The following is a 57,358-nucleotide window of genomic DNA, read 5'->3' as shown; positions in this document are numbered from 1 at the left end:
ACGAAGATCGGCTCGGGCATGCTGTCGAGGCTGTCCCACACGAAGCGCTTCATGTCCTGCACGCGCTGCGCAGCCTGCGCCATCAGCGCCATCTGCCGCTCCAGCACGTCGCCGCCGACGTTGCGCGTGCGCGGCGCCTCGGGCAGCAGGTGCGGCTCGTCCGCGAGCTTCTGCAGCTCGCGGCGCAGGTACGACATCGTCATTTCCAGCCGCCGCCAGTTCCAGATTGGGTAGACGGCGATCAGCCCGAAGATCGCGGGCGCCGGCGTCAGCCAGATGCGCGCCTCGAACAGCAGCGCCAGACTCGCGACGACGGCGAGCGCGGCAAGGCTCAACGTCAGCAGCAACGCGCGCCACGGCGACAGCATCAGGAAGCCGCCCAGCAACACGGCGAGCGGCAGCAGCGACGCGACGAACAGCCCCGCGCGCGACGCGGGCGAGATCGCACTGCCGGTCGCCAGCATGTCGAGCACGTTCGCATGGATGTATACGCCGGCGAGCGGGCCGAACTCGCCGGACACCGGCGTCGCGAAGCGATCGTACAGCCCGGACGCCGTCACGCCGACGACGACGACCTTGCCGCGCAGTGCGTCGGGCTTCACGCGCCCTTCGAGCACGTCGTCGAACGACAGCGTCGGATACGCGGGCGTGTTGCGGCTGAACGGAATCAGGTAGCGGCCCTCGCCCGCCGCATCGCGCGACAGGTCGTGCGCGTTCGCGCCGGGCACGCCGCCGACCGGGTGCAGCCGGCCGGCCTGGATCGCACGATAGACGGGCACCATCAATTGCGGCCAGCGCACGCGGCCGTCGCTTTCGAACAGCGCGACGCTGCGCACGATGCCGTCGCGATCGACTTCGAGATTGATATGGCCGAGCCCCGTCGCACGCGCCGCGAGCGCGGCGACCGGCGGATCGACGGAGCGCGTGCCGTCCGCCTGCTCGGGGCTCAGCAGCACCGGCAAGAAGGTCGGCACGCGGCTCATCGCGTCCGCGAACGCGCGATCCTCTGGCGACGGCTCGGTAAACAGCACGTCGTAGACGACGGCGGCCGGCTGCGCGCGCGCGAGCGTGTCGAGCAGCCGCGCGTGCACGTCGCGCGGCCACGGCCAGCGGCCGAGCGCGGACACGCTCTGGTTGTCGATGTCGACGACCACCACGTCGGGTGACAGCGGCAGGCTGCGCAGCATCAGCAGCCGGTCGTAGATCAACCCGTCGACGCTCGACGACAGACGGCCGAGCGCGCACGCGAGGATCACCGCGACGCCGAGGCAGCCGATCGCGATCCATTCGATCAGGAAACGGCGGCCGAGGCGCCGCCGCGGAGAAACGGAGTCCGGTTTCATGCGCCGCGGGTCAGCGCGACAACGTGAACGCGCCGACCGGACTGGTCTTCTCGTAGAACTTGCCGCCTTCGAATTCCTCGACGATCACGGCCCAGAAATAGTCGCCCGGCGGCAGGTGCGCGACGGTGATCTGGCGCGCGTGCAGGCCGACCTGGTCGACGACCGGCGCGCTCAGGTCCTTCGAGCGCGACAGCACGAACCGGTAACGCGCGTTCTTGCCCGCCCCGTTCGGCGACCAGCGGAACTCGTAACCGCCGGCGCCCTGCGACGCGCTCGCGTCGAGCCCCATTGCCCGGCGTTCGAACGTATAGGTGCGCGGCAGCCCCTCGAGGCCGTTCGTATCGATCGCGGCGATCCGCACGAAGTAGTTGCCGTTCGGCACGTCGCGGAACACCGCGCGCGGCGAATCGGTGCGCGTTTCGCGGAACAGGTCGAGCAGCCCCGCGTCGTGCGCGAGCTGCACGCGATACGCTTGCGCGTGCGCGAGCGGCACGACGTCGAACGCGACCTCGGGCTCGTCCTGCACCTTGTCCGGATGCTCGAGCGTGGGCGCGCCGAGCAACTCGACCGGCGCCCCGACCGCGCCCGACGACGTCGCGACGCTGCCGAAGTTCGCATGCACGAGCGTTGCGCCGGCCGGCTTGCGGCCGCCCGCGACGCCGACCGTGCCGTCGAGCACTTCGACGCGCGTCGCCGCCGTGCCGGCCGCGTCGTAGTTCACGCGAAAGCGCGTGCCGCGCACGCCGGCGACGACCGACGGCGAGCGGATCTGGAAGCGGTCGTCGCGTTTCTTCAGGTGGGTGACTTCGCTGTCGACCGAGCCGCGCGTCAGTTCGAACTCGCGATCGAGCGTGCCGGTCAGCACGGTGCGGCGCAGCGACTTCAGGTCGAGCTGACTGTCGGGCGGCAGGCTCATGTGCGTGCCGTCGGTCAGCTCGATCGTCACGAAGCCGTTCGGGCCGGTGCGCACGCGGTCGCCTTCGGCGAGCGTCGCATCGTTCGCGAGCGGCGCGAAAGCATCGCCGGACGCGCGCTCGGCCGTGCCCTGCACCGCGATCACGCGCGCGGTGAGCTTTTCCTTGCGCAGGCGCGCGACCGGCAGCTTCAGCGCGATGCCGGGCTGCAGGCGCTTCGGCGCCGGCACGCCGTTGATCTGCTGGAGCAGTTGCCAGTCGTCCGCGCCCTGCAGGTAGCGCGCGGCGACGTCGTACAGCGTGTCGCCCGCCTGCGTGCGATAGACGACCGTCTTGCCCGCGGCGGCGGGCGGCTGCGCCGCGGCCTGCTGCGCGGCGAACGCGAATGCGACCGCGCAGGCCGCGCGCAGCGCCGCCGTGCACAGGCGCGCCGTGCGCTGCGTGATGCGCGCGGTCACTCCGGTTCCCCCTGGCCGACCCGTTCGAGTCGGTAGCCGTACCCGTAGATCGGCGCGAGACGGTAGCCGTTTTCGGGCCGCAGGCCGAGCTTGGTGCGCAGCATCGAAATGTGCGTATCCATCGTGCGCGACGGAATGTCGGTCGCCTGCTTCCATACGAGGTCGAGAATGTGCGCGCGCGACAGCGGCCGGTCGAGATGCTGGAACAGCAGCAGCGCGAGCTCGAATTCCTTTTGCGTGAGGCTCACGGCCTTGTCGCCGACGTACGCCTGCTTCAGGTTCACGTCGAAACGGAACTGGTCGAACTCGCGGACGGTCGCCTCGGCATTGACCGGATACGCGCGGCGCAGCAGCGAACCGATACGTGCGCGCAGGATCGGACCCGACACGGGCTTGACCACGTAATCGTCGGCGCCGGCGTTGAGGATCTGCGTGATCCCGGCCTCGTCGTCGCGGCTCGTCATGAAGATGATCGGCAGGCTGTGCTCGGTCTGGTTCGCCCGCACCCACTTGAGCACTTCCTCGCCGGACATGTCGGGCACGTTCCAGTCGAGCACCAGCAGGTCGAACGTCTCGCGCTGCAGGCGCTTCTTCAGGGCCTTGCCTTCCTTGAACGCATAACACGTATGGCCGACGGCCGTCAGCGTTTGACTGACGAAATCCGTCTGGGCCGGATCGTCATCCAGTACAGCAATTCTCATAGCACCCCGCAAATCGAAGTCGATTCGTCCATTCGGCTCCCGCGCCTGCCCGGTCGCGCAGCGTGCGTGCGGCGTCCGGATACCGGCCTGCGAGCCCTCGTTCGCCGCTCGCGCCACCTGCGCAAGCCGGCGACCCCGGCTAAATATCTCAAAAACGGGGCACGGACGAACCGGCGATTTCATCATAGTAGTATGAAATTCGCCAAGAAATTGCGCGGACTATCGCCCTTTCTTCGAATAATCCTTTCTCTTGCGCAACCGGACGCCTATTCGGCGCCCGCGATGCCGGCCACCGGCTCGGCGAAATCATCCGTCGGCATGCGTGGCGACGGCCGCCGCGGCACCGGCGGTTGCGCCAGCATCCGCTGCAGCTGGTCGCGCACGCGCTCCCACGCGCCGGCCGCGTAGTCGGGCTGGCCCGCCGCCCATGCCTGCGCCAAATCGAACACGCGTTCGATCGTCGCCCCGCAGTAGGTCGGGCCCGAGCCGTCGTCCCGCGCGGCGTCGCGCAGCCGTTCGTCCAGCCACTCGGACAGCCACGGCATCTCGGCCGCGGCCGAATCCGCATAGGCCTCCAGCGCGGCACGCGCGTGGCGGTCCTGTTGCGGATCGAGCTCGATCCGGCTCAATTCCGAGGTGCGCACGGGCGCAATGCTTTCCGCTCCGGACGGACTTCGAAGGGTCCCTGGTCTGAAGGACATGTCCTCTCCCCGTTGTACGACGGTAGCGTCAGGCATGGCCCCCGAGCCCGCCGTGCGACGTACCGTGGCCGGCGCCTCCGCTGGGAGCGGACGACCGGCCGGGTCAGTATACGCAGCCGGTCACGCAACGAGGTTTAAGAATTGTCAGAGAAGCGCGGCTAGCGCTTTCCAGTGGAACAGGAGCCTGGGCGAGGCGCCTGGCGCCGCGGGACACGTGATGCGCGCCTTCAGCGGCGGCGCATCAGGAACACGAAGGTCTTGTCCTGGGTCGTCGATTCGACGATCTCGTTGCCCGTCTGCTTCGCGAACGCGGCGAAATCGCGCTGCGAGCCCGGATCGGTCGCGAGCACCTTGAGGATCTGCCCGCTTTCCATATCGGCAAGCGCTTTCTTGGCACGCAGGATCGGCAACGGGCAATTGAGCCCGCGCGCATCCACTTCCTTGTGAATCTGCATCGGCTGTCGACCTTCGAATGACGCGCCACACATGGCGCGGGAGGAAGCCGCGATTTTACCGCAGCGCCGCCGCGTGCGCCCGGGCCGCCCACGGCCAGACGCCCGCCGGCACCCGGCTCACGCGCCGGAGAAGCCGCCCGCGAGCCGTTCGCGCAGGTGCCGCACGAGCGCGCGCACCGCACTCGGCACGACCGGGCTGTACGGACGGATCGCAAAAATGTGATCGCCGAACGCGCCCGACGGCCGCCAGCCGTCGAGCAGCGCGACGAGCCGGCCGGCGTCGAGATCGCGCCGCGCGCTGAAATCGGGCAGCAGCGCGATGCCGAGCCCGCCGAGCGCGGCCTCGCGCATCGCCTCGCTGTTGTTCGCCGCGAAACTGCCGCGCACCGGCACGCTCACGCGCTCGCGCCGTCGGCCGTCCGGCTCGAAGCTCCACGCGGCCGGCTCGTGCTCGCGCAGGTAGCACAGGCAGCTGTGATCGACGAGCTCGCTCGGGTGGCGCGGCGCGCCGCGCGTGTCGAGATAGTCGCGGCTCGCGACCAGCAGCGAACGCGTGTCGCACAGTTTCCACGCGACGTGGGTCTGCGGCGCGGTGGTCGTATGGCGGATCGCGAGATCGAAGCCCTCCTGCGTCAGCGAATGCAGGCGGTCCGACAGATCGAGCTCGATTTGTACGCCCGGATGCTGGCGCAGGAAATCCGGCAAGTGCGGCACGACCTGCTGGCGCCCGAGCGCGACCGGCGCCGTGACGCGCAGCAGCCCGCGCGGCTCGCCGGCGAGATCCTTCACGCGCGCGAAGTGCTGGCCGATCGACTCGAACGCGTCGCGCGTGCTGTCGACGAGCGTCTGGCCCGCATCGGTGAGCCGCACGCTGCGCGTGGTGCGGCGCACGAGCGGCACGCCGGCCGCCTTTTCGAGATCGGCGATGCGCTGGCTCATCGCGGCCTTGCTGATGCCGAGCCGCTGCGCGGCAGCCGTGAAGCTGCCGGCCGCGGCCAGCACCGTCAGCGAATGGATATGCGGCCAGAGCGCCTGGACATTTTGCTGATTCATCCAGTGATTATTCAGAATTCTGAACAGTGAATCAAGCTGCGCGGCCTTCTCGCGCCTGGCCGCTTTGCCTAGACTAGGTGCGGTCCATCCCCCCATTCCAGGAGACGCGCATGACCACGGTTCCCGCATATACGTCCGACGCCGACGTCGGCCACTACATCGACGGCGCGCCCGTCGCCGGCCGCAGCGGCCGCTTCCAGGACGTCCTCAACCCGTCGTTCGGCCGCGCGGTGCGCCGCGTCGCACTCGCCGGCAACGACGAAGTCGACCGGGCGGTCGCGTCCGCCCACGCCGCGTTCCCGGCCTGGGCCGATACGCCGCCGATCCGCCGCGCTCGCGTCCTGCACCGCTTCCTGCAACTGATGAACGAGCACCGCGACACGCTGGCTGCGATCATCACGGCCGAACACGGCAAGGTGTTCTCCGACGCACAGGGCGAAGTCGCGCGCGGCATCGACATCGTCGAATTCGCGTGCGGCGTGCCGCAACTGCTGAAGGGTGACTTCACCGACCAGGTCAGCACCGGCATCGACAACTGGACGATGCGCCAGCCGCTCGGCGTCGTCGCGGGCATCACGCCGTTCAACTTCCCGTGCATGGTGCCGTGCTGGATGTTTCCGGTCGCGCTCGCGACGGGCAACACGTTCGTGCTGAAGCCGAGCGAGCGCGACCCGTCGGCCGCGCTGTTCATCGCCGACCTGCTCACGCAGGCCGGCCTCCCGGCCGGCGTGTTCAACGTCGTGCAGGGCGACAAGGGCGCGGTCGACGCCCTCCTCGACCACCCGGACGTGCAGGCCGTCAGCTTCGTCGGCTCGACGCCGATCGCGGCCTACGTGCAGCAGCGCGCGGTGCAGTCGGGCAAGCGCGTGCAGGCGCTCGGCGGCGCGAAGAACCACCTCGTCGTGATGCCCGATGCGAACATCGAGCAGGCGGTCGATGCGCTGATCGGCGCCGCGTACGGCTCGGCCGGCGAGCGCTGCATGGCGATCAGCATCGCGGTGCTGGTCGGCGACGTGGCCGACAAGATCGTGCCGGCCGTGGCCGAGCGCGCGCGCAAGCTGGTGATCGGCGACGGGATGTCGCCGGAAGTCGAGATGGGCCCGATCGTCACCGGCGAAGCGCTCAAGCGCATCGAAGGCTATATCGAGCAAGGCGTGAACGAAGGCGCGCAACTGGTGGTCGACGGCCGCGGGCTGCGCGTGCCGGGCCGCGAGGCCGGCTTCTTCACCGGCGGCACGCTGTTCGATCACGTGCGGCCCGACATGCGGATCTACAAGGAAGAAATCTTCGGGCCGGTGCTCGGCTGCGTGCGTGTGAAGGATTTCGGCGAAGCGGTCGACCTGATCAACGCGCACGAGTTCGGCAACGGCGTGTCGTGCTTCACGAGCGACGGCGGCATCGCCCGCGAATTCGCGCGGCGCATCCAGGTCGGGATGGTCGGCATCAACGTGCCGATCCCGGTGCCGATGGCGTGGCACGGCTTCGGCGGCTGGAAGAAGAGCCTGTTCGGCGACATGCACGCGTACGGCGAGGAAGGCGTGCGATTCTACACGCGCCAGAAGTCGGTGATGCAGCGCTGGTCGTCGAGCATCGGCAAGGGCGCCGAATTCGCGATGCCGACCGCGAAGTAAGCCGACCGGTGCGCCGTCCGCCGATCCGTTCGGCGGGCGACGCACCGGTCGTCGAGGTCAACCGGCCTTCGTGCCGTGCGCGCCGTCGGCGGTCGGCAGGTACGACAGCTCGAGCCGGTACGCAAGCGCGACGAACAGGCTCTGCGCGAGGCCCATCGTGGCCGTCAGCGCGCGGAAGCCGAACGTCGCGCTGTCCTGCACCATCAGCGTCACTTCCGCCTCCCGCGCGAGCGGGCTCATCCGGCTGTCGGTGATCGCGATCAGCCGCGCGCCGCGCTGCGCGGCCTGCTGCGCGACCTGCACGGTCTCGTCGGCGTACGGCATGAACGAGATCACGATCATCACGTCGCCTTCACGCACCGAGCGAATCTGGCCGAGATGCATGCTGCCGAGCGCGCTGAACAGCCCGATGCGCTTGTCGGTATGCTGCAGCGCATAGTCGAGATACACGGCGATCGGAAACGCGCGCCGCGACCCGGCGATCCAGATCGCCTGCGTATCGGCCAGCAGGTCGACAGCCTGCGCGAGCGCGTGCGAATCGAGCGTCTGCCGCAACTGCTGCATACCGGCAATGCTGCCCTTGATGAATTCGTCGGCGATCTGTTCGGGCTGCAGGCTCGACGAACCCGATTCGATCACGTCGCGCACACGCAGGTTGTATGCGCGCCCCGGCGCGATCTGCTGCGCGAGCCCCTCGCGGAACAGCCGCTGCATCTCGGAGAACCCGGAGAAGCCGAAGTGCTTCGCGAAGCGCACGACCGCCGACGGCTGGACGCCGCAGGCCTCCGCGAGCGACTGGATGCCCTCCAGCCCAAGCTGGTCCCGATGTGTTTCCACGTGGCGCGCAATCACCTTCAGGCGATTGCTGAGGCCGTCGTACTCCTGCGTCAGGTGCTGCAGGAACGCCTCGACGGTGGCGGGCGGTTTCTCGGATGAGCTCATCGGATAGCGCGAAGTTGACGGCCCCGATGCGCGCGTGGCTGGCCGGCGCGGCCCGGGGCTCGACTGGATACATGCATGAAGGGCGAATTTAATCACGTTTGCGGCACGGCCCGCGCCGCCCGCTCGCTCCCACGCGCTCGATCATCACCTGCTACGCTCCACGGCAAGACTGGAAGCGATTGTCCAACGCGCTCGCGGCGGCGTAAAGATCGGGGTGTGTACCGACGAGGCCGGCCGTCGCGACGAAGCGCGACGCAGCCGGCCCGCCTCCGTTCAGCGATAGTCGACCCACACGCTGCCCGCGTCGGCCGACCGCACGCAATTCTCGACCCAGCGCACGCCCTCGACGCCCGCATGCACGTCCGGAATGCGGATCGCCTTCGCCGCCGCGGCATCGCCGCGATCGGCCGCGTCCATCGCGAGCGCGAAGCGCGCGTAGAGGTTCGACCATGCTTCGAACAGTCCTTCCGGATGGCCGGCGCCGATGCGGTCTTCACGCAATGCGTGCGGATGCAGGTACGGCATCCCGCGATCGAGCACCTGCGCGGGCTGCCCCTGGATTTCGTAGCGCAACTGGTTCGGGTGTTCATCCCACCATTCGATACTCGCCTTCGAACCGATCACGCGCACCTTCTGCCCGTGCATCGAGCCGGCGTTCACCGCGCTCGACCACACGTAGCCGATCGCGCCGGTGTCGTATTCCATGATCGTGAACGCGTTGTCCTCGAGCGGCGCGCGGCTCTTCACGAAGCTTTGACGCGAACACATCAGCCGCTTGATCTTCAGTTCCGGCGCCATCACTTCCGAGATGTACAGCGGATGCGTGCCGATGTCGCCGAGCACGTAGCTCGGGCCCGCGAACTTCGGATCGACGCGCCAGCGCGCGGCCGCGCTGGCAGCCTCGACGCCTTCGCTGTGGAAGCCGTGCGCGAACTGCATCTGCACGATGCGGATCTCGCCGAGATCGCCGCGCGCGATCATCTCGCGCGCTTGCTCGATCATCTGGTGCCCCGAGTAGCCGTACGCGACGCCGACGATCCGGTTCTTCTCGACCGACAGGCGCTGCAGCGCCTCGGCCTCCTCGGTCGTGAAACACAGCGGCTTCTCGCAGACCACGTGCAGCCCCGCGTTCAGCGCGGCGCGACAGATCTCGAAGTGCGTGTTGTTCGGCGTCGCGATCGACACCGCGCGGATGCCGTCCGGGCGCCGCGCCTCGGCGTCGAACATCGTCGCGTAGTCGGGATAGCAGCGCTCGGCCGCGACGCCGAGCTTCACGCCGAACTGGCGGCCGCGTTCGGGATCGATGTCGAATGCGCCCGCGACCAGCTGGAAGCTGCCGTCGCGCAGCGCGGCCGACCGGTGGCTGTAGCCGATCTGGCTGCCGAGCCCGCCGCCGACCATGCCCCAGCGAATCGAATGTCCAAGCAGAATCTGTCCGTCAATCATGATGGTGTGTTCCTGGTGCGTGTTCAGGGGGTCATGCAAAACCGGCCGACGCGAGAAACGCGCGGCTCGCGGCGACGTCGCGCAAGCTCGTGCCGGCGTTGCGCGGGTCGCGTTCCTGTTCGATCGTGATGTAGCCGGCATAGCCGATGTCGACGAGCGCGCGGCGGATCGCCGGGTAGTCGAGCACGCCGGTGCCGATCGGACACATCACGCCGCGTGCGCAGGCCGCGAAAAACGCAATGTGCTCGCCCATCACCGCGTCGTATACGGCCGCGTCGATATCCTTGAAATGCACGTAGTCGAGCCGTGCCGCATGGCGGCGCAGCCACGTTTCCGGGTCCATGCCCGAGTAATGCAGATGGCCCGTGTCGAGACACAGGCCCGCCGTCTCGGCCGGCATATCGGCAACGATCCGGTCGATCTCGTCCGCGAACTCGATATAACCGCCCGCATGCGGATGGATCACCGCGCGCACGCCGAATTCGTCGCGCGCGATCGCCGCGATCTGCCGGATATGGTCGACCATCCGCGCCCAGCGCGCGTCGGACAGCCGCGGCGCGCGATCGCCGTGGCCGGCCGCGTAGTCGCGCTCCTCGTGGCCCCAGTCCATCACGACCAGGTACGGCGCCGCATGGCGCTGGCCGTCCTGAGTCGGCAGCTTCGGCAACTGCGTGATCAGCGCGCAGATGTCGCGCGTCTGGCGCAGCAGGTTCGGCAGGTTCTCCGGCGACACGAGATCGTCGAAGATCGTGCCGGCCGTGATGCTCAGGCGTTGGCGTTCGAGCTCGGCGCTCACCACGCCGAGGTCCAGCGGGATGTAGCCGTACGGCCCGAGCTCGATGCCCGAGTAGCCGGCCTGCGCGGCCTCGGCGAGCACCTGCCGCCACGGCGGCAGGTGCGGGTTCTTCACGTCGTCGACGCCCCAGCAGCACGGCGCGCAGCCAATCTTCATCGTCATGTCGGTCGGTCCAGGTAAATGGCAAGCGGTCACGGTCAGCCGCGATAGAACGCGGGACGGTCGGCCATCGCGATTGGCTCGACCGCGCCGCTCTGCTGTGCGCGCACGCACGCGTCGGCCGCGACCGCCGCCGCGTAGCCGTCCCACGCGGACGGCCCGGTCAGCGCGCCGTGACGCACGCCGTCGATGAACGCCTGCAGCTCGACGTCGTACGACGCGATGAAGCGCTCCTTCCAGTCGGTCATGATCTCGACCGACTGCCGCGCCGCATGCTTGAGCCCGACGGCCGGCGGATCGGGCAGCTTCGCGATGCCCTGCTCGCCGACCACCTCGCACTGGATGTCGTAGCCGTACTGGCAGTTCACGAAGATCTCGACGTCGATGCGCACGCCGCTCGCGGTTTCGAGCAGCACGATCTGCGGATCGGCGAGATGCGCGCTCGCATGGCGCGTCTTCTTCGGATAGACGACCTGCGCGCGCGTGTAATCCTCGCCGAGCAGCCAGCGCAGCACGTCGAGTTCGTGGATCAGCGTGTCGGTGATCGCCATGTCGGTCGTGTAGCGCTCGCCGACCGACTGGTTGCGGTGCGCGCAATGCAGCATCAGCGGCGCGCCGATCTGGCCGCTGTCGATCACGCGCTTGAGCGCGCGATAGCCTTCGTCGTACGGCCGCATGAAGCCGACCTGCACGAGCCGCTTGCCGTGCGCGACCTCGGCTTCGACGATCCGCATGCAGCCGTCGGCCGTGACGGCCAGCGGCTTCTCGCAGAACACCGGCTTGCCGTGCGCGATCGCGTCGAGCACGAACGCCTCGTGCGTCGGCCCCCACGACGTGACGAGCACGGCCTGCACGTCGGCGGCCGCGACCACTTCGTGGCCGTCGCCGTAGATCTCGGCGTCGAGCCCGTACTTCGTCACCGCGTCGCGCGCCTGCTGCGGATCGATGTCGTTGACGGCCACGACGCGCGCGCCGGACAGCGTGCGGGTCAGTCTGCGGATGTGGTCCTGGCCGATCGCGCCGCAGCCGATCACGCCGATTTGCAAGGTCATGCAGTTGTCTCCAGTCGTTCGTTCATCAGCGGCGCGGCCCGTGCCGCGCCGGTGGGCAATCGGTCATCAGTCAGCGCGCGGTGCGATCGAAATGGCGATCGACGTAGCGCTGCATCGTGTCGCGCATGTAGCGCGACGACGCTTCCGCGCGGTCCTCCCACGCGAACACGCACGACGACATCACGCCGTCGAAGCCGGCGGCGCCGAGCGCGCGGAAAAACACGTCCCAGTCGATCTCGCCCTGCCCGATGTCGAGATGCTGGTGCACGCGGATCTGGTTCGAGCCGGGCGGGTTCACGATGTAGCGCAGCTGGCTGCTCTTGCGGTGGTCGAACGTATCGGCCACGCGCACGTGCGCGAGGATCGGCGCGGCCTGCGCGATCATCGCGGCCATGTCGTCGCCGTAGTAGAACGTGTGCGGCGCGATATACGACAGCTTCAGCGACGGCGAATCGATATTGGTCACGATGTCGATCGCCGGCTGAAGCTGCTCGATCCAGTCCTCCGGATGCGGCTCGACCGACAGCACGATGCGTTCGCGCTCGAGGATCGGCAGCAGCTCGTCCATCGAGCGGAACCACGCGGCCTCGCACAGCTCCTTCGGGTTCGCGCCCGGCCGCTCGCCGACCGAGCGCTCGGGCGACGCGCCACGACCGAACTCGGACACCATCAGCGGGCATTCCATCTCCACTGCCACCTCGATCGCCTTCTTCCAGCACCGCACGGCCCATTGCCGCTCGTCGTCGAACGGGCTCGCCCAGCGGTACATCGGTTGCAGCGACGCGAGGCCGACGCCGCTCGTGCGCATCGCCTGGCGGAACGCGGCCATGCGCTCACGCGTCGCGCGCGGCATCACCCACCAGTCGAGAAAGTCGCTGCGCGGCGACAGCTCGATCTGGTCGTAGCCGAGCTCGGCCACCGCATGCGGCAGCCGGTCGAGCGGCAGGTGGCGAATCATGTAGGGGTCCAACGCGATCTTCATCGGGCTTCCTTGGCGAATACGGATTCGGGGCTCGCGCGTGCGTTCAGCGGCGCGACTTCTTGTTGCGGTACTGGTCGGCGATCACGGCCGCGACGATGATCGCGCCCTTCACCATCTCCTGGTAATACGCGTCGATGCGGATGAACGTGAAGCCCGACGTCATCACGCCGAGGATCAGCACGCCGATCACGGTGCCCGTCACGCGGCCGAGGCCGCCCGACAGCGACGTGCCGCCGATGACGACGGCCGCGATCGCATCGAGCTCGTACATCACGCCCATGCCGGACTGGCCGGAGATCGCGCGTGCGGCCGTCACGGTGCCGGCGATCCCGCTCAGGAGGCCCGCGATCGCATAGACGAAGATCAGGTGTCGTGTGACGTTGATGCCCGACACGACGGCCGCATGGCGGTTCGCGCCGATCGCATAGGTGTACTTGCCGAAGCGCGTATAGCGCAGCACGACGTGGAAGATCGCGGCGATCACGACGAAGATGATCACCGGATTGGCGCCCGCGCCGATCGCCGCGAACGGATCGGTCAGCATCGACACCGGCATCCCGTTGGTGAACCACTTCGCGAAGCCGCGCGCGGCGACCATCGTGCCGAGCGTCGCGATGAACGGCGGGATGCCCGTCATCGCGATCAGCGTGCCGTTCAGGAGACCGACCAGCAGCCCGACACACACGCCGGCCAGCACCGGCCAGATGACCGGCAGGTCGGTGAGGTGCGGAAACACCGCGCGCGGAAAGTCGGACACCTGCGCGAGGCTCGCCGACACGACGGCGGCCGCCGCGACGACCGACCCGGACGACAGGTCGATCCCGCTGGTGATGATCACGAGGTTCACGCCGACGGCGATGATGCCGATCACGGCCATCTGCAGCACGATGATCTCGAGCCGCTCGGCATTGAACAGGAAGCTCTGGCCGACGACGATCCAGCCGACGACCTCGAAGAACAGGCTGATGCCGACCAGCACGAGGAAGATGCTCAGTTCGGGCGGCCACTTCGCATGCCGCGACTTGAGTGTCATGGTCTGCGCATCCGCGACCGGGTTCAGGTTGCCCATTTCAGTTGTCTCCAATCTTGTTTCGGCTCAGCGCGACGCGAGATCCATGATGCGGACCTGGTCGGCGTCCTTGCGATCGACGATGCCGGTCATGCGTCCTTCGTGCATCACCATCACGCGATCGCTCATCCCCAGCACTTCCGGCATTTCCGACGAGATCATCAGCACCGCGACGCCCTTGCCGGCGAGCGCGCTGACGAGCCGGTGGATCTCGGCCTTCGCGCCGACGTCGATGCCGCGGGTCGGTTCGTCGAGGATCAGGATGCGCGGCTGCGTGAGCAGCCACCGGCCGATCAGCACCTTCTGCTGGTTGCCGCCCGACAGGTTCTGGATTTCCTCGTGCAGCCCGGGCGACTTCACGCGCAGCATCCGGCTCATTTCCTCGCAGTCGCGCTTCAACTGCGCCTGCTGCACGAAATTGAACTTCACGTAGCGACGGCTGAGCACCGCCGCCTCCATGTTCGCGAGCAGGTCGAGATTCAGGAAGCAGCCGGAATCCTTGCGGTCCTCGGTGAGGAACGCCATCCCGTGCTTCATCGCCTGCGCGGGCGTCGCGATCCGCACCGGCTTGCCGTCGATGCGGATCTCGCCCGACGTGGCCGGCACGACGCCGAACAGCGCCTCCGCGACGTTCGAGCGCCCCGAGCCGACGAGGCCCGCCACGCCGAGGATCTCGCCCGCGCGCAGCTCGAAGCTCACGTCGCGGAACACGCCGTCGACGCACAGATCCTTCACCGACAGCACGACGTCGCCGATCGGCACCGCCTCCTTGGGGAACATCTGCGTGATCTCGCGCCCGACCATCATGCGGATGATGTCGTCGCGCGTGACGTCGCTCGACGCATGCGTGCCGATGTACTTGCCGTCGCGGAACACCGAGAACTCGTCGGCGATCTCGAACAGCTCGTTCATCTTGTGCGTGATGTAGACGATGCCCTTGCCCTGCTCGCGCAGCTGGCGAATGATCCGGAACAGGTGCGTGACTTCCTTGTCGGTCAGCGCGGAGGTCGGCTCGTCCATGATCAGCACGTCCGAGTCGAACGACACGGCCTTCGCGATCTCGACCATCTGCCGGCTCGCGACCGTCAGCGTGCGCACGTCGGTTTCCGGATCGATGTCGATCGACAACCGCTCGAACAGCGCGGCCGTGCGGCGGCGCAGCTCGGCGTGATCGATCAGGCCGAAGCGGTTCTTCGGTTCGCGGCGGATCCAGATGTTCTCCGCGACCGTCATGTACGGCATCAGGTTGAGTTCCTGATGGATCATCGCGATGCCGCGGTCGAGCGCGTCGAGCGGGCCGTTCAGCACGACCGGTTCGCCGTTGATCAGGATTTCGCCTTGGTCGGGCGTGTAGACGCCCGCGATGATCTTCATCAGCGTGGACTTGCCGGCGCCGTTCTCGCCCATCAGCGCATGCACGGTGCCGCGGCGCACGCGGAATTGCACGCCGTCGAGCGCGACGACGCCGGGAAAGGACTTGCCGACGCCGCGCACCTCGAGCACGCAGTCGGCCATGGGCGCACCGGACGAACCCGGCGCGGCGGACGACGCGGCCGGCGCGCTTTCGCTGGCCATCGAGCGCGCGATCCTGGCTGTAAACATGGACGTACCTCGAAAATCGCGCGCGAACCCGGCCGCGCCGGGCCCGCGCAGTTCAGCGGAAAAACCGGTCAGTGCTTCGCGTACTGGTTCATGTTCTCCGGCGTCACGAGTTCGAACGGCACGTTCACGTAGCGATCGACCGGCTGCTTCTTCGCGAGCTTGAGCGCCGCGGCCACCGCCTGCGCGCCCTGCCCGGTCGCGTTCTGGTAGACCGACACCTTTAGCTCGCCGGCCTTCATCGCCGCAAGACCGTCCGGCGTCGCGTCGATGCCCGCGACGACCGTCTTCGGCGTCAGCTTGCGCGCGGCCTTCAGCGCGTTGATCGCGCCGATCGCCATTTCGTCGTTGTTCGACACGATCGCGTCGAACTTCGTCCCGGAGCTCAGCCAGTTCATCGTGATGTCCTGCCCCTGCGTGCGGCTCCACTTGCCTTCGCGCTTGTCGACGATCTTCATGCCCGAGCAATCCTTCGTCGCGATCACGTCCTCGATGTCCTTCGTGCGGGCGCGCGCCGATTCGTTGGACAGTTCGCCCATCAGCACGAGGATGTCGCCCTTGCCGCCGAGCAGCTTGCACACCTGGCGCGCCTGCAGCGTGCCCGACTGCTTTTCGTCGGAGGCGACGACCGCGACGCCGGCCGGCAGCTTGTCGAAATCGACCGGCTTGCGGTTCACGTACACGAGCGGGATCTTCGCGGCGGTCACCATCTTCGTGATCTTCGGCGTCGCGTCGGTATCGACCGCGTTCACGATGATCGCGTCGACCTTCTGCGCGATCATGTTCTGGACCTGGCTCAACTGCTTGCCGACGTCGTTGCCGCCGTCCTCGATCTGCGCCGTCGCGCCGTCCTTCTTCGCCGAATCGGCGATGCTGTTGCGCAGGATGGTCAGGAATGTGTCGTCGAACGATGCCATCGTCACGCCGATCTTCTCGGCATGCGCGAGCGGCGCAGCCAGGATCGCGGCGGCCGCGACGGCCATCAGCTTGGTCTTCATGATCAATCTGTCTCCTCATCTCCGGGGGCGGAAGACGGCGCGTTGCGCGCCGCCGGGCCGAGTCCGATCTGGTCCGATCGGGACTGAAGCATCCGGATGAAACTGTAGATCACTTCCTCGAAAATTTGGAAATTTATTTCTACGTGATTTCACCTAGGGAACTGGATTTCCAAAAAGTCTAGACTCCGTTCCGTAGCCCGAATCCCGGCGACAGGCAGCCCCGTGTCGTGCAGCTCATGCTGCGGACAGCCGCCCCCGGATCGGTCCCCTAATCTGCCGGCAGCGCCGAACGCCGGCCGCGAGCGTGACACGTGATATGAGCCTGCTGAACTTTCCGAGTGACCGCCCCATCGATCTCGCCTGCCTCGGCCGCGTGGCCGTGGATCTCTATGCGCAGCAGTACGGCAGCCGCCTCGAGGACGCGCGCAGCTTCCAGATGTATCTCGGCGGCTCGTCGGGCAACGTCGCGTTCGGCGTCGCGCGGCTCGGGCTGAAGACCGCGATGATTTCGCGCGTCGGCGACGAGCAGATGGGCCGCTTCCTGCGCGAGACGCTCGAGCGCGAAGGCTGCGACACGAGCCAGCTGCAGACCGACCGCGAGCGCCTGACCGCGCTGGTGCTGCTCGGGCTGAAGGATCGCGATACGTTCCCGCTGCTGTTCGTGCGCGAGAACTGCGCGGACATGGCCGTGCGCGCCGACGAGATCAGCGAGGACTTCATCGCCGGTTGCCGCGCGCTGGCGATCACCGGCACGCATCTGTCGACGCCGGGCACGCGCGAGGCGTCGCTGACCGCGTTGACGTATGCGCGCCGCCACGGCGCCGTGCGGATCCTCGACATCGACTACCGGCCGGTGCTGTGGGGCTTGACCGCGCGAGGCGCCGGCGAAAACCGCTACGTGCCCGACGCGCAGGTGACGCGGCAGTTGCAGCAGGTGCTCGGCGAATTCGACCTGCTGGTCGGCACCGAGGAGGAATTCCTGATCGCGGGCGGCGTGCCAAATGATCTGATCGCGTCGTTGCACGCGGTGCGCGCGATCACGAACGCGACGCTGGTCGTCAAGCGCGGTGCGCTCGGCTGCTGCGTGATCGAAGGCGACGTTCCCGCGCGCATCGACGATGCGCCGACCTTTCTCGGCGAGCGCGTCGAAGTGCTCAACGTGCTCGGCGCGGGTGACGCGTTCCTGTCGGGGCTGCTGTCCGGGCTGCTGCGCGGGCGCGACTGGGCCGAATCGACGCGTATCGCGAACGCATGCGGCGCGATCGTCGTGTCGCGCCACGCATGCTCGGCCGCGATGCCGACGCCGGCCGAACTCGCGCACTGGTTCGACGGCAGTCGCAACCCGGTGGTCGATGCAGACCGCACGCTCGCGCACCTGCATCGCGTGACGGTGCCGCGCCGCGAATGGGACGATCTCTGCGTGATGGCGTTCGACCATCGGAGCCAGTTCTACGAGCTCGCGGTGCAGGCCGGCGCGGACGAAGCGCGGATCAAGACGCTGAAGCGCCTGCTCGTGCGCGCGGTCGAACAGGTCGAGCGCGATCGCGGCATCGCGGGCCACGTCGGTGTGCTGATCGACGGCGGTGCGTACGGCAGCGACGCGCTCGCGTCGGCCACCGGGCGCGGCTGGTGGGTCGGCCGCCCGGTCGAGTTGCCCGGCTCGCGGCCGCTGCGCTTCGACGACACGCGCTCGGTCGGCTCGTCGCTCACGCACTGGCCGACCGAACAGGTCGTGAAGTGCCTTGTCCACTATCACCCCGACGACCACGTCGACCTGCGCGTCGAGCAGGAGCAGCGCGTGCTGGAACTGTGGGAAGCCACGCGCGCGAGCGGCAACGAACTGCTGCTGGAAATGATTCCGCCGCGCGCGGTCACGCCGGCCGGCACCGAGGACGACGCGGTGCTGCGCACGGTCGCGCGCTTCTACAACCTCGGCGTGAAACCCGAATGGTGGAAGCTCACGCCGCTCACCGCCGACGGGTGGGCGCGGCTCGCCGCGCTGATCGCCGAGCGCGACCCGTACTGCCGCGGCGCGGTGATCCTCGGGTTGAACCAGCCGTTGCAATACCTCGTCGACAGCTTCCGCTCGGCGACCAACCCGATCGTCAAGGGCTTCATGGTCGGGCGCACGCTGTGGGCCGATGCGTCGCTGAACTGGTTCGCGGGCCGGATCGACGACCAGGCGCTGATCGACGAAGTGGCCGGCAACTTCGCCCGACTGGTCGACGCGTGGCTGGGCCGCCGGGCCGCCGCGCGCGCCGCGGCGGCCTGATGCCCGTGTTCGTGACGACCACCCGACTTCTCTCTATCGACCGACGATGACCACCACCGTAAGACTGACCGTCAGCCAGGCGCTCGTGCGCTACCTGGCCGCCCTGCGCGCCGAAGTCGTCCAGCCCGACGGCCGCACCGAGATCCTGCCGTACTGCGGCGGCGTGTTCGCGATCTTCGGCCACGGCAACGTGGCCGGGCTCGGCGAGGCGCTGCACGCGGAGAAGGACCGGCTGCCGACGTTTCGCGCGCACAACGAGCAAGGCATGGCCAACGCGGCCGTCGCGTTCGCGAAAGCCAATTTCCGCCAGCGGATGATGGCCGCGACGTCGAGCATCGGCCCCGGCGCGACCAACATGCTCACTTCCGCCGCGCTCGCGCACGTCGGCCGCCTGCCGCTGCTGCTGCTGCCCGGCGACGTGTTCGTGTCGCGGCTGCCCGACCCGGTGCTGCAGCAGGTCGAGGATTTCGAACAGGGCGACGTCAGCGCGAACGACTGCTTCCGGCCCGTGACGCGCTACTTCGACCGCATCACATCGCCGGAGCAATTGCTCGTCGCGCTGCCGCGCGCGATCCAGGTGATGACCGATCCCGCGCAGTGCGGGCCCGTGTGCCTCGCGCTGCCGCAGGACGTGCAAACCTTCGCGTACGACTGGCCCGAGGATTTCTTCGCGCCGCCGGTGATCCGGATGCGCCGCTCTCCGGCGGATGCGCTCGAACTCGCCGATGCGCTCGACGTGCTGAAGGCCGCGAAAAAGCCGCTGATCGTCGCGGGCGGCGGCGTACTGTACAGCCAGGCGTGGGACGCGCTGCGCACGTTCGCCGACACGCACGGCGTGCCGGTCGCCGAATCGCAGGCCGGCAAGGGCAGCCTCGCGTGGGACCACCCGCTGAACCTCGGCTCGATCGGCGTGACGGGCTCGCCCGCCGCGAACCGCGCGGCCGCGCAGGCCGACGTCGTGTTCGCGGTCGGCACGCGGCTGCAGGATTTCACGACCGGTTCGCACGCGCTCTACGGCGACGCGACGCTGCTGAGCCTGAACGTGCAGCCGTTCGACGCCGGCAAGAAACGCAGCCGACAACTGGTGGCCGATGCGCGCACGGGCCTCGGCCAGCTGTCGGCCGCGCTGGCCGGCTGGCGCGCCGACCCGGCGTGGACCGCCGCGAACCGCGACCAGGCCGCCGCATGGAACGCGCGCGTGACGGACCTGACCACGCGGATTCCGAAGGACACGCTGCCGTACGACGCGGAAGTGATCGGCGCGGTGCGCGACTCCGCGGCCGACGCGGGGCGCGACAGCGCGCGCGACGATCTCGTCGTCTGCGCGGCCGGCACGCTGCCGGCCGAGTTGCACAAGCTGTGGCGCAGCGGCGTGCCGGGCAACTACCACATGGACTATGCGTATTCGTGCATGGGCTACGAGGTCGCCGGCGGCCTCGGCGCGAAGCTCGCGCGGCCGGAGCGCGAAGTGATCGTGATCGTCGGCGACGGCTCGTACATGATGCTCAACGCCGAGCTCGCGACCTCCGTGATGCTCGGCCGCAAGCTCATCGTCGTGATCCTCGACAACCGCGGCTACGGCTGCATCGAGCGGCTGCAACTCAATTGCGGCGGCGCGAGCTTCAACAACATGCTCGACGACTGCGTGCCCGAAGGCGGCGAACGCTCGACGATCGACTTCGCGATGCATGCGCGCGCGATGGGCGCCGAAGCCGTGCACGTGCGCGACATCGGTGAATTGCGCGACGAAATGAAGCGCGCGCGGGCGGCGACGAAAAGCCAGGTGCTCGTGATCGACACCACGCACCGCCGCACGACCGACGACGGCGGCGCGTGGTGGGAAGTCGCGGTGCCGCAGGTGTCCGAACGCGCCGGCGTCGAAGCGGCGCACCGCGCGTATCTCGACGCGAAGACCCGCCAGCGGCGCTGATCCACGCCCCTTTCCATCGGCCGCGCCGAGACAACAACATTCGAACCCAGGAAACACGTCATGAGCTGGAACGTCCGCATCGGTATCAATCCCCTGTCGTGGATGAACGACGACCTGCCGTCGCTCGGCGGCGAGACGCCGCTCGAAACGGCGCTGAAGGAAGGCGCCGAAATCGGCTATGCGGGCTTCGAGCTCGGCAACAAGTTTCCGAAGACGGGCCCCGAACTGAAGGCGAAGCTCGCCGAATTCGGGCTCGTGTGCGTGTCGGGCTGGTATTCGGGCTTCCTCGCGGAAGTCGCGCCGGGCATGACCGATGCCGATGCCGTCGCGGCGGAAATCGAGCGCTGCCGCGCGCACATGACGAAGCTGCAGTACAACGACGTGAAGGTCGTCGTGTACGGCGAATGCGCGGGCACGATCCAGGGCAACATCGACACGCCGGTCGCGAAGCGGCCGCGTTTCGTCGGCGACGCAGCGTGGCGACGCTATGCGTCGCGCCTCGACGCGTTCGGCGCGCACTTGCTCGACACGTACGGCATCAAGCTTGCCTACCATCACCACATGGGCGCGTACGTCGAGTCGCCGGACGACGTCGACCGGCTGATGACGCTGACCGATCCCGCGAAGGTGTTCCTGCTGTTCGACACCGGCCACGCGTATTTCGGCGGCGCGGCCGACCCGGTGGCGCTGCTGAAGAAGCACGTGTCGCGCGTCGCGCACGTACATTGCAAGGACGTGCGGCCGCAGGTCGTGAACAAGGCGCGCAACGACGGCTGGAGCTTCCTGAACGGCGTGATCAACGGCACTTTCACGGTGCCGGGCGACGGCGCGCTCGACTACGACGCGACGCTGCGCACGCTGAAGGACGCCGGCTACGAAGGCTGGCTCGTCGTCGAGGCCGAACAGGACCCGGCCGTCGCGCCGAGCTATGCGTATGCGAAGAAGGGCTACGAGTCGCTGCGCGCGATCGTCGATCGATTGAGCGCGTGAGTTCGCGCGCCAGCACCCGAGCGTCCGAGCCCTACCCTATTGCGGAGACCCACTTCATGACGATTTCTCCCCTGCTGGTCAAGGCATCCGCCGACCGCGAAATCTGCAACGTCACACCCGAATCGGCCGGCTGGAAACATGTCGGCTTTCGCGCGCTGCGCCTGAAGGCCGGCGACACCGAAACGCTCGACACCGGCACGCGCGAATTGTGCGTGGTCGTGCTGACGGGCACGGTACGCGCGGACGTCGACGGCGAAGCCTACGACGCACTCGGCAAGCGCGACAGCGTATTCGAGGACGTGTCGCCGGACGCGCTGTACGTGCCGGGCGGCAAGACCGTCACGCTGGTCGCGACGCGCGATGCGGAAGTCGCGCTGTGCACCGCGCCGTACGCGAGCGGCGACAAGCGCGTGCAGCGCCTCGACGGCGAGCGGATGCGCCGCTCGGTGCGCGGGCAAGGCACCAACACGCGCTACGTGTGCGACATCCTGATGGGCGACAACGCGGCCGCCGACCGGCTGCTCGTCGTCGAAGTCGTCACGCCGGCCAGCCATTCGAGCAGCTATCCGCCGCACAAGCACGACCGCGACGCGGCGCCCGACGAGACGTCGCTCGAGGAAACCTACTACCACCGGATCGATCCGCCGCAGGGCTTCGCGTTTCAGCGCGTGTACACCGACGACCGCAGCCTCGACGAGGCGTGCGCGGTCGAGAACCACGACGTCGTGATGGTGCCGCGCGGCTATCACCCGGTGGTCGCGCCTCACGGCTACAACCTGTACTACCTGAACGTGATGGCGGGCCCAAGCCGCGCGTGGGCATTCAAGAACGATCCCGCGCACGAGTGGATGCTCGACGCGGCGCCGAAACGCTGAAGCGTTGACGTGCTGAAACGCCGAAGCACTGAACGGAAGACGGGCCCGCGCGCGGCCCGTGACGATGCGACGCCCGGCACGCGCGTACCGCGCCGGCAACGCCACGGAGCCGCCATGGTGACGCCCCCCTTTCGCCTCGAACCCCACGCCTTCGACGATGCGTCGAACCCGGCGCTACCGCACTTCAATGCGGCCATCGCACGCCGCATCGGAGAAATCGCGGTCAACCTCGCGTCGCGCCGCGGGCTGCCGATCGCGGTCGCCGTCGTCGGCGGGCAGGCGCCGCTGTTCTACTGCGCGCTTGACGGCAGCGACGCGCACGACAGCGATACGATTCGCCGCCGGCAGAACACGGTGCTGCGTTTCGGCCAGAGTTCGCTCGCGGTCGGCGCGTGCTTTCGACGCGCCGGCTGGTCGCTGCGCTCGCACGGCCTGTCGGACGACGACTACGCGCTCGACGGCGGCGGCGTGCCGTTGCGGCTCGACGGCGCCGGCATCGTCGGCGCGATGACGATCGCGGGGCTCGGCTCGGAAGACAATCACGCACTCGTCGTCGAATGCCTGCGGTGGCACGTCGGCGCGAATGCGCTGGCGATGAGCGCGTAGCGGCGCGAACGGCACACACGCACCGTTCGCGCGTACTGCACGGATGCTCAGCGCAGCCCGCCGCTCGCGACGAGGCGCTCGCCGGTCAGCCAGCGTGCATCGTCCGATGCGAGGAACACGGCGACCGACGCGATGTCGTTCGGCTCGCCGAGCCGCCCGAGCGGCGTCTGGCCGAGCACTTGCGCTTCGAGATCGGAACCGATGATGCCCGCGCTGTGCGTGCCTTCGGTCACGACCATCCCCGGGTTGATCGCGTTCACGCGGATCTTGCGCGGGGCGAGCTCGAGCGCGAGCACGCCGGTGATCGCGTCGACCGCGCCCTTCGTGCCGCTGTACACGGCGCTGGCCGGCGGCGTGATGCTGGTCACGACCGAGCTGATGTTGATGATGCTCGCGCCTTCGCCGAGATGCTTGGCCGCCGCCTGCGTGGTCAGCAGCACGCCGAACACGTTCGTGTCGAACTGCCGACGGTAGTGTTCCTCGGTGATCGCTTCGATCGGCGCGAATTCGTACACGCCGGAGTTGTTGACAAGCACGTCGAGACGGCCGTACGTGTCGATCGCGGTATCGATGATGCGCTGCGCATCGGCGGCCTTCGACACGTCGCCGCCGACCGCGACCGCGCGGCCGCCCGCCTCGGTGATCGCGCTCACGACCGCATCCGCGCCCGCCTTGCTGCTCGCGTAGTTGACGACGACCGCCGCACCTTCGTCGGCCAGTGCCTTCGCGATGCCCGCGCCGATGCCCTTCGACGCGCCCGTGACGACCGCTACCTTGCCTGCCAGCTTGCTCATGATTTCATTCCTCAGTCAGAAGACCTTCGATGGATGGCGCCGATTGCCGCGACGAGGTTGCCGCGGCAATCGGCCTGACTGGAAATTTACGTTGCGGCGCCGCAGCGATAAAGCGGCTCGACGCGAATTGACTGGCGGAGTTTGCCGAACAATCGACCGGGCGCGGTCAGCCGGCGCTCAGCCACGCGTCGGCAACCGCGCCGTGCAGCCCGTCGAGCCCGCCGTCGTAGACGATCCGTCCGCGCCCCATCACCGCGACCCGTCGCGCGAGCCGCGGCGCGAGCTGCAGCCGCTGCTCGATCAGCACGATCGCGACGCCGTCGGCCTGCAGCGCGGCGAGACACACGCCGACCTCGTCGACCGCGAGCGGCGCGAGCCCCTCGGCCGGTTCGTCGACGATCAGCACGCGCGGGCGGCCGGCGAGCGCGCGCACCAGCGCGAGCACCTGCTGCTCGCCGCCCGACAGTCGCCCGGCTTTCACGTCCGCGCGTGCGGCCAGCAGCGGAAAACGGTCGAACAGGCGGTCGAGCGCCGCACGTTCGGCCGCGCCGCTCGCGCCGCGCAAACCGAGCCGCAGGTTGTCGCGCACGGTCAGCAACGGAAACACGTCGCGGCTTTCAGCGACGTAAGCAATACCGCGCCGCGCGATCTCGAACGTGCGCGCCCCCGCGCACTCGGCGCCGGCGATGCGCACCGAGCCGGCCGTGCGCACGAGCCCCATCACGGCCTTCGCGAGCGTCGAGCGCCCGGAGCCGTTGCGGCCGAGCAGCGCGAGCGTCTCGCCCGGCGCGAGCGCGAGATCGACGCCGTCGAGCACGGGCTGCATCCCGTACCACGCGCGCAGCCCGCGAATGTCGAGCACCGCGCTCATGCGGCGCCCTCGCCCAGGTACGCGGCACGCACGCGCGGATCGGCGCGGATCGCGTCGGGCGCGCCGGTCGCGACCACCGTCCCGCGCACGAGCACCGTGATGCGTTCGGCGAAACCGAACACCGCGTCCATGTCGTGCTCGATCATCAGCACCGTTCGGCCCTGCGTCGTCGCGCGGATCAGCGCGATCATCCGCGCGGCCTGCGCGCGGCTCATGCCGGCCGTCGGCTCGTCGAGCAGCAGCGTACGCGCGCCGCTCGCGAGCGCGATTCCCAGATCGAGCGCGCGCTGCTCCGCATAGCTCAATTCGCCGGCCGGCGTGTCGCGCCGCGCGTCGAGGCCGATGTCGTGCAGCACGCGCGCGGCCGCGAGATCGACCGACGAGGATTCGCGCAGCCGGTTCCACCAGCGCCGCCGTTCGGCCGGCGCATGCAGCGCCGCGCAGCGCAGGTTGTCGAATACGCTCAGGCGCGCGAACGCGCTCGTCTGCTGGAAACTGCGGCCGATGCCGAGGCGGCTCGCGACGACCGGCCCGCGCCCGCGCAGCTCGACGCCGTGCAGCATGACGCGCCCGCGCGTCGGCCGCGTCGCGCCGGCAATCACGCCGAACAGCGTCGACTTGCCCGCGCCGTTCGGCCCGATCAGCGCATGGCGCTCGCCGGCCGCGACACTCAGATCGACACCGTCGAGCACGGTCTGCGCGCCGAAGCGCTGCACGATGCCGTGAAGCGCGATCGCGTTGCCGTTCATCGCGCGTCCTCCCGCGTGCCGGCCGCCGCGCCGTGCCCGAGCCGCGCGCGCCAGCCCCACAGCAGCATGCCGATGCCGGCCGCCGAACAGGCGACGGCCCAGCCGGCCGGCGTATCGGCGTCGATGCCCCATGCGCCGAACGCGACGCCCGTGCCGTCGTCCTGCGCGAAGCGCCACGCATAGCCGAGCTCGGCCGCGCAGACGATCGCGACGCCCCAGAACGCGCACGCGCCGACGCCGCATACCATGCGCCATCGCTCGACCGCCGGTGCGCCGCGCCGCAGCACCTGCGCGAGCGCCTGCGCCATGCCCGCAATCCCGCCCGGCGCGGCGACGACGATCGCGACGAACAGCACGCCGAGATACAGCGCCCATGCGCGCGACACGCCCGCGACGACGATGCTCAGCGCGGTCAGCACGGCCGCGCCGGCCGCCGGCCCGAAGAATGCGCCGGTGCCGCCGATCACCGCGGCGATCAGCACGGTCGCCGAGCGCGCCATCGATACGCTGTCGGGCGTCGCGATTTCGACGTCGATCAGCGTCAGCGTGCCGGCGACGCCGGCGAAGAACGATGCGCAGGTGACCATCGCGAGCCGCACGCGGCGCGGATCGGTACCGAGCGCCGCGACGCGCGCCGGGTTGTCGCGCACCGCGTTCGCGAGCCGCGCGAGCGGCGTGCGGGTCAGCGCATGCATCGCCCATGCCGACGCGACGCACCACGTGGCGATCAGCGCATACGCGTGCGCCGGCGCGCCGAAATGTGCGTTGCCCCACGGCGCGCCGCTCGCGCGATCGATCGGCACGCCGCCGATCCCGCCGAACCACCCGGGCACGCTCCACGCGGCCGCCGCGACGCATTCGCCGAGCCCGAGCGTGATCATCGCGAACGCGGTGCCGGAACGGCGCGTCGCGAGCAGCCCGGCGACGCACCCGAAGCCCGCGCCGGCCATGCCGCCCACGAGCGGCAACAGCGGCAGCGGGCCGCCGATGTGATTGAACCAGTGCGCGGCCGCGAACGCGCCGACGCCCGCGAACGCCGCATGCCCGAACGACAGCAGCCCGGTTGTGCCGAGTTGAAGGTTGTACGACAGCGCGAGCACGACGAGCGCGGCCGTCTGTGCGAGATAGCCGAGCACCGCGCCGTGCGGCCACAGCCACGCGGGCGACGCGAAGCATGCGGCGAACAGCGCCCAGCGCACGCATCCGGCCAGTGCGCGGCTATGCATCGACACGCTCGCCGAACAATCCGCGCGGCCGCGCGACCAGCACCGCGACGAGCAGCAGGTACGGCACCAGCGGCGCCAGTTGCGCGATCGACACCGCGGCCACGCTGTCGGGCAGCGCGATGCCCGTCCATTGCGCGAGGTCGCGCAGCGACGTGTCGCTCGCGGCCGCGAAGGTCTGCGCGAAGCCGACCGCGAGCGACGCGACGAACGCGCCGCCGAGCGAGCCGAGCCCGCCGATCACGACGACCGCGAACACGATCGACCCGACGGTTTCGGCCAGCGCCGGTTCGATCACCGCGAGCGGCGCACCGATCACGCCGGCCAGCGCCGCGAGCGCGGTGCCCGCGCCGAACAGCGCCGTCATCATGCGCGGCACGTCGTAGCCGAGCGCCTCGACCGCCGCGCGATGCGTGAGCGCCGCGCGCACGACGAGCCCGATGCGCGATGCACGCAGCAGCACGCCGAGCGCGACCAGCATCGTTGCGGACATCGCCATCATGAACAGCCGGTAACGCGGCAACGCGAGACCGAACACGGTCGCGGGCGCGCCGTCGAACAGCGGCGGCACGGGCGCCGGCAGCGGCGCGAGACCCCACACGAGTTTCGCGCCCTCGCCGATCAGATACGCGAGCCCGAAGGTCAGCAGCAGTTCGCTCGTATGGCCGCGCGCCTGCACGCGGCGCAGCAGCGCGCGTTCGCAGCCGGCGCCGAGCAGCCCGACCGCGAGCGGCGCGAGCACGAGCGCGAGGCCGAAGCCCGCATGAGCCGCGATGCTGTAGCCGACGTACGCACCGAGCATGTAGAAACTCGCATGCGCGAAGTTGAGCACGCCCTGCACGCTGAAGATCAACGTGAGGCCGGCCGACAACATGAACAGCAACAAGCCGTAGCTGAGGCCGTTGAAGGCCTGGAGCGCGAACGCGTGCACCGCGTCGCGTCAGGCGGCGAGCGGTTCGAGCGCGGCGCGCAGCGCGTCGGGCAGCGGCACCGGGCGGCGCGTGCCGCGATCGACGTACACGTGCACGAAATGCCCCTGCGCGGCGGGCGACGCATCGCCTTGCGCGAACAGCCCGACCTCATAGCGCACGCTCGACGTGCCGAGCTTCACGACGCGCAGCCCCGCGTCGACCGATTGCGGAAACACGAGCGGCGCGAAGTAGTTGCACTGCGTCTCGACGACCAGCCCGATCGTCTGCCCGTGCTCGACGTCGAGCACGCCCGCGCGGATCAGGTACGCGTTCACGACGGTGTCGAAGTAGCTGTAGTAGACGACGTTGTTCACGTGCCCGTAGACGTCGTTGTCCATCCAGCGGGTCGTGATCGGGAGGAAGTGGCGATAGGCGTCGCGCGGACGCGGCTGCGGCTTGTCGGACATGGCGATGGCGCTCACTCAGGACGATGGAGGCGAAGGGTACGAAGGAGACGATCGGAACGACGCGCGGCGGCCGCATGACGCGATGCGCGGCCGGCAACGCAGCCCCGCGCCGCGATCATGCGCGGCACGGCGGACGATACCCCACGGGCAGACCGGCCCGTCACTGGCCCGGCCGGTCGACGAATTCGAAATCGAGGCCGCGCGCGCGCATCCAGTCGGCGAGCGCGACGCCCGTGCCGGCGCGCCACGGGCGCAGCAGCGGCGGATCGACGAGCTTGTATTCGAGCAGTTCCGGCGATAACGACACCGTCCCCGACGCCCGCACGTGGTACGCGATGATCAGTTCGTTCTTGCGGATGAATTCATACACGCCGACGAGCGACACCTGCTCGGCCTTCAGCGCGGTTTCCTCGAACACCTCGCGCGCGATGCCGTCCTCGGGCGTTTCGCCGTTTTCGAGGAAGCCGGTGATCAGCGCGAACATCCCTTCGGGCCACGCGGCGTTGCGCGCGAGCAGGATCTTGCCGTCGAGTTCGACGATCGCGGCGACGACGGGCAGCGGGTTGTTCCAGTGCACGTAGCCGCAGGTGTCGTCGGGGCAGGCCCGGCGGATGCGGCCGCCCTCGTGGTCGGGATCGGCACGCTCGGTCAGCGGGCTCGCGCAGCGCGGGCAAAAACGGTAGTCGGCGGTGGTCATCGAATGAACATGGCGGACGCCGGACGGACGCCCGCAGGGCGGCCCGCGCGCCCGCTCGGCGCGGGAAAGGCCTCATTTTAGCGAGTTTGCCGACGACAGGCGTCCCCCACCCACGATGCATGCCGATCCGCGCCGATTGCCCGGTCATGCCCGACAGACCGCCAAAAGAAACAGGGGCTTCGCGTAGCCACGCGAAGCCCCTGCGAACGGCACTGTTGCGGCGAAGCCGAGCCGGCGACGGGCAAGCGTGCCGCCATCGCCGGCCGGCCGACCTATCCGGCCCGGATGCCGGACGGGCGCCGGGTCAAGGTCTCGAAGCGCCACGACGTGCCCGGGAAGCAAGCGCCACCGCAATGAACGCCGCCTCCCGGACCGAGACCGGCCGGTTACTCGCGGATGACGCCGAAGTCGAGGCCCGCAAGCGGCACCGCCGCGGCGCTTCCGGTCACGCTGTTGCCACGCATCGAGCCGAAGTTGAGACCGGCCAGCCCGCCGTAGCGCTGCCCGTAGCCGGCCATGTGCGCGATGAGGCTGCTCGAACTCGAACGTTCGATGTCGCCGAAGTTCTCGCCCGCGATGCCACCCAGCCATGCATTGCGCCCGCCGGACACCGTACCCGACGACGACGACGACGCGATCCCGCCGTCGTTTTCGCCGACGAGACCGCCGACCGAACTGTCATCGCCGCCCTTCGCCGAACCGGAAGCGCTGGACGCGACGATCGATGCGCCCATGAAGTTCAGGCCGACCAGGCCGCCGACGTAGCTATCGGCGCCCGCGACGACGTTGCCGCTCGCGCGGGTGCCCGTCAGCGTGCCCGCGTTCCGGCCGACGGCCCCGCCTGCGATGCTGGTCTCGCCAGCCGATACGTCGCCGGCCGCCGAGGACCCTGCCACGTCGCCGTGGTTCTCGCCCACGACACCGCCCGCGATGCTCGATGCGTCGGCGACGACCGCCCCGTAGGCATCAGATGCGCTCACGCTCTCGGTATTGACACCGACCAGGCCGCCCGCCTTGCTCCGCACACCGACCTTGACCGCCCCATAGGCAGACGACCCGTCGACCGTGCCGTCGTTCCAGCCGACGAGGCCACCGGCCTTCGCGTCGTCGCGCCCTTCCACCTTGCCATGCGCGTCCGATGCAATCACCTGGCCGATGGCGCCGTTGCGGCCGACGAGGCCGCCGAGTTCGCTGTCGTCGCCCGCCGACACGTTGCCGTTCGCCGTGGATGCGTTCACCGTGCCCGCGTTATACCCGACGAGCCCGCCCGCCACCGCGCGGTTGCCGGCCCGGACGTTGCCGTTCGCCGTCGACGCCAGGATCGTCCGCCGGTTGACGCCGGCAAGCGCGCCGACGATGGCCGACTTGCCAGCCACGACGTCGCCGCCGGCCGTCGACGACGCGATCTCGCCGAGGTTTTCCCCGACCAGGCCGCCTGCCTTGGCGTTGTCGCCCACGGTCACGCTGCCCGTCGCGCCGGACGCTTCGATCGACGCACTGTTGCGGCCGACGAGGCCGCCCGCCGTCGCGTAACGACCGCCGCGCACGCTCGCGGACGACGAGGACGCCCGGATGCTGCCGCCTTCGTTGGAGCCGACGAGGCCGCCAACGAGGCCGCCGACATACAGTCCGTTGGCGTTGCCGTCGGCCGTCGCGGTCGAGCTGACACTGCCCGCGGCCGTCGCGGCCGTGATGACGCCGCGGTTGACACCGACCAGACCGCCGGTGCCGCCGACCGACTGGCTGCTGACCTGTACGTCGGCATGGCTGTTGCTGATGGTCGCCTGACCGCGATCCGGCCAGATGACGGTGATGTTCTCGCCGGCCAGGCCGCCGACCGCCAACGCGTCCTTGCCGCCTTCGACACGACCCGAAACGGATGCGCGATCGATCCGGCCGCTCAGGTTGCTGCCGACCAGACCACCGACAATCGCCCGGCCGTCGCCGCGCACCATGACGTCCCTCGCCTTCACGTTCGTGATGTCGCCCGTGTTGTAGCCGGCCAATGCGCCGACGCTGACGGGGCTGCCGTAGGCCTGACCCGACGTTCGCGCCGTGATTTTCTCCAGCGTGAGGTTGGCGATGCGGCCGGCATTGGACGCAAACAGCCCGACGACCGCTACGCCGGGATTCACGACCGACAGGTTGCCGATGGTATTGCCGAGGCCGTCGAACACGCCGCCGAATGCGCTGTTGCCGCCGAGGCTGCGGAACTGCGCGCCGTTGCCGTTGATCGCATTGCCCAGTACGTAACGGCCGTTCAGGTTGCCGTCGACGCTACGCAGCCCCGCGAGATCGTGAATCACGCGATATGCTTCGCCGTTTGCCGAGAACGATGCGTGGCCCCCCGACAGCGTGACCACCGCATCGTCGTTTGTCAGCGTATGCCCGCTGCCCGAATTCAGCTCGAGGTGCGCGTTTTCACCCGTCAGCGTCAACTTGTTGCCGATACGGATGCGCTTCTCCGCATTCACGGCCACGCCGGCGTTCGCACCACTCGCCGTCACCGACTGCTTCAGGTCGACGTCGCCCTTTTGCGACGTCAGCGTCAGCGCGTTGTCGCTCGTCCAGGTCACGGCGTCGCCCACCGTCAGATCGCCCGACGTATTGGTCAACGCGACGTTCGTCGTGCCGAGGTTGCGCGACAGCGTCTGTCCGTCGACCGCGCTGCCCCCGGAACCGACGCCCGCGTTGGCCGCCTCGATCGCCCACCGGCCCGCGCGGCCCGATGCCGCGCGCGTATCCACCTGCGTGTCGCGCGCCACCGTCACCCGCTCGCCGCGCGTCGTCACCGTGCCGCCTGCCGTCGATGCGTCCTGCGCACTCGCGTCCAGCTTCCCGCCGACATGAACCTGGCCGCCATCCAGCGTGATCTTCCCGTCGCGGCTGCTCAGGCCCCTCGCCTCGATCGTGCCGCTGTTCTTCACCACCGAGCCCAGCAGATCGCCCGCCGCGCGCGCCGTCATCAGCACTTCACCGCCGTCCGCCTTCAGCAGCCCGCCGTTGTGCGCCTGCGCGTCCACCGCGCCGCCTTCCACCTGCACGCTCAGCAGCCCCTGGCCGTCGAAGTTCACATTGAACGCATTGCCCGCGCCCAGCGCCACGCGGCCCATCCGCGCGCGGATCACGCCCGTGTTCGACACCTGCGCACCCAGCAGCGCCACGCTGCCTTCGTCCGCTGCCGTGATCGTCCCTGCGTTCTCCACCGACTGACCCGATGCGCCCGCGAACCGATAGCGACCCGCGAGGAAATCCGCGTCGGACAGGTTCTGCGTCGACGCGACCAGCCCACCCACGTTCACCTGTGCCCCCGCGCCGAACATCACGCCGTTCGGGTTCACCAGGAACACGCGGCCGTTCGCGTCGAGCTGGCCATGAATCTGGCTGCCGTTTTCGCCGATCACGCGGTTCAGCGCGATCGACCGATTCGTCGGCTGGTGGAACGACACGCGTTCGCCGCCGCCCACGCTGAAGTCCTGCCAGTTCGTGATCAGCTTGTCCGTGTGCTGGTTGATCGACATCGTCTTGCCATCCGTCGACGTCGAGATGTCCGCCTGCCCCGACGCGATCACGCCACCCGTCGGCAGTGCAAACGCACTCGACGCGGCCAGCCCGAGCAACGATACCCCGGCTGCGGCGAGCAGGCGCGCGCCTCCGCTCGATTTACTGCGTCGGCGCGCGGTTTCCCCGACCGGGCACCAACTCCGTTGCACTTCGTTCCATACGAGTGAATAGGCCTTATTCATTCGGCATCCTCTTCATTTGGTTTTTGAATGCCCGCACGAGACGGGCGACGATCACGCTCGCTCAGAAATACTGAGCGGCCTGAACCCATACGCTCGGCGCGCGGTTCGGCGAGTCGCCCCCCCTGCCGAGCGGCAATGCGGCAGTCAACGACACCTGTCGGGTCGAGCCGTACCAGCTCGCGCCGAAGCCCACCGACTGCATGTGCTGCGTATTCCGTTCGCGCGTCCACGGATGCCGGTTGAGCTGGACGGCGCCCGCGTCGACGAACGTGCTGACCTGCCATCCCGGTGCGGCGAGATAACGCAGTTCCGCGCTTGCCTGCCAGCCCTGATCGCCGCTGCCTTCGCCGAGCGCATATGCGCGCACGCCGTACGGGCCACCCAGGCTGAATTTCTCCGACGAATCGAGATTGCGCGACGCAAGCTGGGCGCCCACCTGCGCGTACACCTGGAACCGGCTGCCCACGGCCTGAACGCGCTGCAGGTTCAGGTTCAGCTTCGTGAAGCTGCCGATCGCATGCGTCAGCTCGTTCGCTCCCAGCGCATCGGTACTGCGCAAGCGCCCGACGCCGAACATCAGCGAGAAGCCGTTCCGGCCGCCGCCCAGCCAGCCGTCCTGGCTGTTCCCGCTGAGCCCGAACGTCCACAGGCCGACATTCTTGTCGTTGTGCAACGAAAAGACGCCGTATTTGTCATGCAGGTTCTTGTTCTCGTACTGAATCTGGGCCGTAAGGCCCGCGTGGCGCGTGCGCACGACCGGCTGCGCGACGTACACGGTCTGCACGCTCGCGCGCCCGCTCGCGTCGAGATCGGAAAAGCCGCCTGCGAGCCGGTAGCGCAGCGACGAATACCCCACCCCGACCCGCGTCGATGCCGGTCCGACCGGTACCTGATAGGCTACGCGGTAATAGCGTTGCCGTTCATGGGTGACGAGGCCGCGCAGGCTCAGGCGATCGCCGAGCCGCAGCGGCGCATTGACATCGACGCTGCCGCCGACGCGGTAACGCCCCGTCGACGTGTCGCCGAAGTTGTCGAATTCGAGCGCCCCGGAAACGGGCGACACTCGCCGGGCCTCGACGACGAGATCGGTGGTGCCGGGCGCGTCGCCGGGACGCAACGTGCCGCGCGCGCCGACGCCGGCCAGATCGTCGAGCAGCAGCAGGCTGCGCTCGAGACCGGGGCCACGAACGACATCGCCCGCACGCAGTGCGGCGAGCGGCTGGCGCACCACGGCGTCGAATACGCGGGAATGGTTCTGGATCTCGATGCGGCCGTAGCGCCCTTCGGCGATTTCGATGCGCACGACGCCGTCGTCGATCTCCTGCTTCGGCAGATAGGCCCGTGCGAGCACGTAGCCGCGTGCGCGATAGAAGGCGGAGATCCGCTCGGTCGCACGCTGAAGATCGGCGAAGCTCAACGCATCGCCGGCCAGATCGGAGACGAGCGCCTCCAGCATCGCGCTGTCGAATACCGTATTGCCGCCGATCTCGAAGCCGCGCACAAAAACACGCGCCCCGGTTTCAGCAGGCGTCTGCGCGCCGCTGCCCGACGGCGCGATCTCGAGGTCGGGCGCGGCTTCCGGCGGCAGATCCGGCCGGGACGTTTCGATGTCGCGCATCGCAGCGCCAGCGTTCGGCACCTGCGCATACGCGTGCCCGAAGAGAATCGCGGCGCCCGTTCCCCACAGCAGCGACAGGCACATCGCGCGACCGGCGCCCACGGCCGCCCGCCGCATGCCGCGGGCTTCGATCACCCCGGCACACGCGCCGGCAGCGCGAGGACCTGCCACCCGGAAACGGCCGATGTCGTCACGACAACGGACGACGATTCTGATTGGTTCTACCCACACCCACATGCGTCACGGCACCCCGAGTCGAACTGCCGGATACGCTCCGACAATCAAATAATCCGGGGCATCCTACAGATCGTCAGTCCGTATGTATGTAGAGCAGGTACGAAATTCGCGCAGTATTTTTCGTTCAAATAGAGTCGCGTATCAACCGGCGCGGACATAAATATCGCAATCCTATTTATTTATCCCGGTCGATGCCGGCGTGCGACGGCGATCGCCGCAAAGCCCGCCGCCCCGGCCAGCAGCACCGCGGCCGCGAGCCAGAGTACCGGCGTGAACGACGCGTACCGCGCGACCAGCGGCGCCGCGACGAGCGGGCCGAGAATCTGCCCGACCCCGTACGACGCGGTCGCATAGCCCATCAGCCCGGCCGCGCGTTCGCCTTGCAACCGCCGCGCCTCGCGCATCGCGAACAGCGTGATCGCGGTAAACGGCAGGCCGAGGAGCGCGCTGCCGATCGAAAAGCCGGCCGCGTTCGGCCACACGATGCCCGCCGCGATGCCGAGCGCCTGCGTCGCGCAGCCGGCCGCCAGCAGCAGCCGGTTGTCCCAGTGCCCGGGCAGCCGCGCGGCGGTGATCGCGCCGACGATCAGCGCCGCGCCGAACATCGGCCAGAACAGGTCGGGCCACTGCGAACCGGCCGGCAGCGCGGCCCGTGCGATCACCGGCAGGAACGTCGCGGTGATGATGTAGCCGAAGCCCGGTGCGCCGTACAGCGCGACGAGCCACGCGGCGTCCGCGCGGTGGCCTCGCGTGCCGGCCCGTGCTGCCGGGGGGGCCGACCCGCCAGCCGCCGTATGCGGCACGGCGGCCGGCGGCATTGCCTGCGCGCGCGGGGCCGGGGCCGGGGTCGAGGCCGGCGCCGCACCGAACGTGCGCCAGATCGCGAGCGACAGCACGGCCGACAACGCCGCGAAGCCCAGCCAGCCTACCGCCGCACGCTGGCCGGCCAGCGCACTGCCGATCAGCCCGGTCGCCACGATGCCGACGCCCGGCCCCGCGTAGATCACCCCGCTCCATTCGGGCGCATGCAGCTCGGCCAGCCGCCGCAGCCCCCATTGCGACATGAACACGAACGTCCATGCGCTGACGACGCCCGCGACGAAACGCACGACGAGCCACACCGACAGCCAGTGACCGACGCCCATCGCGGCGGTCAGCAGCACGGTCGCCGCGAGCCCGAAGCGCACGATCCGCGCCGGTGCGACGCGCAGCGCCGCGCAACTGACCGCGCCGACGAAGTACCCCGCATAGTTCGCCGACGCGAGCCAACTGCCGGCTTTCAGGCCGATCGAGCCGTCCGCGAGCATCAGCGGCAGCAGCGGCGTGAACGCGAAACGACCGACGCCGAGTACGACGGCCAGGCCCACCATGCAGGCGAGCGCGGCCGCGCGGGCACGGCGGTCGGCCTGGTCGGACGAAAGGACGCGGGCGGCTGCGGTCAGGGCATCGAAGCGGGACATGGCGGCAAAGGCCGGCGCTTCGCGCACGCCGGCCGGATCGGAAATCGGAATGGGTTGATCCTAGCTTGACCAACCGTTCTCTAAAAATGAATAATTGAGAATCAACCCATCCCTCGGAGAGAATCATGGATCTGGCGGCGCTGGCGATCTTCCGGGCGGTCGTGCGCGAGAACGGCGTGACGCGCGCGGCGGCCAAGCTCAATCGCGTGCAGTCGAACGTCACGACGCGCATCAAGCAGCTGGAGGAAGAACTCGGCGCGGCGCTGTTCGTGCGCGACGGCCGCCGGCTCGTGCTGACGCCGGCCGGGCATACGCTGCTGCCGTATGCGGAGCGCCTGCTCGCGCTCGCCGACGAGGCGCGCGACGCGATGCGCGAGGACACGCCACGCGGCCGGTTGCGGCTCGGTACGATGGAAAGCACGGCCGCGAGCCGGCTGCCGGCCCTCCTCGCGCGCTACCACCATGCATGGCCTGACGTGTCGCTCGAACTGCTGACGGGCACGACGGGCTGCCTGATCGACCGCGTGCGCGACTTCGAGATCGACGCCGCGTTGTTCGCGCGCCCGCCCGAGCCGGACGCGCTGCCCGACACGTTCGAGACGGTGCCGATCTTCCGCGAGGATCTCGTGCTGCTCACGCCGCGCGGCCATCCGCCGGTGCACACGCCGCGCGACGTGATCCTGCCGACGCTGATCGCGTTCGAGCGCGGCTGCGCGTATCGCAAGTACGTCGAGCAGTGGTACGCCGCGCACGGCGTCAAGCCGGCGCGCGTGCTCGAACTCGGCTCGTATCACGCGATCGTCGCGTGCGTCGCGGCCGGCGCGGGCATCGCGGTCGCGCCGCGCTCGGTGCTCGATCTGCAGCCCGAGACCGGCAACATCGCCGCGCACACGATTCCCGAACTCGCAGGCATCGACACGCTGCTCGGGTGGCGGCGCGGTTATGCGTCGGCGGCGCTCGCCGCCCTCCGCGATGCGCTCACCGAAGCCACGCGGCAGCCTGGCGACGCGGCGAAGCCGGCCGCAACCGTGCCGGCCTGACCCTGGTTCGCGCGCCGCCGTGGCGATCGACGCGCACGATCTGCACAGCCTGCACAAACAAAACGACCCGACCGGCGCCTGCCGATCGGGTCGTTTTTCGATTCACGCGATGCCGTCAATGCGACGGCATCGCGTCGGTCGTGCAACGGATCAGAGCCGTTCTTCGATCCAGCCCTTCACGCCGGCCAGCGCGCCCGGCAGGTTCGCCGGTTCGGTGCCGCCCGCCTGCGCCATGTCCGGACGGCCACCGCCCTTGCCGCCGACCTGCTGCGCGACGAAGTTCACGAGCTCGCCGGCCTTGACCTTCTTGCTCGCGTCCGGCGTGACGCCCGCGATCAGGCTGACCTTGCCGCCTTCGACGGCCGCCAGCACGATCGCCGCGCTCTTCAGCTTGTCCTTCAGCTTGTCGACCGTTTCGCGCAGCGTCTTCGCGTCCGCGCCGTCGAGCGTCGCGGCCAGCACGTACACGCCGCCGATTTCGACGGCCTGCTGCGCGAGCTCGTCGCCCTGGCTCGACGCGAGCTTCGACTTCAGCGCGCCCAGCTCCTTCTCGAGCGACTTCACCTGCTCCTGCACCTGCACGATCCGTTGCGTGAGTTCCGACGGCTGCGCCTTCAGCGCGGCCGCGGCTTCGTTCACGCGTGCGTCGAGCTCCTGCACGTAGCGCACCGCGTTGTCGCCGGTGATCGCCTCGACGCGGCGGATGCCGGCCGCGACGCCGCCTTCGACGACGATCTTGAACAAGCCGATGTCGCCGGTGCGGTGCACGTGCGTGCCACCGCAGAGTTCGCGCGAGAAACCGAGGTCGAGCACGCGCACTTCGTCGCCGTACTTCTCGCCGAACAGCGCCATCGCGCCGCCCTTCACCGCTTCGTCGTACGGCATCACGCGCACGATGCCCGGCGCGTTCGCGAGGATTTCGTCGTTGACGATCTGCTCGACGCGACGGATTTCTTCGTCGGTCATCGGTGCGTTGTGCGCGAAGTCGAAGCGGGTTTTCTCCGCGTCGACGAGCGAACCCTTCTGCTGCACGTGCGCGCCGAGCACTTCGCGCAGCGCCTTGTGCATCAAGTGGGTGGCCGAGTGGTTGCGCTGCGTGCGCGCGCGGCGATGCGCGTCGATCTCCGCGCGCAGCACGTCGCCGACCTTAAGCAGGCCCTGCTCGAGCGTGCCGTGATGGCCGATCACGTCGGCCTGCACCTTCAGCGTGTCGGCCACCGTGAAGCGCGTCGCGGCGTTCGCGAGCACGCCCTGGTCGCCGACCTGGCCGCCCGATTCCGCATAGAACGGCGTATGGTCGAGCACGACGACCGCATCCTGGCCGGCCTTCACTTCGTTGACGGCCGAACCGTCGACGTACAGCGCGACGACCTTCGCGTCGTCGAACGCGATTTCCTCGTAACCGTGGAACGTGGTCTTCGCGCCCGAGTATTCGAGGCCCTGCGTGGCCTTGAACTTGCCGGCCGCGCGCGCCTGCTCGCGCTGGCGCGCCATCGCGTCGTCGAATGCCGGCTCGTCGACCGTCATCCCGCGTTCGCGGCACACGTCGGCCGTCAGGTCCAGCGGGAAGCCGTACGTATCGTGCAGCTTGAATGCGAGCTCGCCGTCGAGCACCTTGCCGCCCTTCGCCTCCACGTCGGCCAGCGCGGCTTCGAGGATCGACATCCCGTGCTCGATCGTCTCGAAGAAGCGCTCTTCTTCCTGGCGCAGCACGTCGGTCACGCGCTGTTCGGCTTCCTTCAGCTCCGGATAGGCGGTGCCCATCTCGGCGACGAGGTCGGCCACGAGCTTGTGGAAGAACGCGCCCTTGCGGCCCAGCTTGTAGCCGTGGCGGATCGCGCGGCGCACGATCCGGCGCAGCACGTAGCCGCGACCTTCGTTGCCGGGGATCACGCCGTCGACGATCAGGAACGAGCACGCGCGGATGTGATCGGCGATCACCTTCAGCGAGTTGTTCGTGAGGTCGCTGATCTCGGTCACGCGCGCGGCGGCCTTGATCAGGTTCTGGAACAGGTCGATCTCGTAGTTGCTGTGCACGTGCTGCAGCACCGCGGCGAGACGCTCGAGGCCCATGCCGGTGTCGACCGACTGCTTCGGCAGGCGCGTCATGTTGCCCTGCGCATCGCGGTTGAACTGCATGAACACGAGGTTCCAGATCTCGATGTAGCGGTCGCCGTCTTCTTCGGGCGATCCCGGCGGGCCGCCCCACACGTCCGGGCCGTGGTCGTAGAAGATTTCGGTACACGGGCCGCACGGGCCGGTGTCGCCCATCGTCCAGAAGTTGTCCGACGCGTAGCGCGCGCCCTTGTTGTCGCCGATCCGGATGATCCGCTCGGTCGGCACGCCGACTTCCTTCGCCCAGATGTCGTACGCCTCGTCGTCTTCCTGGTAGACGGTCACCCACAGCTTGTCCTTCGGCAGCTGGTAGACCGTGGTCAGCAGCTCCCACGCGAACTTGATCGCGTCGTGCTTGAAGTAGTCGCCGAACGAGAAGTTGCCGAGCATCTCGAAGAACGTGTGGTGGCGCGCCGTGTAGCCGACGTTCTCGAGGTCGTTGTGCTTGCCGCCCGCGCGCACGCTGCGCTGCGCCGTCGTGGCGCGCGAGTACGGGCGCGGGTCCGTGCCAAGGAAGACGTCCTTGAACTGGACCATGCCCGAGTTCGTGAACATCAGCGTGGGGTCGTTACCGGGCACGAGGCTCGACGAGCGGACGATCGTGTGGCCCTTCGATTCGAAGAATTTGAGGAATTTCTCGCGGATTTCGGCAGCTTTCATGGCGTGCGGGGACAGTCTGGCAAAGACGGCTTCAAACGCCGGCGCCCTTGGGCGGCGCGCGGCGGCATGGATTCGGAAACGATCGATTATACGGGATCGGGGCCGGCTTCCGGGCAAAGCGCCGGCAAAGCGGCTCGGCCATCCGGACGGCCCGGCTGGGCCACCCGGATGGCCGATTCGCCTTAAGATGCTCGGCATGCCAATTCGCCTTGCCCGCCAAGGCCAGCCATGAGAGGAGACGATTCGACGATGGGTGCCCTGAGCCATATCCGCGTGCTGGACCTGACCCGCGTGCTCGCGGGCCCGTGGTGCGCGCAGACCCTTGCCGATTTCGGCGCGGACGTGATCAAGGTCGAGCGCCCGGGCGCCGGCGACGACACGCGCCACTGGGGGCCGCCGTACCTGAAGGACGCGGACGGCGCGGATACCGCCGAGGCCGCGTACTACCTCGCGGCGAACCGCAACAAGCGCTCGGTGACGGTCGACATCGCCACGCCCGAGGGCCAGCAGATCGTGCGCGAACTCGCCGCGCAAAGCGACGTCGTGCTCGAGAACTACAAGGTCGGCCAGTTGAAGAAATACGGGCTCGATTACGAATCACTGCGCGCAGTGAAGCCCGATCTCGTCTACTGCTCCGTCACCGGCTTCGGCCAGACCGGCCCGTACGCGCACCGCGCGGGCTACGACTTCATCGTGCAGGGGATCGGCGGCTTCATGAGCATCACCGGCGAACGCGACGGCGAGCCGGGCGGCGGCCCGCAGAAGGCCGGCGTGGCGATCGCCGACCTCGCGACCGGCCTCTATTCGACGATCGCCGTGCTCGCCGCGCTCGCGCACCGCGACCGCACGGGCGAAGGCCAGTACATCGACATGGCGCTGCTCGACGTGCAGGTCGCGCTGCTCGCGAACATGAACACCAACTTCCTCGCGAGCGGCAAGCCGCCGGTGCGCTGGGGCAACGCGCATCCGAACATCGTGCCGTACCAGACGTTCCAGACGCGCGACGGCTGGATCATCGTCGCGGTCGGCAACGACGGGCAGTTCCGCAAGTTCGTCGAGGCGGGCGGCCGGCCCGGGCTGGCCGACGACGAGCGCTTCGCGACGAACCCGTCGCGCGTGCGTCACCGCGACACGCTGGTGCCGATCCTCGCGGAGATGGTGAAGGCGCGCGACAAGGCCGACTGGATCGGCGCGCTCGAAGCGGCCGGCGTGCCGTGCGGGCCGATCAACGATCTCGACGAGGTGTTCGACAACGAGCAGGTTATCGCGCGCGGGATGCAGGTCTCGCTGCCGCATCCGTGCGGCGCGGACGTGAAGCTCGTGCGCAACCCGATCCGGATGAGCGCGACGCCGCCGGACGCGCGCACGGCCCCGCCGCTGCTCGGCGCGCAGACGGAAGACGTGCTGCGCGACATGCTCGGCTACGACGACGAGCGGATTGCCGCGTTGAAGGCGAAGCAGGCGATCTGAGCGGCGCGGCGGCGGGCCGGAACGGGGGGCACCCCGGCCGGTCAGCGCCGGGCCAGCGTATCGCAGCCGCCGGCCAGCGCCGCAAGCGCTGCGGGCAATGGCGAACGCACGACGGCTGCGTAACCGCCGTGCCCGGCGGACAGACTGTCGACGGTAACGGCGACCGCGTCCGAATCCGCCGCGGCCAGGAAGACGAGCGACGGCGGCGGCTCGGACGCGATGCGATCACGGATGTCCAGCCGCCCGATCTGCCGTGGAAATTCGCGCGCAAGGTCGGCCAGATCGACCTGTCGTTGCGCGACGATCGTCGAAAGGGGCCCAAGATGCGCGGCCAGATCCGCCGACGCCATGCATTGCCGGGGGGCACGGCCGTCTGCATAAGTCACCTGCACGGCGAACCGCGCCGCGGGCTGTGAGCGCTGCGCGGTCAGCGTCAGCGCGGCGGTCGTATAGGTCAGCGACATCACCTCGTCGGGCAGCACGCCGAACAGCTCAGTGCCGGGATCGATCCGTATGCGGCTGTCGGTCCAGTCGGCGACGCTGCGCCAGCCGAAACCGGCGAGCAGACCGACCAGCATCGCCAGACCCGGGATCGCGAATCGCATTGCCGATGCGCTCTTCACGATACCTGCACCACGGTTCCCATCGGAGCCCACTCGTACAGTCGTTTCGCATCGGTCTCGGCCAGACGTACGCAGCCGTGCGATCCGAATCAGTCGCTGACGGTATTGCGCGCCATTCTCACCAGCGACAGCGGCATCGGCCGTGGTACTGGTGAAGCGCTTTGCCGTCTCCCGTGAAGAACATCGCGTAATTCATTTGCACGTTATAGGCACGACTGCGATAGGTCGGGTATTTCCGCATGATGCGGAAGGCACCCCGATCGGTCGGATGCTCACTGTCTCCCGTCACACAGTCGAAGCGGAACACCCTCGCTGCCCCCCTCAAACGCCTCCACGCTCTGACTCGAGAGGTCGACGACGATTCGTTTCGCCGCCGACGATTTTTTTCCGCCGGTCTGCTGATTCCGCGTTGCGCTGCTCGACATGCCCGCTCCTCCCGATCGAATCGAATAGACCGTCACGTTACCGGCCCGGCCGATCACAAAGTCATGGGGTTCGTCACAAAATGCAGGCGGTTGCGCGTCGCGCCGACGACAATCGTACGGGCAGCAAGGCTCACAGCGCGCCGCGACGCATCGCATGAGATTCGCGCTTTGTTAAAAAAGGTGTCCGATTCGGTGAACCACGACCGGCAGTCAGTCCGTGGTCCCCATCGCATCGAGCCAGCCGCGCGCTTGCGGCCAGTCGCCGAGCCCGCTGTCCGCGTTGATGTGGCCGCGCGGCCCGAGGTCATGGAACGTGCTGCCCCACGCGTTCGCGCAGCCGCGTGCGAAGGCGAGCGAACCGTACGGATCGTCGCTGCTCGCGACCACGCAGGTCGGAAACGGCAGCCGTTCGCGTGGAATCGGGCCGAAGCCGTGCGCGTCGGCCGGAAACGCCGGCCCGGCCGGATCGGGCAATGCGACGAGCAGCGCACCGCGCACTTTCGCGAGCGCGGCCGGCCGCGCGTAGCGGGTCGCCCACCATGCGGTGGTCAGCGTACCGAGGCTGTGGCCGGCGATCAGCACGGGCCCACGCGCGGCTTCGACCGCCCGGTCGAGCGCGCGACACCAGCCGTTGCGGAACGCGTGGTCCCAGTCCGGCATCGCGATCCGCACGAAACGCGCATCGGCGCGCTCCCAGCGGCTCTGCCAGTGAAGCGGGCCCGAATTGGCGTAGCCCGGCAAGACGAAAACGACAGGGTCGGTCATGGAAGGGGGCGTCGACGAATGGAGTCGTGTTGTAGCGTCGACGCAGTGTCGCACACCCGCCTCTCCCTGATGGTGCCTGTCAAAATCCGGGGGATGTGCGTGACCTTCGAGCGGGTGGTGACGCACTCAGCCAGGCGTCACGACCCGGGGGCCGGCGGTCGGGTGCGCCCGCCGGCGTGAATCAGCGTACGCCGGCGCCCACCAGGCCGCCTGCCGCCGCGCCGGCCACCGTGCCGACCGGGCCGCCCGTGATCAGGTAGCCGAGCGCACCGCCCGCGGCCGCGCCGATACCGGCGTTACGCTGCGTATGCGTCATCGCGCATGCGCCGAGTTGCGACAGGGCCGCGACGATCACCGCGGTACGAACGAGAAAAGTGGTCTTCTTCATCATGATTGTTGGCTTCCTCCCGCCCCGCAAAATCGCGAACGGCGGCATTGAATCGGTGAAGCCATCATAGGAAAAGCCGAACGACGCCCGCAATCCGATTTACGTCGTGTTACAGCCGACACACACTCGATATATTGCGATACGCATCGCCAGCGGACGGCGCCCGACCCGCAGGCCGCGCGGGACGGACCCCGGTCAGGTAGAATTACAGGATTAAACCGGCGCGACGCGCCGACACAACCCTGACGCCAACCGCATGAGCACCGAACGCAACGACGCCCCCGCGGCTTCCAATTTCATCCGCAACATCATCGACGACGACAACCGCACCGGCAAATGGGGCGGCCGCGTCGAGACGCGCTTCCCGCCCGAGCCGAACGGCTATCTGCACATCGGCCACGCGAAGAGCATCTGCCTGAATTTCAGCATCGCGCGCGACTACGGCGGCGTGTGCCACCTGCGCTTCGACGACACGAACCCGGAAAAGGAAAGCGTCGAATACGTCGACTCGATCGTCGACGCGGTGCGCTGGCTCGGTTTCGACTGGCGCAAGGACGCGGTCGATCATCAGTATTTCGCGAGCGACTACTACGACAAGCTGTACGAATTCGCCGAGCTGCTGATCCAGCGCGGCAAGGCATACGTCGACAGCCAGAGCGCCGACGAAATGCGCGCGAACCGCGGCTCGCTGACCGAAGGCGGCAAGCCGTCGCCGTTCCGCGACCGCACGCCCGAGGAAAACCTCGACCTGTTCCGCCGCATGAAGGCCGGCGAGTTCAAGGAAGGCGAGCACGTGCTGCGCGCGAAGATCGACATGGCGTCGCCGAACATGAACATGCGCGACCCGGTGATCTACCGGATCCGCTATGCGCACCACTACCGCACCGGCGACGCCTGGTGCGTGTATCCGATGTACGACTACACGCACTGCATCTCGGATGCGCTCGAAGGCATCACGCACTCGCTGTGCACGCTCGAGTTCGAGGATCACCGCCCGCTGTACGACTGGGTGCTGAACGAACTCGCGGAAGCCGGCGTGTTCACGCGCCCGCTGCCGCAACAGATCGAATTCTCGCGGCTGAACCTCACGTACGCGATCACCAGCAAGCGCAAGCTGCTGCAGCTCGTCACCGAAGGCCACGTCGACGGCTGGGACGACCCGCGGATGCCGACGATCGTCGGCGTGCGCCGCCGCGGCTTCACGCCGGAGAGCATCCACCTGTTCTGCGAGCGGATCGGCGTGACGAAGATCGATTCGTGGATCGACATGAGCATCTTCGAAGGCGCGCTGCGCGACGACCTCGACGACAAGGCCGCGCGTACGGTCGCGGTGCTCGATCCGCTGAAGCTCGTGATCGACAACTATCCGGAAGACCTCGAGGAAGCGTGCACGGCGCCCGTGCATCCGCACCATCCGGACCGCGGCGTGCGCACGTTCCCGATCTCGCGCGAACTGTGGATCGAGCGCGAGGATTTCGTCGAGAATCCGCCGAAGGGCTATTTCCGGCTGTTCCCGGGCAACAAGGTGCGCCTGCGCTACGGCTACGTGATCGAGTGCACGGGCTTCGACAAGGACGCCGACGGCAACGTGACGGCCGTGCACTGCAACTACTTCCCGGACAGCAAGTCGGGCACCGAAGGCGCGAACACGTACAAGGTGAAGGGCAACATCCACTGGGTCAGCGCGAAGCACGCACAGCCGGCCGAAGTGCGGATCTACGATCGCCTGTTCAAGGAGCCGCACCCGGATGCGGGCGGCGCGAACTTCCTCGAGGCGCTGAACCCCGATTCGAAGAAGATCGTGCAGGCGTACGTCGAGCCGGGCAACGGCGACGTCGCGCCGGAAACGCGCCTGCAGTTCGAGCGCCACGGCTACTTCGTTGCAGACCGTGTCGATTCGAAGCCGGGCAAGCCGGTGTTCAACCGGATCGTCGGGCTGCGCGACAGTTGGGGCAAGCCTGCCTGACGGCCGGCTCCGCGCGGCGGCGGGCGGCTTCGCAAGCCGTCCCCGCTGCCTGCCCATGAAAAAACCGGCTCCAGGGCCGGTTTTTTCATGGGCGTGCGCCGAAGGACGGCAGGCGTCAATGGAAGCCGCGGCGTCCGTTCAGGCGCCCGACAACCGCCGATGCAGTTCCACCAGCGACAGCTTCGTGCGAAACAGCCGCGCGAGACTGCGGCTCGCATAGGTGTCGACGTCGCCCGGCGCGGCCCAGCGGTACGCGTCCATCTCGGGAATCATCGAGCCGTCGCGACGGCTCGGGAACAGCGACGTACACGTGCACCGCGCGGGATCGATCTCGCCTTCGGCCACCTGCACCGCGAACAGGTGCAGGTCCTTGTCGTGCCGGTACGCGAAGCGGCCGAGATCGAGCAAGCGGGCCGGCGCGAACTCGATGCCGGTTTCCTCGAGCAGTTCGCGCAGCGCGGCGTCGGCCGGCGTCTCGCCCGGCTCGCCCTGCCCCTTCGGGATGTCCCAGTGCGTGGTGTCCGTCGCGTGCGCGAGGAACACGCGGCCACCCGCATCGAGGATCACGACGCCGCACGACACCGTGCGCGGCGCGCCGCCCCGCTTCGTCACGTGCGTGCTCAGCGCTTCTGCAACTGCCACTTGCCCGCGGCCGTCTTGCAGTAGACGGGCTTGAGCGTCATCGTCTGGCCCTTCGCGGTGATTTCGGTCGCGATTTCGCGGCAGGTCTTGCCGTCCGTCTCGGTCGTGCTCGGCGTGAGCTTCGCATCAATCTGCGTGCCGCGGCCGCTGCTCTGCCATGTCGTGGTTTCGCCGTCCTTGCCTTCGTCGCGCGCCTGCACGACCGCCTTGGACAGCGACGCGCGATCGGTCTTGCTGAAATAGCTGATCGGCGTGTCGTTCAGGAAGTTCAGGTTGTTCTGTGCATGGGCGGGCAGCATCGCGGCTGCGCACGCGGCGCCGGCCAGCACGCGCGTGACGACGGAAAGGGATGCACGCATCGACATGTTTTTCTCCTTGGATGTTCGATCGAACGGCGTGGCGCATGCCGGCGAACCGGGGGCCGGCCCTCCGGCATGCGCCACGCCCGTCAGCGAGCGAGCATAGCATGCGTGCTGCGGTGAATGCCTTCTAGTGCCCGGCCGGCGCGGCCGTTTGCTGATATCCGTCAGTCAGCGTGCCGAGGAACGCGATCACGTCCTTGATCTCGGCGGCGTTCAGCGCCGGCGGGTCGCCGCGCTTGCGGTCGAACGGCGGCTCGCGGTTGATGTTCGGCCAGTAGCGCTTCGGCAAATCGTCGTAGATCTGCACCTTGCCGTGCACGACCGGGTAGAACTTCTCCGGATGGATGTCGCGTTCGACGTAGAAGCGCATCACGTCCTCGAGCGAGTGATAGACGCCGTTGTGGAAGAACGTCTTGCGCAGCGCGACGTTGCGCAGCGACGGCGTGCGGAACAGCCCGCAGAATTCGTCGCGCCCCTTCAGGTCGGTGCGTTCGGGGCCGCATGCGCCGAGATCGAAGAAGCGCGGGTCGCGATTGACCGGCAGCGCGCGGTTGCGCGGCACCGCGATCGCGATCAGCCCGAAATCGCTGAACTGCGGCGGGCCGCCTTCGAGCGTGCGCTGGCTGACGTGACAGCTCGCGCAGTTGCCCTTCTTCTCGTCGTTGAACAGTTGCAGCCCGTGCAGCTCCGCGGGCGTGAGCTGCGCGTGGCCGGCCAGATACGCGTCGTATTTGCTCGTGTACGGATCGAACAGCGCCGGCTGCTGCTGGAATGCGTCCAGCGCGCGCAGCACCGCACCGAACGTCGCCTGGTCGTCGCCGAGCACCGTGTCGCCGAACGCCTTGCGGAATGCATCGGCATACGGCGCGGCGCGAACCGCCTTCGCGACCCGTGCGGGCGAACTGCTCATCTCGAACGGCGACGTGAGCGGAATGCGCGCCTGCGCATCGCGCGTATCGACGCGACCGTCCCAGGTCAGCCCGCCGGTCGGACCCGCGTCGATGCTTTCGTCGCCTTCATCCGGCGAATCGTGGAAGTGTTCGCTGAACGGCGGGATGCCGCGCAGGTATTTCAGCGACGGCACCGCGCGAAAGCCGGTACGGTGCATGTCGTCGCCGCCGAGCTGCACCGACAGCGCGTTCGGCGGCCCGAACGCATGGTCGGCGCTGTGGCACGACGCGCAAGCGAGCTTGCCGGACCCGGACAGCGACGGATCGAAGAACAACTGCTTGCCGAGCGCCGTCATCTGCTTCACGCCCTCGAACACCTGCGCGCGCGTCTGCGGCTGGCCGGCCGGCGCGACCGCCGGGGTGGCCGGCGCGGCCTGGGCCGCCGGTACGACGGACGCGGCCGACGCAGTCGTGCCGGGCCGCGCATCGCAACCGGCGAGCGCCGCGAGCGCGCCGACCACCGCGAGCGTCGCCGTGGCAGGGATCAGCGATCGCGCGAACGCGATGGATTTCAGCAGGGTGTGCATCGTCGTTGTTCTGGTAGCGGTGGGCAATCGGCCGGAGCTTATGTCAGTTCCGTGACCGTTCAATGACGTTCGACCGACAGTCAATTGAAAGCGCCCCTACACCCGGCTGTCAAATCGGTTCCAGATAATGCGCGCAGCCGGGCGGTACCGCGAGGTTCGTGCGCCGGCCCTCCCGCCACCCGGTTCCCACACGCGACCAACGACGAATGAGAGAGAACATCGCATGAAGAAGCACGCCTGGATTCGCTGCACGCCGATCGCCGTCGCGGCCGCGCTCAGCCTGACCGCCTGCGGCGGCGACGACGTCACGCAGCAGGGCCTGTCGGCCGTCAAGAACGTCGTCGTGATCTACGCGGAAAACCGCAGCTTCGACAACCTGTACGGCAACTTCCCGGGCGCGAACGGTCTGCAGAACGCGACGGCCGCGAACTCGGTGCAGAAGGACCGCGACGGCTCGACGATGGCGACGCTGCCGAAGATCTGGGGCGGCCTGACCGCGACCGGCATCACGCCGGCGGTGACCGAGGCGATGACGGCGAACCTGCCGAACGCGCCGTTCGCGATCGACGATCCGAAAGGCTTCAACCAGTCGATGAGCATCGCGACGCGCGACATCGTGCACCGCTTCTACCAGGACCAGATGCAGATCAACGGCGGCAAGAACGACATGTACGCCGCATGGACCGATGCCGGCGGCCTGACGATGGGCCACTACACGGCCGATCCGTCGAAGCTGCCGCTGTGGAAGATCGCGCAGCAGTACGTGCTCGCCGACAACTTCTTCATGGGTGCGTTCGGCGGCTCGTTCCTGAACCACCAGTACCTGATCTGCGCGTGCGCACCGTACTACCCGAACGCCGACAAGAGCCCGGCGGCCGGCAAGATCGCCGTGCTGAATGCCGACGGCAAGTCGCTGAAGGTCGCGACGAACTCGCCGGCTTCCGCGCTGAGCGGCCCGCCGAAGTTCGTCAACGACGGCGCGCTGACGCCCGACTTCTACGGCATCAACACGATGCAGCCGGCGTATCAGCCGAGCGGCAACAAGGCGGCCGCGGGCGGCGACCCGCTGCTCGCCGACCCGGCCAATCCGTCGACGATGCCGCCGCAGACGGCGACCAACATCGGCGACCTGATGACCAACGCGGGCGTATCGTGGGCGTGGTATTCCGGCGCGTGGGGCCAGGCGCTGCAGGCGAGCCAGAACGGCACGTCGAACGTGATCTACGGCGCCGACCTGTCGACGCCGAACTTCCAGCCGCACCACCAGCCGTTCAACTACTTCGCGAACCAGGCGCCGGGCACCGCGAGCCGTGCGCAGCATCTGCTCGACGGCGGCGCGAACGGCGCCGAGTTCATCAAGGCGATCGATGCGGGCGCGCTGCCGCAGGTGACGTTCTACAAGCCGCAAGGCAACCTGAACGAGCACCCGGGCTACACGGACGTCACGTCCGGCGACCAGCACATCGCCGACGTGATCGCGCACCTGCAGGCCAGCCCGCAGTGGAAGAACATGGTCGTGGTCGTCACGTACGACGAAAACGGCGGCTTCTGGGATCATGCGACGCCGCCGAATGCCGATCGCTGGGGCCCGGGCACCCGCATTCCGGCGCTGATCGTGTCGCCGTATGCGAAGAAGGGCTTCGTCGACCACACGCAGTACGACACGGGCTCGATCCTGCGCTTCATCACGCGCCGCTTCTCGCTGCCGCGCCTCGCGGGCCTGCAGCAGCGCGACGACGCGCTGAAGGCGAACGGCGCGCAGCCGATGGGCGACCTGACGAACGCGCTCGCGCTGTCGCCGAACCTGTAACGGCATCGCCGTCACCGCGAACGCGGCCGGCCATGCTGCCGGCCCGGACGAACGAAGGACAGCCCCGCAGTTCACGGGGCTGTCTTTTTCAAGCCGCGTGCGGGTTGCCGCGCGCCGCGGTCACCAGCCGTACTTCAGCTCGACGCCGACGTAATCCGCGTTGTGCCCGCCCGCCTGCCGGATCGCGTCGCCGACCTGGAAATGCACGGCCTCCACCGCGCCGATCAGGTTCGCGGCGATCGTCCAGTCCGCGCGCAACTGCACGTACATGCCCGTCCACAGGCCGCCCTTGCCGGCGGTGCCCGGCACCGGGATGTTCGGCTGCTGATAGACGGCGTCGCCGGTCGTCTCGCGCCACTGGAAGCCCAGCGCACCGAGCAGCGACAGGTTCGCCGCCGGTTTCAGCGTCACGGACGGCTTCACGTGAATCAGGTTCGCGTAACTCGTATAGCCGGCCAGCGTGAAGTAATAGCCGTTCGGAAACAGCGGATTGAAGGTGCCGATGCGGCCGTCGTGCGGATGCCGGTCGCCCGATGCCGCGTCCACCTGCAGCGCGATGCGCGGCGACCACGGCGCGTCGAGCCTGTAGCCGGCGATCGAACCGACGGCCCACGCGCCAATCGTGGCGTTGCCGACCGTGCCGGTCTGCAGCATCGTCTCGAGATCCCAGTCGAAGCGCCCGTGCGTGCCCGTGTAGCGGACGTCCCATACGTCGCGATGCTCGGGGCCGCTCGCGTCGAGGAAACGCGCGCCGCGGCGGTTGTAGCGCGACCAGTAGCCGGACAGGTCGCCCGGCCCGACCGACTGACGCTCGAAACGCACGCCGCTGAACGTGAGATCGCGATTCGACACGTCGTCGAAATCGGATGCGTTGCGGTTCTGCACCGGCTGCGTCGCATAGCCGATGAAGCGCCACTTGCCGTATTCGTAATCGGCCCACACCGCATCGAACGCGAGCCGCACGTTCGGGCCGTCGCGCGCGGCGATGAAGCGCTGCAAGTCGAACGCCATCTCCTGCCGGCCGACGCGGAACTTGACCGTGCCGCCGCCAAGCGCGCCCGTGTAGGTCGCGAATGCCTGTTCGAGATCGAGCGGGTTTTTATCGACCGGCGACACCGTGTTCTTGCCGAACGCGCGTGCGTCCTGCAATTGCGCGAAGAACTGCCAGTGCGGGCCGAGATGCGCATCGGCATGCACTTCGACGCGCTGGATCACGTACGTATCCGATTGCGCGGAGCCGATGCCGAACAGCGGTGCGTCGTTGGTCTCGAGCCGCTCGCGCAGGTTCACGCCGAGCGACAGATAGGATGACGGATCGTTGCCGAGCGGGATGGTTTTCAGCCCGTCGAGCGGCGCGCGCGGCACGCAGGGATTCGCAAGCACCGACCAGTCTTCCTGCCAGCGGTTGAACAGAACGGTCGGGCGTTTGGCGGTGCACGTCGATGCGGTGGCCGCCGCGGACGTCGAGGCCGGCGACGCAGTCGATGCCGGCGCCGGTTCTTGCGTCGACGTCGACGCAACCGCCGTTTCCGCGAACGCCGCGTCGGCGCCCGCGCACAGCAGCCCCGCGACGATCGACACGCGCGCGGCCTGCTCGAAGCGGCGGCCGTGGCGTCGCCTGCGTCGCTCGCTCATGCACGCTCCTGCGTGGGCGTACCGGCTGATTGCGCCGCGCACAGCGCAAGCGTCGCGAGCGCGCCGACGGGCACCAGCAGCGCCAGGAATCCGACGTAGCGGAACCCGATCGCACCGCCCGCCGCGCCGAGCGCGAACGCGACGATCGCCGGCAGCATCTTCGCGAAGCGTGCGCGTGCGGTGGCGCGCACGCTGTCCGCCGTGCCGGGCGACAGCATGTCGACGGCATCCAGGATCGCCTGCGTGACGTTGCCGGTCATCACCGTGTTCGGCACGCCGCCCGCGCGCGCGATCACGCGCGGATGCGCGTTCTGCACGCCCATCGCGAACGTGCCGACGATGCCGGCCACGAGCGCCGCCACGCTGTCGGGCTGCGTGACGGGCGTCGCCCACACGCCGGCCGCGCAGAAGCCGAGCAGCAGCACGGCCTGCACCGTATGCAGCACGCGCGTGCCCTGCCACGCCGGCCGCGCGGCCATCGACCGCGCGATCAGGCTGCTCGCGATCACGCCGCACACGAACGCCGGAAACACGCTGAGCTTCAGCACGACACCCTGGCCGAAGCCCGCGAGGCCGGCGCCGATCAGCACGAAGTTGCCGGTCACGTGCGCGGTGAAGAGCCCGAACAGCGCGACGAAGCTCAGCGTGTCGACGAAGCCGGCCACCGCGGCGAGAATCGTGTCCTCGTGCTTCATCGCGCCGCGCTCGCGTGGATCTCGGCGACGTAGCCGCCGGGGAACTGCACGAGCGCCGCATCACGGCCGTCCGACTTGAACGGCGGCACGAGCACGGTTACGCCCGCGGCTTCGGCCTGCTTCAGCGTCGCGGCGAGATCGGGCACGTCGTAGCCGGTCATCTCGCGGCCGAACGGGTAAGGCAGATGGCCGTCGGTCACCAGCACGGTCATCTTGCCGAAACCCGATTCGATCCGAATGCGGCGGTACGTATCGTCCGGCCGGCCGATCTCGATGCCCGGCGCCTTCAGGGTGTCGGACACCACCTTGCCTTTCGAGAACTTGACGAAGTCGTGCACGAACTTGCGGACGCTTTGCGGCGACACGTAGACGCGATTCTCGGGGACGGTCTGCAGTGCGTCGTAATTCGGCGCCTGCGTGTGCCAGTACAGCTGCATGTTCACGCCGCCCGCCCATGTGACGATCGCGTCGCGGCCGATCGGATCGGGAAACGTGTCGACGATCACGTCGGCACCGTGCTCGCGCGCGGACTTCACGGCGACGTCCATGTCGGTCACGAGATAGCCGGTACGCTCCGCGCAGAACGGATACGGGATCGGCGTCTTGAAACCGAATACCGAGATCGTGCCGACCGGTGTCAGCACGAGTTGCGACATCGTCTGGCTCGGCGTCGGCGTGACCTGGAACACGCCCTGCTTCGACTTCTTGCCGCCGAACGTCGCGACGAAGCTGTCGGTGAAGCGGTCGAAGTCTTCGGGTGCGACGCACACGTGGGTCGTGTCGTACTGCGGGCCGACCGCCACCGTCGGCACGACCGCGGGCGGCGCCGGCGGTTTCGCGAACGTCACGGGCGCGACGGCGAGGCCGCCCGCGAGCATCGCGGCGAGCAGCACGGAACGAACAGATTTCATCACAGGGTTTCCTGGTTGTTGCATCGTCATCGAATGGAGCGGCCATCATCGGCCGGTTGCCGCGCATCGTCGAGCACGGTCGCGAGCACGAGTGCCGCGATCAGCCCGAGATGCTCGAAAAAGCTGTTGAGCGCCATGAACCGTTCGGCGCCGGAACGGTTCCAGAAATCGTTCGCCACGAACATCGCGACGAGCGTCAGCATACCGAGACTGCCGGCGCCCACCCAGGTGAAACGGCGAAACACCACGCACAGCGAGCCGGCGATCTCGACCGCGATCGCGAGCGCCGCCCACAGCGCGGCCGGCTGCAGGCCGAAATGCGCCTGCTCCGCGACCGCGCCGTGGAAGTCCAACGCCTTCGCGACGCCACCGAGCAGATAGGCGGACACCAGCGCGACGCGCGCGAGCGGCAGGACCCACGGCTGCGCGAACAGCACGCGGAGCCACGAGGGGGTGCGGTAGACGGGGCGCGTCGTCATGTCAGACCGCCCAGCACGAACAGCCGAACGCGCCCCAGAAGCCCTTCGCATCCGACGTCGGCAACGTGCTTGCCCATGCGCTCGCGTGCGCATGCTGGTGAAGGTTGCATTCATTCGCGCAGCCGCACATCGCGGCGGCCGCCGCGCGTTGCAGCGGCGCGCCGTTGCGCTGCGTCGCGCCCCATCCGCCATAACCGCCGAACTCGCGCACCGGCGACCAGTCCGGCATCGCCGGCGGGATCGGTGCGTCGTGCGACGCGAACGGCCCCGCGCCCCACACGATCTTCCCGTCGACCACCGTCAGCAACGCGGTCGTGGCGGCGATGTCGTCCTCCGCGCATGCGAAGAAATCGCGATCCGGGACCACCAGGTCGGCAAGCTGCCCCACCGCGATGCGCCCCTTCTTGCCCTCCTCGTTCGAGAACCACGTCACGTACTCGGTCCACATCCGCAGCGCGGTTTCGCGATCGAGCAGGTTGCGCTGCGGATACATGCGCATGCCGCCGACCGTCTTGCCCGTCACGAGCCATGCGAGCGACACCCACGGGTTGTACGACGCGACGCGCGTCGCGTCGGTGCCGGCCGACACCTTCAGCCCCTTGGCGAGCATCTTCGCGACCGGCGGCGTCGCCTCCGCGGCTTGCGCGCCGTAGCGCTCGACGAAGTATTCGCCCTGGTACGCCATCCGGTGCTGCACCGCGATGCCGCCGCCGAGCGCGGCGATCCGGTCCATCGATTTCTCGGTGATCGTTTCCGCGTGATCGAAGAACCAGTTCAGCCCTTCGAGCGGGATGTCCTCGTTGACCTTCTCGAACACGTCGAGCGCGCGGCTGATCGTTTCGTCGTAGGTCGCGTGCATGCGCCACGGCCAGCGGTTTTCCGCGAGCACGCGCACGACGCCTTCGAGATCGTCCTCCATCTGCGCGGGCAGGTCCGGCCGCGCGACGCGGAAATCCTCGAAGTCGGCCGCCGAGAACGCCAGCATCTCGCCGGCGCCGTTATTGCGGAAGTAGTCGGTGCCGTCGTGGTACTTGACGCTCTTCGTCCAGTTCACGAAGTCTTCCTTCTCCGCGTTCGGCTTCTGCGTGAACAGGTTGTACGCGATCCGGATCGTCATCTCGCCCGCGTCGTGCAGCTTGCGGATCACTTCGTAATCGTCGGGATAATTCTGCGAACCGCCGCCCGCGTCGATCACGCCCGTCACGCCCAGCCGGTTCAGCTCGCGCATGAAATGGCGCGTCGAGTTGTACTGATACTCGAACGGCAGCTTCGGCCCCTTCGCGAGCGTCGCGTAGAGGATCGTCGCGTTCGGATTCGCGAGCAGCAGGCCGGTCGGGTTGCCCGCCGCATCGCGCAGGATCGTCCCGCCCGGCGGCTCCGGCGTGTCCTTCGTGTAGCCGACCACCCGCAGCGCCGCCGCGTTCAGCAACGCGCGATCGTACAGGTGCAGGATGAACACGGGCGTGTCCGGCGCGACCGCATTGAGTTCGTCGATCGTCGGCAGCCGCTTCTCCACGAACTGGTGTTCGGTGAAGCCGCCGACCACGCGCACCCACTGCGGCGCGGGCGTGATCGCGACCTGCTGCTTGAGCATCTCCATCGCGAGCGCGAGCGACGGCACGCCGTCCCAGCGCAGTTCCATGTTGTAGTTCAGGCCGCCGCGAATCACGTGGCAGTGGTTGTCGATCAGGCCCGGCAGCACGCCGCGGCCGCCGAGATCGACCACCTTCGTCGCGCGGCCCGCGAGCGGCATGATCTCCGCATTGCCGCCGACAGCGACGAAGCGGCCGTCCTTGATCGCGACGGCGGCCGCGATCGGGTTCGCACGATCGAGCGTCGTGATGCGCCCGTTGTGCAGGATCAGATCGGGTTGAGTATCGGTTGCGCTCATTGACATCTCCTCGATGCGTTCAGAAGCCGAGCCAGTGACGAACCGGCGCGATGGCCTGCACGCCGACCAGCATGCCGGCGAGGCCCACCAGCGCGATCAGCGGCGGCGCAGGCGAACGCACCTTGATCACGCTGTACACGACGCCGATCAGCACGCCGGCGCCCAATGAAATTAGATAAGATTCCATAACGATTTTCCTCCCGGCCGGATTAGAATGATCCGCATCGCATCGGCCGCATGCCGCGCTGCCCTCGCATCCGTTTCGCTTCCCTGCCATCCGCTCCGACCATGCAACACCTTCCTGATCTCGAAGCCTGGGCCATCTTCGCGCGCGTCGCGGAGACGGGTTCGTTCGCGAAAGCCGCCGAGCAGCTCGGCGTCTCGCAACCCACCGTGTCGAAAGCGATCGCGCGCCTCGAAAAACGCCTCGGCGCGATGCTGCTGTACCGCACGTCGCGCAAGCTGTCGCTCACGCCGACCGGCGAACTGCTGCGCGACCGCGCGATCCGCCTGCTCGCCGATGCGGAACTGATCGAAAGCGAGGCCACCGCGCAAGCGCTCGAACCGCACGGCCTCGTGCGCGTGAACGCGCCGATGTCGTTCGGGCTGCACCATCTGTCGCCGGTGTTGCCCACGTTTCTCGAGCGCTATCCGCGCGTCGACATCGATCTCGTGCTCACCGATCACATCGTCGACATCGTATCGGGCGGCTTCGACGTCGCGATCCGCATCGCCGAGCTGAGCGATTCGACGCTGCGCTCGCGTCGCCTCTGCGCGGTGCGCCGGCCGCTCGTCGCGTCGCCCGCGTATCTCGACCGGCGCGGCCGCCCCACGCATCCGCGCGACATCGAACAGCACGTGTGCCTCACGTATACGAACCTGCCGACACCCGAGCACTGGCGCTTCCGCCATTCGGCATCCGGCGAGGATGTCGGCGTGAACGTGCACGGCCGCATTCGCACGAACAATGCGGACGTGATCCTCCCCGCCCTCGTCGGCGGTCACGGCCTCGCGCTGCAGCCCGAGTTCCTGGTGTGGGACGAACTGCAGCGCGGCGCGCTCGAGGAAGTGATGAGCGACTGGAAGATCGCCGACATCAACGTGAACCTCGTCACGCCGCCCGGCATGCTGCGCGCCGCGCGCGTGACGGTGCTGCTCGATTTCCTCGCCGAACATTTCTCGCGCGCGCCGTGGGCGCTGCCCGCCGCCTGACCGCGCGACGGCCGACGGCACGCGATCGCCGCGGCAACCGTCGCGGCGATCGCGGCCGGCAGCGCGTTACTTCGCGGGCACGGCCGGAATCGACTCGTGCGGCGTCGCGGTACGCTGCGGCGCCTTGTGGACCATCGTGTACGCGTAATCGACGCCCATCCCGTACGCGCCCGAATGCTCCTTCGCGATCGCCATCACCGCGTCGTACGAATCGCGGCGCGCCCAGTCGCGCTGCCATTCGAGCAGCACCTGCTGCCACGTGACCGGCACCACGCCGGCCTGCACCATGCGCTGCATCGCGAAGTCGTGCGCAGCCTGCGTCGTGCCGCCCGATGCATCGGCCACCATGTAGATCTCGTAGTCGCCTTCGAGCATCGCGCACAGCGCGAACGTCGTGTTGCAGACTTCGGTCCACAGGCCCGACACCACCACCTTCTTGCGGCCGTTCGCGGCAAGCGCGTCGCGCACCTTCTGGTCGTCCCACGAGTTCATCGACGTGCGTTCGAGCGTCTTCTGGTTCGGGAACACGTCGAGCAGCTCGGGATACGTGTGGCCCGAGAAGCTGTCGCTTTCGACCGTCGTGATCGTGGTCGGGATGTTGAAGACCTTCGCGGCCTTCGCGAGCCCGACGACGTTGTTCTTCAGCGTCTGCCGATCGATCGACTGCACGCCGAACGCCATCTGCGGCTGCTGGTCGATGAAGATCAGCTGGCTGTTCTGCGGCGTCAGTACTTCAAGTTTCGGGTTGCTCATGGCGGATGGGTCCTGTGAACGGAAAATAGGCGGCTGCCTCGACCGTGAAAGCGGGAGGCGCCCGGAATGCGTCGGCGCCGGATCGTCATCATCCGGGCTGAAACATTTAAGCCGCAAACGCGCGGCGCGAACACCCAAGGAATGGAATCGATCCGATTCCCGAATGGACGTCCGTTCGGGACTGCCCGCCCTTTTTTTCTTCACGTAAACCCGATACGCTTTCAGGACTTTGACGGTGCCGTTCCGGTGCCGCTCGGCCATCACGAGGCGCACCACCATGAAACCGTATGTCCT

Annotated in this window: 51 protein-coding genes and 1 pseudogene (2 of these 52 running past the window's edge); 12 read left to right on the top strand and 40 right to left on the bottom strand. The window is 68.5% G+C overall.

Going from position 1 to position 57,358, the window contains the following annotated elements; all coding sequences use genetic code 11:
* The 6 genes from CFB49_RS07190 to CFB49_RS07165 form a co-directional block, all read right to left on the bottom strand.
* Positions 1-1,343: the 5' portion of a CHASE2 domain-containing protein gene (locus tag CFB49_RS07190; RefSeq protein ID WP_089490990.1), read on the bottom strand. 1,045 nt of this gene lie to the left of the window's left edge; the window shows 1,343 of its 2,388 coding nt (coding positions 1-1,343); the start codon lies at positions 1,341-1,343; its stop codon lies off the left edge, out of view.
* Between the two features lie 10 nt (positions 1,344-1,353).
* Positions 1,354-2,715, bottom strand: coding sequence for a FecR family protein (locus tag CFB49_RS07185; RefSeq protein ID WP_089490989.1), 1,362 nt, complete (start codon positions 2,713-2,715; stop codon positions 1,354-1,356).
* Positions 2,712-3,416, bottom strand: a complete 705-nt coding sequence (locus CFB49_RS07180) for a response regulator transcription factor (RefSeq protein ID WP_006490421.1) — start codon at positions 3,414-3,416, stop codon at positions 2,712-2,714. The genes CFB49_RS07185 and CFB49_RS07180 overlap by 4 nt, the downstream gene beginning before the upstream one ends.
* 266 nt (positions 3,417-3,682) lie before the next feature.
* Positions 3,683-4,117, bottom strand: a complete 435-nt coding sequence (locus CFB49_RS07175) for a peptidase (RefSeq protein ID WP_089490988.1) — start codon at positions 4,115-4,117, stop codon at positions 3,683-3,685.
* Between the two features lie 227 nt (positions 4,118-4,344).
* Positions 4,345-4,572 carry a sulfurtransferase TusA family protein gene (locus CFB49_RS07170; protein ID WP_006402122.1) on the bottom strand — a complete coding sequence of 76 codons (228 nt, stop codon included), beginning with the start codon at positions 4,570-4,572 and terminating at the stop codon, positions 4,345-4,347.
* Positions 4,573-4,689: 117 nt separating this feature from the next.
* A complete protein-coding gene (locus CFB49_RS07165; protein ID WP_069621319.1) occupies positions 4,690-5,625 on the bottom strand; it encodes a LysR family transcriptional regulator in 936 nt (311 codons plus the stop codon).
* Positions 5,626-5,735: 110 nt separating this feature from the next.
* On the opposite strand from CFB49_RS07165, the gene CFB49_RS07160 reads away from it, so the two are divergent.
* On the top strand, positions 5,736-7,256 hold the full coding sequence (locus tag CFB49_RS07160; RefSeq protein WP_089490987.1) for a CoA-acylating methylmalonate-semialdehyde dehydrogenase: 1,521 nt from the start codon (positions 5,736-5,738) through the stop codon (positions 7,254-7,256).
* Between the two features lie 57 nt (positions 7,257-7,313).
* Here CFB49_RS07160 and CFB49_RS07155 read toward each other — a convergent pair whose 3' ends face one another.
* The 8 genes from CFB49_RS07155 to CFB49_RS07120 form a co-directional block, all read right to left on the bottom strand.
* Positions 7,314-8,198 (bottom strand): MurR/RpiR family transcriptional regulator, encoded by an 885-nt coding sequence (locus CFB49_RS07155; protein ID WP_069621317.1) that lies wholly within the window; start codon positions 8,196-8,198, stop codon positions 7,314-7,316.
* Positions 8,199-8,471: 273 nt separating this feature from the next.
* Positions 8,472-9,644 carry a Gfo/Idh/MocA family protein gene (locus CFB49_RS07150; protein ID WP_069621316.1) on the bottom strand — a complete coding sequence of 391 codons (1,173 nt, stop codon included), beginning with the start codon at positions 9,642-9,644 and terminating at the stop codon, positions 8,472-8,474.
* A gap of 31 nt (positions 9,645-9,675) precedes the next feature.
* Positions 9,676-10,602, bottom strand: a complete 927-nt coding sequence (locus CFB49_RS07145; RefSeq protein WP_089434909.1) for a TIM barrel protein — start codon at positions 10,600-10,602, stop codon at positions 9,676-9,678.
* A gap of 35 nt (positions 10,603-10,637) precedes the next feature.
* Complete coding sequence (locus CFB49_RS07140) at positions 10,638-11,651, bottom strand: Gfo/Idh/MocA family oxidoreductase (protein WP_089490986.1); 1,014 nt, start codon at positions 11,649-11,651, stop codon at positions 10,638-10,640.
* A gap of 70 nt (positions 11,652-11,721) precedes the next feature.
* Entirely contained in the window at positions 11,722-12,633 is a 912-nt protein-coding gene (locus CFB49_RS07135) for a sugar phosphate isomerase/epimerase family protein (protein ID WP_089490985.1), read from the bottom strand.
* 43 nt (positions 12,634-12,676) lie between these two features.
* Entirely contained in the window at positions 12,677-13,702 is a 1,026-nt protein-coding gene (locus CFB49_RS07130; protein ID WP_069621312.1) for an ABC transporter permease, read from the bottom strand.
* A 27-nt stretch (positions 13,703-13,729) separates the two neighbouring features.
* Positions 13,730-15,304, bottom strand: coding sequence for a sugar ABC transporter ATP-binding protein (locus CFB49_RS07125; protein ID WP_069621311.1), 1,575 nt, complete (start codon positions 15,302-15,304; stop codon positions 13,730-13,732).
* A gap of 68 nt (positions 15,305-15,372) precedes the next feature.
* A complete protein-coding gene (locus tag CFB49_RS07120; RefSeq protein WP_069621464.1) occupies positions 15,373-16,299 on the bottom strand; it encodes a sugar ABC transporter substrate-binding protein in 927 nt (308 codons plus the stop codon).
* A gap of 316 nt (positions 16,300-16,615) precedes the next feature.
* On the opposite strand from CFB49_RS07120, the gene CFB49_RS07115 reads away from it, so the two are divergent.
* The 5 genes from CFB49_RS07115 (at position 16,616) to CFB49_RS07095 (ending at position 22,972) form a co-directional block, all read left to right on the top strand.
* Complete coding sequence (locus CFB49_RS07115) at positions 16,616-18,571, top strand: bifunctional 5-dehydro-2-deoxygluconokinase/5-dehydro-2-deoxyphosphogluconate aldolase (protein WP_069621310.1); 1,956 nt, start codon at positions 16,616-16,618, stop codon at positions 18,569-18,571.
* Between the two features lie 46 nt (positions 18,572-18,617).
* The gene (gene iolD / locus CFB49_RS07110; RefSeq protein ID WP_089490984.1) at positions 18,618-20,501 is read left to right on the top strand and encodes a 3D-(3,5/4)-trihydroxycyclohexane-1,2-dione acylhydrolase (decyclizing); all 1,884 of its coding nucleotides are present in this window, start codon (positions 18,618-18,620) and stop codon (positions 20,499-20,501) included.
* A 60-nt stretch (positions 20,502-20,561) separates the two neighbouring features.
* Positions 20,562-21,491, top strand: coding sequence for a myo-inosose-2 dehydratase (gene iolE, locus CFB49_RS07105; protein ID WP_089490983.1), 930 nt, complete (start codon positions 20,562-20,564; stop codon positions 21,489-21,491).
* 56 nt (positions 21,492-21,547) lie between these two features.
* Positions 21,548-22,366, top strand: a complete 819-nt coding sequence (gene iolB / locus CFB49_RS07100; protein WP_069621307.1) for a 5-deoxy-glucuronate isomerase — start codon at positions 21,548-21,550, stop codon at positions 22,364-22,366.
* Positions 22,367-22,480: 114 nt separating this feature from the next.
* Positions 22,481-22,972: a heme-degrading domain-containing protein gene (locus CFB49_RS07095; RefSeq protein WP_089490982.1), complete on the top strand. Its 492-nt coding sequence runs from the start codon at positions 22,481-22,483 to the stop codon at positions 22,970-22,972.
* 47 nt (positions 22,973-23,019) lie between these two features.
* Here the strand turns inward: CFB49_RS07095 and CFB49_RS07090 are convergent, their stop codons facing one another.
* The 10 genes from CFB49_RS07090 to CFB49_RS07045 all read right to left on the bottom strand — a co-directional run bounded on the left by CFB49_RS07090 (position 23,020) and on the right by CFB49_RS07045 (position 35,745).
* Positions 23,020-23,766: a glucose 1-dehydrogenase gene (locus CFB49_RS07090; RefSeq protein ID WP_069621305.1), complete on the bottom strand. Its 747-nt coding sequence runs from the start codon at positions 23,764-23,766 to the stop codon at positions 23,020-23,022.
* A gap of 166 nt (positions 23,767-23,932) precedes the next feature.
* Positions 23,933-24,637: an ABC transporter ATP-binding protein gene (locus tag CFB49_RS07085; protein ID WP_089434902.1), complete on the bottom strand. Its 705-nt coding sequence runs from the start codon at positions 24,635-24,637 to the stop codon at positions 23,933-23,935.
* Positions 24,634-25,386 (bottom strand): ABC transporter ATP-binding protein, encoded by a 753-nt coding sequence (locus CFB49_RS07080; protein WP_089491432.1) that lies wholly within the window; start codon positions 25,384-25,386, stop codon positions 24,634-24,636. The genes CFB49_RS07085 and CFB49_RS07080 overlap by 4 nt, the downstream gene beginning before the upstream one ends.
* Complete coding sequence (locus CFB49_RS07075; protein ID WP_089490981.1) at positions 25,383-26,612, bottom strand: branched-chain amino acid ABC transporter permease; 1,230 nt, start codon at positions 26,610-26,612, stop codon at positions 25,383-25,385. The genes CFB49_RS07080 and CFB49_RS07075 overlap by 4 nt, the downstream gene beginning before the upstream one ends.
* On the bottom strand, positions 26,605-27,540 hold the full coding sequence (locus CFB49_RS07070) for a branched-chain amino acid ABC transporter permease (protein ID WP_089434900.1): 936 nt from the start codon (positions 27,538-27,540) through the stop codon (positions 26,605-26,607). Before CFB49_RS07070 ends, CFB49_RS07075 begins: the two co-directional genes overlap by 8 nt.
* 9 nt (positions 27,541-27,549) lie before the next feature.
* Positions 27,550-27,987 (bottom strand): acyl-CoA thioesterase, encoded by a 438-nt coding sequence (locus CFB49_RS07065; RefSeq protein WP_069621300.1) that lies wholly within the window; start codon positions 27,985-27,987, stop codon positions 27,550-27,552.
* A gap of 160 nt (positions 27,988-28,147) precedes the next feature.
* Positions 28,148-28,684 carry an NUDIX domain-containing protein gene (locus CFB49_RS07060; RefSeq protein ID WP_089490980.1) on the bottom strand — a complete coding sequence of 179 codons (537 nt, stop codon included), beginning with the start codon at positions 28,682-28,684 and terminating at the stop codon, positions 28,148-28,150.
* A 386-nt stretch (positions 28,685-29,070) separates the two neighbouring features.
* Positions 29,071-32,430: a two-partner secretion domain-containing protein gene (locus CFB49_RS07055; protein WP_089490979.1), complete on the bottom strand. Its 3,360-nt coding sequence runs from the start codon at positions 32,428-32,430 to the stop codon at positions 29,071-29,073.
* 61 nt (positions 32,431-32,491) lie between these two features.
* Entirely contained in the window at positions 32,492-34,183 is a 1,692-nt protein-coding gene (locus tag CFB49_RS07050; protein ID WP_306426977.1) for a ShlB/FhaC/HecB family hemolysin secretion/activation protein, read from the bottom strand.
* 281 nt (positions 34,184-34,464) lie between these two features.
* Positions 34,465-35,745, bottom strand: a complete 1,281-nt coding sequence (locus CFB49_RS07045) for a YbfB/YjiJ family MFS transporter (RefSeq protein WP_089491430.1) — start codon at positions 35,743-35,745, stop codon at positions 34,465-34,467.
* 125 nt (positions 35,746-35,870) lie between these two features.
* Between CFB49_RS07045 and CFB49_RS07040 the strand changes: the two genes are divergently transcribed.
* Positions 35,871-36,785 carry a LysR family transcriptional regulator gene (locus tag CFB49_RS07040; protein WP_069621297.1) on the top strand — a complete coding sequence of 305 codons (915 nt, stop codon included), beginning with the start codon at positions 35,871-35,873 and terminating at the stop codon, positions 36,783-36,785.
* 150 nt (positions 36,786-36,935) lie between these two features.
* Here the strand turns inward: CFB49_RS07040 and alaS are convergent, their stop codons facing one another.
* Positions 36,936-39,560 (bottom strand): alanine--tRNA ligase, encoded by a 2,625-nt coding sequence (alaS, locus tag CFB49_RS07035; RefSeq protein WP_089490978.1) that lies wholly within the window; start codon positions 39,558-39,560, stop codon positions 36,936-36,938.
* A gap of 249 nt (positions 39,561-39,809) precedes the next feature.
* On the opposite strand from alaS, the gene CFB49_RS07025 reads away from it, so the two are divergent.
* Positions 39,810-41,030: a CaiB/BaiF CoA transferase family protein gene (locus CFB49_RS07025; RefSeq protein WP_089490977.1), complete on the top strand. Its 1,221-nt coding sequence runs from the start codon at positions 39,810-39,812 to the stop codon at positions 41,028-41,030.
* A gap of 41 nt (positions 41,031-41,071) precedes the next feature.
* Here CFB49_RS07025 and CFB49_RS07020 read toward each other — a convergent pair whose 3' ends face one another.
* The 5 genes and pseudogenes from CFB49_RS07020 to CFB49_RS07005 all read right to left on the bottom strand — a co-directional run bounded on the left by CFB49_RS07020 (position 41,072) and on the right by CFB49_RS07005 (position 43,234).
* Positions 41,072-41,635 carry a hypothetical protein gene (locus CFB49_RS07020; protein WP_249190328.1) on the bottom strand — a complete coding sequence of 188 codons (564 nt, stop codon included), beginning with the start codon at positions 41,633-41,635 and terminating at the stop codon, positions 41,072-41,074.
* Positions 41,636-41,649: 14 nt separating this feature from the next.
* A pseudogene (locus CFB49_RS36715) lies at positions 41,650-41,727 on the bottom strand (L,D-transpeptidase family protein); the annotation flags it as partial.
* A 44-nt stretch (positions 41,728-41,771) separates the two neighbouring features.
* Entirely contained in the window at positions 41,772-41,942 is a 171-nt protein-coding gene (locus CFB49_RS36710; RefSeq protein WP_256979904.1) for a L,D-transpeptidase, read from the bottom strand.
* Between the two features lie 346 nt (positions 41,943-42,288).
* A complete protein-coding gene (locus tag CFB49_RS07010; RefSeq protein ID WP_089490976.1) occupies positions 42,289-42,843 on the bottom strand; it encodes an RBBP9/YdeN family alpha/beta hydrolase in 555 nt (184 codons plus the stop codon).
* 181 nt (positions 42,844-43,024) lie between these two features.
* Positions 43,025-43,234 carry an ornithine acetyltransferase gene (locus CFB49_RS07005; RefSeq protein WP_006497729.1) on the bottom strand — a complete coding sequence of 70 codons (210 nt, stop codon included), beginning with the start codon at positions 43,232-43,234 and terminating at the stop codon, positions 43,025-43,027.
* 253 nt (positions 43,235-43,487) lie between these two features.
* On the opposite strand from CFB49_RS07005, the gene CFB49_RS07000 reads away from it, so the two are divergent.
* A complete protein-coding gene (locus CFB49_RS07000; protein ID WP_069621293.1) occupies positions 43,488-45,197 on the top strand; it encodes a glutamine--tRNA ligase/YqeY domain fusion protein in 1,710 nt (569 codons plus the stop codon).
* 138 nt (positions 45,198-45,335) lie between these two features.
* Here the strand turns inward: CFB49_RS07000 and CFB49_RS06995 are convergent, their stop codons facing one another.
* The 3 genes from CFB49_RS06995 to CFB49_RS06985 form a co-directional block, all read right to left on the bottom strand.
* On the bottom strand, positions 45,336-45,809 hold the full coding sequence (locus CFB49_RS06995) for an NUDIX hydrolase (RefSeq protein WP_089434895.1): 474 nt from the start codon (positions 45,807-45,809) through the stop codon (positions 45,336-45,338).
* A gap of 8 nt (positions 45,810-45,817) precedes the next feature.
* Positions 45,818-46,204: a hypothetical protein gene (locus CFB49_RS06990; RefSeq protein ID WP_069621291.1), complete on the bottom strand. Its 387-nt coding sequence runs from the start codon at positions 46,202-46,204 to the stop codon at positions 45,818-45,820.
* A gap of 124 nt (positions 46,205-46,328) precedes the next feature.
* Entirely contained in the window at positions 46,329-47,678 is a 1,350-nt protein-coding gene (locus CFB49_RS06985) for a cytochrome-c peroxidase (RefSeq protein WP_089434894.1), read from the bottom strand.
* A gap of 223 nt (positions 47,679-47,901) precedes the next feature.
* Between CFB49_RS06985 and CFB49_RS06980 the strand changes: the two genes are divergently transcribed.
* The gene (locus CFB49_RS06980) at positions 47,902-49,488 is read left to right on the top strand and encodes an acid phosphatase (RefSeq protein WP_069621289.1); all 1,587 of its coding nucleotides are present in this window, start codon (positions 47,902-47,904) and stop codon (positions 49,486-49,488) included.
* A 120-nt stretch (positions 49,489-49,608) separates the two neighbouring features.
* Here the strand turns inward: CFB49_RS06980 and CFB49_RS06975 are convergent, their stop codons facing one another.
* From CFB49_RS06975 to CFB49_RS06950, 6 genes are read right to left on the bottom strand one after another with little or no spacing between them, the layout of a single operon-like run.
* Entirely contained in the window at positions 49,609-51,123 is a 1,515-nt protein-coding gene (locus tag CFB49_RS06975; RefSeq protein ID WP_089490975.1) for an alginate export family protein, read from the bottom strand.
* Entirely contained in the window at positions 51,120-51,818 is a 699-nt protein-coding gene (locus CFB49_RS06970) for a YoaK family protein (protein WP_089434891.1), read from the bottom strand. Before CFB49_RS06970 ends, CFB49_RS06975 begins: the two co-directional genes overlap by 4 nt.
* Entirely contained in the window at positions 51,815-52,729 is a 915-nt protein-coding gene (locus CFB49_RS06965; protein ID WP_089490974.1) for a VOC family protein, read from the bottom strand. The genes CFB49_RS06970 and CFB49_RS06965 overlap by 4 nt, the downstream gene beginning before the upstream one ends.
* A gap of 26 nt (positions 52,730-52,755) precedes the next feature.
* Positions 52,756-53,208, bottom strand: a complete 453-nt coding sequence (locus CFB49_RS06960; protein WP_089490973.1) for a DoxX family protein — start codon at positions 53,206-53,208, stop codon at positions 52,756-52,758.
* 1 nt (position 53,209) lies between these two features.
* Positions 53,210-55,099: an amidohydrolase gene (locus CFB49_RS06955; RefSeq protein ID WP_089490972.1), complete on the bottom strand. Its 1,890-nt coding sequence runs from the start codon at positions 55,097-55,099 to the stop codon at positions 53,210-53,212.
* Between the two features lie 19 nt (positions 55,100-55,118).
* Complete coding sequence (locus CFB49_RS06950) at positions 55,119-55,286, bottom strand: DUF1427 family protein (RefSeq protein ID WP_069617194.1); 168 nt, start codon at positions 55,284-55,286, stop codon at positions 55,119-55,121.
* A gap of 101 nt (positions 55,287-55,387) precedes the next feature.
* Here CFB49_RS06950 and CFB49_RS06945 point away from each other — a divergent pair, with 101 nt between their 5' ends.
* On the top strand, positions 55,388-56,311 hold the full coding sequence (locus tag CFB49_RS06945) for a LysR family transcriptional regulator (protein ID WP_089490971.1): 924 nt from the start codon (positions 55,388-55,390) through the stop codon (positions 56,309-56,311).
* A 66-nt stretch (positions 56,312-56,377) separates the two neighbouring features.
* Here CFB49_RS06945 and CFB49_RS06940 read toward each other — a convergent pair whose 3' ends face one another.
* Positions 56,378-57,064 (bottom strand): hydrolase, encoded by a 687-nt coding sequence (locus CFB49_RS06940; RefSeq protein WP_059837139.1) that lies wholly within the window; start codon positions 57,062-57,064, stop codon positions 56,378-56,380.
* Between the two features lie 277 nt (positions 57,065-57,341).
* Between CFB49_RS06940 and CFB49_RS06935 the strand changes: the two genes are divergently transcribed.
* A protein-coding gene (locus CFB49_RS06935) for a XapX domain-containing protein (protein ID WP_050018056.1) crosses the window boundary here: on the top strand, positions 57,342-57,358 show its beginning. Its footprint extends 244 nt past the window's final position; 17 of the gene's 261 nt are visible here — the first part of the coding sequence; the start codon lies at positions 57,342-57,344; the stop codon falls past the right edge of the window.

The sequence above is a fragment of the Burkholderia sp. AU17457 genome (assembly GCF_002223255.1).
GTDB lineage: Bacteria > Pseudomonadota > Gammaproteobacteria > Burkholderiales > Burkholderiaceae > Burkholderia > Burkholderia sola.
This window is presented reverse-complemented; position numbering and strand designations above follow the sequence as displayed.

Bases quoted from the DNA above. Each gene is read 5' to 3' on its own strand.
- CFB49_RS07180 (WP_006490421.1), bottom strand. From the start codon at position 3,416: ATGAGAATTGCTGTACTGGATGACGATCCGGCCCAGACGGATTTCGTC.
- CFB49_RS07175 (WP_089490988.1), bottom strand. From the start codon at position 4,117: ATGTCCTTCAGACCAGGGACCCTTCGAAGTCCGTCCGGAGCGGAAAGC.
- CFB49_RS07170 (WP_006402122.1), bottom strand. From the start codon at position 4,572: ATGCAGATTCACAAGGAAGTGGATGCGCGCGGGCTCAATTGCCCGTTG.
- CFB49_RS07165 (WP_069621319.1), bottom strand. From the start codon at position 5,625: ATGAATCAGCAAAATGTCCAGGCGCTCTGGCCGCATATCCATTCGCTG.
- CFB49_RS07160 (WP_089490987.1), top strand. From the start codon at position 5,736: ATGACCACGGTTCCCGCATATACGTCCGACGCCGACGTCGGCCACTAC.
- CFB49_RS07155 (WP_069621317.1), bottom strand. From the start codon at position 8,198: ATGAGCTCATCCGAGAAACCGCCCGCCACCGTCGAGGCGTTCCTGCAG.
- CFB49_RS07150 (WP_069621316.1), bottom strand. From the start codon at position 9,644: ATGATTGACGGACAGATTCTGCTTGGACATTCGATTCGCTGGGGCATG.
- CFB49_RS07145 (WP_089434909.1), bottom strand. From the start codon at position 10,602: ATGACGATGAAGATTGGCTGCGCGCCGTGCTGCTGGGGCGTCGACGAC.
- CFB49_RS07140 (WP_089490986.1), bottom strand. From the start codon at position 11,651: ATGACCTTGCAAATCGGCGTGATCGGCTGCGGCGCGATCGGCCAGGAC.
- CFB49_RS07135 (WP_089490985.1), bottom strand. From the start codon at position 12,633: ATGAAGATCGCGTTGGACCCCTACATGATTCGCCACCTGCCGCTCGAC.
- CFB49_RS07130 (WP_069621312.1), bottom strand. From the start codon at position 13,702: ATGGGCAACCTGAACCCGGTCGCGGATGCGCAGACCATGACACTCAAG.
- CFB49_RS07125 (WP_069621311.1), bottom strand. From the start codon at position 15,304: ATGTTTACAGCCAGGATCGCGCGCTCGATGGCCAGCGAAAGCGCGCCG.
- CFB49_RS07120 (WP_069621464.1), bottom strand. From the start codon at position 16,299: ATGAAGACCAAGCTGATGGCCGTCGCGGCCGCCGCGATCCTGGCTGCG.
- CFB49_RS07115 (WP_069621310.1), top strand. From the start codon at position 16,616: ATGAGCCTGCTGAACTTTCCGAGTGACCGCCCCATCGATCTCGCCTGC.
- iolD (WP_089490984.1), top strand. From the start codon at position 18,618: ATGACCACCACCGTAAGACTGACCGTCAGCCAGGCGCTCGTGCGCTAC.
- iolE (WP_089490983.1), top strand. From the start codon at position 20,562: ATGAGCTGGAACGTCCGCATCGGTATCAATCCCCTGTCGTGGATGAAC.
- iolB (WP_069621307.1), top strand. From the start codon at position 21,548: ATGACGATTTCTCCCCTGCTGGTCAAGGCATCCGCCGACCGCGAAATC.
- CFB49_RS07095 (WP_089490982.1), top strand. From the start codon at position 22,481: ATGGTGACGCCCCCCTTTCGCCTCGAACCCCACGCCTTCGACGATGCG.
- CFB49_RS07090 (WP_069621305.1), bottom strand. From the start codon at position 23,766: ATGAGCAAGCTGGCAGGCAAGGTAGCGGTCGTCACGGGCGCGTCGAAG.
- CFB49_RS07085 (WP_089434902.1), bottom strand. From the start codon at position 24,637: ATGAGCGCGGTGCTCGACATTCGCGGGCTGCGCGCGTGGTACGGGATG.
- CFB49_RS07080 (WP_089491432.1), bottom strand. From the start codon at position 25,386: ATGAACGGCAACGCGATCGCGCTTCACGGCATCGTGCAGCGCTTCGGC.
- CFB49_RS07075 (WP_089490981.1), bottom strand. From the start codon at position 26,612: ATGCATAGCCGCGCACTGGCCGGATGCGTGCGCTGGGCGCTGTTCGCC.
- CFB49_RS07065 (WP_069621300.1), bottom strand. From the start codon at position 27,987: ATGTCCGACAAGCCGCAGCCGCGTCCGCGCGACGCCTATCGCCACTTC.
- CFB49_RS07060 (WP_089490980.1), bottom strand. From the start codon at position 28,684: ATGACCACCGCCGACTACCGTTTTTGCCCGCGCTGCGCGAGCCCGCTG.
- CFB49_RS07055 (WP_089490979.1), bottom strand. From the start codon at position 32,430: ATGAATAAGGCCTATTCACTCGTATGGAACGAAGTGCAACGGAGTTGG.
- CFB49_RS07045 (WP_089491430.1), bottom strand. From the start codon at position 35,745: ATGTCCCGCTTCGATGCCCTGACCGCAGCCGCCCGCGTCCTTTCGTCC.
- CFB49_RS07040 (WP_069621297.1), top strand. From the start codon at position 35,871: ATGGATCTGGCGGCGCTGGCGATCTTCCGGGCGGTCGTGCGCGAGAAC.
- alaS (WP_089490978.1), bottom strand. From the start codon at position 39,560: ATGAAAGCTGCCGAAATCCGCGAGAAATTCCTCAAATTCTTCGAATCG.
- CFB49_RS07025 (WP_089490977.1), top strand. From the start codon at position 39,810: ATGGGTGCCCTGAGCCATATCCGCGTGCTGGACCTGACCCGCGTGCTC.
- CFB49_RS07020 (WP_249190328.1), bottom strand. From the start codon at position 41,635: ATGCGATTCGCGATCCCGGGTCTGGCGATGCTGGTCGGTCTGCTCGCC.
- CFB49_RS07010 (WP_089490976.1), bottom strand. From the start codon at position 42,843: ATGACCGACCCTGTCGTTTTCGTCTTGCCGGGCTACGCCAATTCGGGC.
- CFB49_RS07005 (WP_006497729.1), bottom strand. From the start codon at position 43,234: ATGATGAAGAAGACCACTTTTCTCGTTCGTACCGCGGTGATCGTCGCG.
- CFB49_RS07000 (WP_069621293.1), top strand. From the start codon at position 43,488: ATGAGCACCGAACGCAACGACGCCCCCGCGGCTTCCAATTTCATCCGC.
- CFB49_RS06990 (WP_069621291.1), bottom strand. From the start codon at position 46,204: ATGTCGATGCGTGCATCCCTTTCCGTCGTCACGCGCGTGCTGGCCGGC.
- CFB49_RS06985 (WP_089434894.1), bottom strand. From the start codon at position 47,678: ATGCACACCCTGCTGAAATCCATCGCGTTCGCGCGATCGCTGATCCCT.
- CFB49_RS06980 (WP_069621289.1), top strand. From the start codon at position 47,902: ATGAAGAAGCACGCCTGGATTCGCTGCACGCCGATCGCCGTCGCGGCC.
- CFB49_RS06975 (WP_089490975.1), bottom strand. From the start codon at position 51,123: ATGAGCGAGCGACGCAGGCGACGCCACGGCCGCCGCTTCGAGCAGGCC.
- CFB49_RS06970 (WP_089434891.1), bottom strand. From the start codon at position 51,818: ATGAAGCACGAGGACACGATTCTCGCCGCGGTGGCCGGCTTCGTCGAC.
- CFB49_RS06965 (WP_089490974.1), bottom strand. From the start codon at position 52,729: ATGAAATCTGTTCGTTCCGTGCTGCTCGCCGCGATGCTCGCGGGCGGC.
- CFB49_RS06960 (WP_089490973.1), bottom strand. From the start codon at position 53,208: ATGACGACGCGCCCCGTCTACCGCACCCCCTCGTGGCTCCGCGTGCTG.
- CFB49_RS06955 (WP_089490972.1), bottom strand. From the start codon at position 55,099: ATGAGCGCAACCGATACTCAACCCGATCTGATCCTGCACAACGGGCGC.
- CFB49_RS06950 (WP_069617194.1), bottom strand. From the start codon at position 55,286: ATGGAATCTTATCTAATTTCATTGGGCGCCGGCGTGCTGATCGGCGTC.
- CFB49_RS06945 (WP_089490971.1), top strand. From the start codon at position 55,388: ATGCAACACCTTCCTGATCTCGAAGCCTGGGCCATCTTCGCGCGCGTC.
- CFB49_RS06940 (WP_059837139.1), bottom strand. From the start codon at position 57,064: ATGAGCAACCCGAAACTTGAAGTACTGACGCCGCAGAACAGCCAGCTG.